Origin of the sequence: Mucilaginibacter sp. 22184, assembly GCF_052045695.1 — a bacterium.
GTDB lineage: Bacteria > Bacteroidota > Bacteroidia > Sphingobacteriales > Sphingobacteriaceae > Mucilaginibacter.
On record NZ_JBQEPI010000001.1, the window covers coordinates 1095411 to 1153081 of the forward strand.

A 57671-nucleotide genomic window follows, 5' to 3' on the forward strand; every position below is an offset into this window, starting at 1 on the left:
TTTCGGATTTATTTTAATGATTTATTGTGCCTGATGGGTTGCGGAGTTTAAATTACGAAAGTAATGGACTGCCACTAAATTCGAAATCGAACGTCCGAAATCTCAAATCAGGCGAGCACCCAGGTATCTTTACTGCCGCCGCCCTGTGAGCTGTTTACTACCAGTGAACCTTCTTTAAGGGCCACGCGTGTTAATCCGCCCGGCACTATCTCAATGCCGTCGGGCCCGTAAAGGGCATAAGGGCGAAGGTCGACCCGGCGGGGTTTTAACAGGCCCTGCATATAACAAGGCGCCGCCGAAAGGCTAATAGTTGGCTGGGCAATAAAATTGCGCGGATCTTTCAGGATCTCTTTTTTATAGTCGTCAATTTCCTGTTCAGATGCGGCATGACCCATCAGCATACCATAGCCACCGCTACCATTGGTTTTTTTAACCACCATGTTATTCAGGTTTTTGAACACATGTTCACGTTCATCAGGGTTGCCCAATTGGTGGGTGGGTACGTTTTTCAGGATCGGTTCCTCGTTCAGGTAGTAACGTATCATATCCGGAACGTAAGCGTAAACCGCTTTATCATCGGCAACGCCGGTGCCAATAGCATTTACAATAGCCACATTGCCTTTGCGGTAAGCGCCCATGATGCCGGCAACACCCAGCATGCTTTCGGGGTTAAATACCAGCGGATCAAGATACTCGTCGTCAACCCGGCGATATATCACATCTACCTGCTGCAGGCCGGTAGTGGTTTTCATGTATACCTTATGGTTATTAACTACCAGGTCTCGGCCTTCTACCAGTTCAACGCCCATCAAACGGGCCAGGGTAGTATGCTCAAAATAGGCCGAGTTATATATGCCCGGACTTAGCAATACAATGGTTGGGTTTGATATTTGCCTGGGCGAAAGCGCCAGCAGGTTCTTGTACAATATAGTTGGATACTCGGTTACGCTGCGAACCCCGCATTGGGGCAGCAGATCCGGAAACAAACGCTTGGTGATCTCCCGGTTCTCCAGCATATAGCTTACTCCTGATGGGGTGCGCAGGTTATCTTCCAGCACATAAAAAGTGCCGTCCTCATCACGGATCAGGTCGATGCCAGATATGTGTACATAGATATCATAGGGCACTTTAAGCTGGTACATCTCCCGCAAAAAATGCGGACAGGAGTAAATAATATCAATGGGCACTATGCCATCCTTTACAATAAACTGGTTGTTATATATATCTTTCAGGAACAGGTTAAGGGCGGTAAGCCGTTGTTTGATGCCTTTCTCTACAAAAGCCCATTCACTGGCGGTAATAATACGGGGGATAATATCAAAAGGGAATATCTTTTCGATACCCTCGCCACTGTTGTAAACGGTAAAAGTAATACCCTGGCTCATGAACAGGCTTTTGGCCAGCTCTTCTTTTTTGTTCAGATCATCGGCCGATTCTTTTGAAATGTACTCGATAACTTTCAAATAATGGTCGCGAACATTGCAATTTGTACCATACATTTCGTCCCATACGCCGTTAATGGGAGTGTATTGATTAAAATAAGCTGATTCTTTCATGTAAAATTGCCATAATTATAAATTTATCAATCAGTTATTTTTTATAAAATGTAATTTATGAAGTGTTTTATTAAAAAAGCAAAAAAAATGTCAAAAAAATCCAATTATTTATATAAATAATTCATTTTAAGTAAATTTTAATAAATTATTGCTTTTTATTTAAGATGATTTGTTGCTTTTGACTGAAAAATGGTGAACTTGTTAATTTGAAAGAATAACTAAGGGAATCTTATCTTTATACTTTTATAAATAAAGATGGATTTTAAGATCACTTTTCCGGCTGGCTATAACGAAACCAATGAACTTGATGACAATATCGATATTCATATTACACTTGAAAATGGTAACGTGTTTGTAGCTACACTATTTACGCTGGCAAATATTCAAAGATTAATGGCACAATCCGGTTCGGCCAGTTTCTGGGCATCTGATATGATCATCGCGGCAAACCTGAGCCACGAAGGTATCAGAGATACGATACAGGAAGTTATTGACGATGAGTATCTGGAACATGCCTGCACTCATATTGGCAGGATAGAAAAGCGGTATGCAGGTATGTCCTTTGATCAAGTTCCTGATATGGCCGATGGTTATAAGCTTATTGGCAAACAAGGCTGATGATCAGGGGGATGATATAAAAATCAATAGACATTTGTCTTAATCCCCTCAGGGTCTCCTGAAAGAGACCCTGAGGTTGTTTCTAAACCAGTTTATACCTCAGGATCCTCTGCGAGAGACCGTGAGGGGACAGTAAAATCATTTTTAATTCCCTCCCCACGGGAGGGGCGCGTAGGACAGGTGTAATGGGAGGGTGGGGTTTCTGCGTGCAATGACTATTCTGTTTCATAAACCCCTTCCTCCCCTTCCCGAGGGAAGGAATCGCACAAGGCTTTGGCTGTTTTGATGATGCCATGCTCCGTCGAAGTATGGTGGGTAGGCCTCTGCGCTCCACCCCTCAACGGAGCTCAGGGTGACAACCCTGTTTTTGTGATGTTATTGATGTGCTATATCTACTCATGTGCTATTACCAGAAAGAGGTTTTATCATCAATCGAATTGATGTTCATAGGTATTTTGTTATCTATGGATTAACGTTAGACCTGTGATATTGATGCAAAAAGTGGGTTTACACATTTTTGCCTAAAAAATTATTAATTAATTGATTATCAGTAATTTAAATCGACGTAAACCCAAAAAAGTGTAAACCATGTAAACCCACTTTTTTGCTAATAGAGCCTATTCGTCCAACCCCGAATGATACATTAATTCGTGGCTGAGTATCCGGATAAGTCAAATAAAAAAAAGAGGCTGATCATGATTAATGATGTAGCCCCTTTTAGCAATATATTTAGGTTGAAAAATTTAAACCCGGATATAGATCTTCTTTTTATCCAGCAACCAGCCCACGCACCAGCAAATAAGCATATAGCTTATGGCAAATAGCAGCGAGCCGATAGCTCCCGGGGCTATTACCTGGTAAAGGGAAGTATTGATCCAGTCGTAAAAACTGGTTCCTTTTACGCTGAGCATGTAAAAGAATATCACCAGTATTTCTGACAGTACATAAATGGGTAATGGGTTTTTGCCCAGGATGGTGAAAAAGCGTGTCCAGTTGCCCTTGTTCCAATTGTTGATCTCCAAGGCGTAAACAAGGAATGATAGGATCACCAGGTCGAGCCCGGTGGTTACCAGTACAAATGAGCTTGTCCACAGCTTTTTGTTGATCGGGAATACCATGTTCCAGCATAAGGCCAGAAAGATGAACAGCGCGCCGGTAAGCAGCATTTTTGCTATGGTATCATAACCCTTGCCTTTTTGCTGTATGAATTTACCTGCGTAGTAACCAATAACCACGTTCACTATAGCAGGCAGCGTGCTCAGGATACCTTCGGGATCAAAGGCTATTTTTTCGCCATGATACATGTGGCTGTCGCCCAGGATGAATTTATCCAGGAATATGCCCGCATTGCCGGTCATGCTTAGGGGATCATTCGGGTCGCCAAAAACCAGCAGCAAGATCCAGTAGCCAATTAATAACAGTACAGATAGAATAACAACCGACTGCTTTGACAGAAAATGGATCATGAGCGAGGCGAAGCAATAGCATAAAGCTATCCGCTGCAATACGCCCATAATGCGGGTATTTGCAATAGGAGATAAGGAAACATGACCTCCCTTAAAACTAAAGAAGGGAAACCAATACATGAGATAGCCTATCAGGAAAATGAGGAGGGTGCGTTTAAATATTTTACCTAAAACAGCCGTATTGCCCAGTTCCTGGTAGCGTTTCATGGAAAAACTCATGGCATTGCCCACGGCGAATAGAAATGAAGGGAATACCAGATCGGTAGGGGTAAAGCCATGCCAGGTAGCATGTTCAAGTGGCGAGAAAGGGGCCGCGCCACTACCGGGCGTATTTACAATGATCATGAAACAGATAGTCATACCACGAAATACATCCAGCGACAGAAACCGCGTTGATGATTTATTCATAATTTATTATTTAGGTTTGGTGTGCTTAAAAACAGGGGCGTGATAAGCAATTGGTTAAAAAAGCTTACCAGGCGGGGTTAGCCCGGTAAGCTTTAGCTGAATTTTTATTAATAACCTGCGTTTTGTTTAAGTACAGGACTGCCGCCACTTGCACTTAAGTCAATTTGCCTTTGCGGGATAGGATAGTAATCATTTTTACCTTTAACATACTTTCCGCTCCTAAGGTCGGTAGTAACGGTGTTTTGGTATTTAAAATAGTTATTCAGCTCGGTATCGGCAATGCCCCACCTAACCAGGTCAAAAAAGCGGTGCCCCTCCATCGCTAATTCAATTTTGCGCTCAAAATAAATGGCTTTCAGAGCGAATGCCTGGCTGGAAAATGCCCCACCTGGATATGGGCTCACTTTATAATTAGCCGCCGGTGTATTTGTAAAACCCTTGGTTGGATTTGCAGGATCGATGTAGGTATGTACAAAGCCAATTGGATTTGCAGCCCTGTTACGCACCTGGTTCACATAATCTTCTGCCTTGGCCAGATTACCCTGCTGGGCTTCAACTTCGGCAGCCATTAAAAGCACATCGGCAAAGCGGATCACATTATAATTAATGGCCGAGCCTGGTGCCCAGGAGTGGTTATCGCCATCGGTATTTTGTGTCGCGTTCCAATAAACATTTTTTATTGGCGAGTAGGGGCCTGCATAGCTCTGATCCCGAACCCACGAGTCGCCCGGGTGTATACCCCAGTCAAGGTATGGAATACCGCGACGGCCCGCTGTCCAATCCAAACGGGGGTCGATATTACCGTCATCTGGTGTAAAGTCGTCAGATGATGACAGGTGCATATCATTTTTTATAGCGTGACTGTTAAAATCATCCAGGTAAGGCAAGCCGTTATTATCGGTACGGAAGTGGTTAACCAGATCGGCAGATGGCTGATAAAAACCGCAGCATGGGAATGGGCTGTCTGTGCCATAAGGGAAGTTCAGCATATCGCCATTGTTGGCATTGGTGGGGCCATCCGGGTCAACATTAGCTGCCATTTGTATAGCAAATACCGCTTCTTTTGAATTTTCTGTTTCTGGTGTAAAATTGTCATCAAACTTGTCGTTTAAGCCATATTTAAGGCCGTTTGAAGTAACACCATTCTGAATAACATCGTCAAACACGGTTTTTGCCTGTGGGTATTTTTGCTGATATAAGTAAGCTTTTGCCAGGTAAGATCCAGCTGCCCATTTATTGACCATGCCTACGCTTGATTGTGTAGCCGGCAGGTTCTTATAAGCAAAGTCAAGGTCGGCCTCTATTTTCGACCATACATCGGTATTGTTAGGCTGATTAAAATTGGTGGTCGTTTCGTCGATATAAGGCACATTTTTGAAGATCTTCCGCAGATCAAAGTAGTAATGTGCTCTTAAAAAACGGGCTTGCCCAATGATGTTGGCTTTTTCGGCATCAGTAAGGGTAGGTACCTTGGCTACTACCTTTAAAACAGTGTTGGCCCTTGAAATGCCTTCATAATCGGCCTTCCATTTACTGTTGTAAAAAACGTTGGTAGGGTCGCTGTAAAATTGCATGATGGGTTCAATCTCAGATACGTCGCCCGCTATACTGCCTTTATTCGCATCGCCGCCGGCCACGCCACCTAAAACCCAGTTATCTGGCGAGGTTTCCCAGGGATTGCCACCGCCTATGGCCGATGTGCCTGCCATGCCGTCTAAAGCGGCGTAAGTACCTACAAGCAGGCCATTAACGCCATCCTTTGTTTGGAGCAGAGGAGATTCCAAGGCCCCCAACAACGGCTTATCCAATGATTTTTTACATGAACTAATTGATATGGCAAGAGCCATACTTAAAGCGATATATATTTTTGTTCTCATTGTAATCGTGCTTAATGATTAATTATAATGTTAGATTAACACCAAATAAGAAGGTGCGGGGACTTGCATAGGTGCCTTCGTCAATTCCAAAAGTGGTATGCCCCTGACTGTCGGGTTGCCCCTGTAATTCAGGGTCGATGCCGGAGTATCCGGTTATCGTAAATAAGTTGGTCCCTGATACATATAATCTTAATTTTTGAATACCTAACTTTTTAAGGCCGTTTGGTGAAAAGGTGTAGCCTATCTGTGCATTACGCAGGCGTACATATGAACCATTTTCAACAAAATAAGAGTTTGGCTGTGCGTTACTGCTAAATGAAGAGTTAACTTCCTGTATTGGCGCTTTAGCGTTTTGGTTTGTTGGCGTCCAGGAATCATAAAGTGCTGTTTGGCTTTTAGCTGTGGTAAATGATGAGTAAAAGTCTCTCCAGCGTTTAACGTTGTTCCATATTTTGTTGCCAAAAACACCGTAAAATAACGCGTTAAAATCAAAGCCTGCGTAGGTAACCCCAAGGTTTAAGCCTGAAGTGAATTTAGGGTTAGGATTACCAATAAAAGTTCTGTCGGCATCTGTGATCTTACCATCGCCATTAACATCCGCATATTTGAAACGACCAACAGCTACATCCGTTTGGTAGGTTGCATTAGGATCATTTGACGCTTTTTGAACTTTTGCGTTAGCCGCATCTATTTCCTGTTGCGAGTTCCAGAAGCCTGCTATTTTATAACCATAAAATTCGCCGTATGAATGCCCTACCTCATTGCGTACAAATCCAATGTCAAAACCTCTGGGGTTATCGCTATCAAAATAATTGGCATCATTGGATACTTTGGTTATTTTATTGCTAAAGGTGGTAATGTTGAATGTGGCGTTAAATCCAACCTTGTTTACTTTAAAATTGGTAGCTATGCTGGCATCCAAACCGTCCGTTTTCATTTTAGCGATATTTACAAACGGTGGCGCGCCGTTGCCGATAGTGCCTAACACCTCCGGATTGTACAATAGATCGCGGATATCTTTACGATAGTAATCAACTGTAACGGTAATAGCGCTGTTTAATATAGAAGCGTCAAAACCTATGTTGGTATTGGCGTCTTTTTCCCATTTAGCGTTGGGATTACCAATTTGCGACTGATAAAAACCTGCTACAACGTTGTTGCCTCCATTAAGTGCATAATAAGATTGCCCTACGGCACTGCTAAACGCATCAAACCGGTTTGAAGAGGTGATGTTAAGCTGGTTACCCATAATGCCATATCCACCACGTATTTTCAAATCATTAAGCCATGCAGCACCTTTCATGAAGCCTTCCTGAGATATCCTCCAGCCTGCACTGAAAGCCGGGAACCAGCCATATTGATGAACTTGTGAGAAATTGGAGGCTCCGTCACGGCGAACGGTGGCATTGAAAAGATATTTGCCATCAAAAATGTAATCGGCCCTGGCAAATAACGAAAACAAGGATGATTCGCCACGATAGCTGTAGTTACTGGCGCTGCTCACATTACCTGTGCTTAAATCAACATAGTTAGGGTCAAAACTAAAATATCCTTGTCTTGCACCACCCAGGTTGCTGGAGTAGCTCTGATTAGCTTCTGAGCCTACCAGTACCTTAATATCATGCTTATTAATTGTTTTATGATAAGCTAAAGTATTGGTCCAGGTCCAGTTATAATTGCTGTATGAATCCTCATTATACTGATTGGTTTGCGAGTTCTCTACGTTTTCATATTGAGGATAGGTGAAGCTATGAGAGGCCCCGGAAGCCGTTTCGCCACCAAAACTGGTGCGTATAGTAAAGTCATTTAAAAAATCAGCTTCCGCAAATACGTTTCCAAACAGCCTGTAAGCAAGCGATTTATTGTTTCTTGTGCGTTGCTGCATAGCTACGGGGTTAAAGGCATCGCCCAGGCCAGATCCGTTATCACCGGCATAGTTGCCCTTAATGTCATATACAGGGATAATAGTTTGCTCCCTGAAGGCATGAGCTATAACCGCATCACCATTGTTATAGCCTACCTGAGGATTATTAACTACGGAATAAGCCAGGTTTTCGCCAATGCGCACATGCTTATTGAAATTGTGCTGACTGTTGGCACGAATGGTATACCTTTTTTCGTAGGTATTGATCAGTGTACCTTGTTGATTGAAATAATTTAACGAGAACAAATAACTTCCCTGTTCATTGCCTGAGCTTACGGCCAGGTTGTGGCTGGTCATAGGGGCGGTTTTAAATATTTCGTGGTACCAGTCTGTACCGGCTTTGTTAGCTTTGGTGATCCGGTAAAAACTGTTGTAATCGTCGGAAGTGGTATAATTAGGGTTTACGTAGTACAATGAAGGATCGGTAGATGGATCTCCATTTTTTGCACCAGCCGGTGAAATGTAATCAGGTAAAGTATAAGTTGAGCCTTTTCCATCAGGGTTATACTGATCGTCCTGAAAATCGGTAACACCAGAGTTTGCCTGGGCCAGGTGTTTTAAATCGGCGAGCTCCTGAGGGGTTAACGTGTGCCATACGTTGCCTCCCTTAGGTACCTGCCTCCCGTAGTAGGCATCATATTGAATAGTAACTTTTCCCTTGCCTTTTTTAGTAGTGATGATAATTACACCGTTAGATGCACGCGCGCCATATATAGAGGCCGAGCTGGCATCCTTTAATATTTGAAAGTTTTCAATATCGTTAGGGTTAATGGTGCTGATATCCTGTGTTGGTATACCGTCAACAACGTATAATGGATCGTTATTGCCAAAGGAGTTGAAGCCCCGTATACGTACTTGTGGTTCGGCACCAGGCTGACCAGATCCTATGATGGTAACACCGGATGCCTGACCTTGTAACTGGCTATTTACCGATCCTGAAGCTTGCTTGTTCATGGCTTGTACATCAACCACAGCTACGGCGCCTGTCAAATCCTTTTTCCTTTGCGTCGCATAACCTACTACAACCACCTCGTTCAGTGATTTTGATTCTTCTGCCAGGATTACGTTGATAGAAGTTTTTCCATTAACGGCTATCCGTTGAGTGGTGAAGCCTAGGAAAGTAAACTCCAGCGTACCATTGCCATCGGGCAGCGTGAGGCTGTATTTACCATTAACATCAGTTACCGTACCTAACGAAGTTCCCGCCAGTTTAACACTTACTCCGGGAAGCGGGGTGCCGCTCGCGTCCTTAATCACCCCGGTTACGGTAACCGTTGCAATGGCTTTGCCATCGGCAGGTTTAATGATAATAATATCATCAACTACCTGGAACGTTAATGGTTGGTTCTGAAGCACATTTTTCATCACCGTTTCGATGCTGGCGTCTTGTAACTCAACGTTTATTTTTTTGTCGGCATTTACCTGATCAAGCCGGTAAAAAACAGTGTATTTACTGTTCTTTTCTATCTGCCTGAACATCTGTTTTACCGAAATGTTATTAAGGTTAAAATTGTAAACGTTTTGTGAATAAACGGCAGCATGTATGTGCATTATACCCGTAAAGAGCAAAACAGTAACAAGCTTCATAATTTTAATGGTTTTTTGCCATGCATGCGCAGGCCATACAGATTTTCTGTCAAAATTTATCATAAATTTGTGTTTGTTAATTAGTTAATACTAGGCTTCCCCAAGCGTAGGGTATTAGCTATTAATTTTTACATAGCCCGGAGTGTTAGCGCACGCCGGGTTTTTTGTTGAAAAGAGAAGGAGTTATTTTTTTGCCATATGCGCTTTTTTAATAGTTATGTTTTATTGTTGATTAGTTGGTTTCTTTAGTGATGGTTACGGTATTGCCTGTTATGGTATAGTCAATGTCTGTATTCCCTTTTATTAAGCTCAATACCTTATCAATGGTGGCTATATTTTTAAAGCTTCCATAATACCTAATGTTCTGTAACCCGACATCATTCATGATTATTTTTACGTTGTATCGGCGTTCCAGTACCCTTGATATTTCATTAAGGGTATTTCCGTCAAACACCAGCAGATCCTCTTTCCAGCCATCATATTTATCCATCTTGGCCGAATCGATCTGTAATACCTGTATCTCGTTCAGATCATGTTGGTCATCGGGTTTATAAGTGTATTTTTCTTTTTGCTGCTGATAGTATATTCGCAATACCTGCCGTGGCTTAACATATATGCGGCTCATTTCGCGTGTATTATTATCAATATTGCCTTCAACAGAAACCTCTCCCTTTACAACTGTTGTTTCAAAGAAAGAGTCGTTAGAGTATGATTTCAAATTAAACTTGGTGCCGATATCCCTAACGGTATAATTTTTTGTGTTTACAATAAATGGTATTGTTTTTTTACCCGGAGCTATTTCAAAAAATGCCTCACCCTCCAAATAAACGGTGCGGTTTTTTTTGCCAAAATCAGTATTATAGTTCAGCTTGCTGCCGGCGTTTAACCAAACCAGGGTGCCATCGGTTAAAACTATCTTTTTTATACCTCCCTGCTTAACAGATACTACTCTGATGCTTTGCACATTTTGCGCATAATGCCTTACTAATAAAACAGACAATATACCAACCAGCGCTACAGCCGCCGCCACTTTACTCCATTTGTACAATTGCCTGTATTTTGTTTCCTGGGGCAGTGTCGACAAAAATTTGTGATATGCTTTTTCTTCATCAACAATTTCTGGCTTCAGGTACAACATATTTTGCCAGCTTTCATACAACTGGGCAAAGTACTGCTCATTTTCCGGATGCGCTTTTACCCATTCCCTTATGCGATCTGTCTCCTGCTCGTCGGCCTCACGGGTAATGTACTTTACCAGTAATAATTTTATCTCTTCGTTATCCATTCTTATTATATTAGCAAGACAACTAAAAAACGGCTTACCCTCAAAACTTTATAAAATATTTTTTATAAATATTCGGCAATGGGCATTAAAACCCCGAATTAATTGTGTTTATGCTACACTATGCAGAATGTTTTATAATTACTTTATCATTATTTCGATATTAAATTTGAAACTTTTAAATTTTTTTAGCTAACTTGTTAAAGTTTTTTAAAAAGTGCCTCATTTTGATTTGATTATGAATAAATGATTACTAAAAGCGACGAGATACTCATTACAAAACTTACGCAGGGTGATGCAAGGGCTTTTGAAGCTTTATTTAAGCTTTATTATACCCGGCTTACGATTTTTTGCAACCGTTTTGTTAATGATCTTTCTATTGCTGAAGAAATTGTTGCCGATGTTTTCGCTCTTTTATGGGAAAAAGGTCATGAGGTTAGTTTTTCAACTTCGGTTGGGTCTTATTTGTTTAAAATGGTACAAAACCGGAGCCTGAATTACTTAAAACATCAAAAAATAGAAAACTTATACGTGGCTTATCTGGAAAAGAATAATCTTTTTGATGAGGTACGTAACACCGTAGAAAGTGGGTATGAAGAAAAGGAACTAACCCGGCAGATTAATGCGGCTATTGACACCCTGCCCCAGAAATGCCGTGAAATTTTTGTGATGAGCCGTTTCAGCGATATGAAGTATAAAGAGATTGCCAGTAAGCTCAATATCTCTCCTAAAACTGTTGAGCGCCAGGTGAGCATAGCGCTCGAAAAGCTGCGGCAAACTTTAAAACATGTAACTTACCTGTTTTTTCTATAATTACTCCCGAAATATTTTATAAAAAGTAAATCTTTATTGGATATTTGATCGTAAAATAATGCTGTTACGTAACCCCCTTTTGTAACTGGTATAAGTATGCGAATAAAGCTGTTGTTATTATTAACAGGTGTGCTGTTAATTGAATTTGGTTATTACTTATATAAAAGATATTCTTTTGAACCAAGGCATTTATCCCGGCACGAAATAAAGCACAAAAACAACATACTCCGGATTGGTATTATTGGCGATAGCTGGGCCAGCGGAACCACGCTCGATACCATTATCAGCGATGAGTTTTTAAAGCATGGTTTAAAAACAGAGATCATTTCATTTGGCGAGCCGGAGGCCAAAACAAAACAGATATATGATAACCTTTACACCAACCCGGGTACGCCTTACTCCAGCAGCGAAATTTTACACCACAACCTTGATTACTGCATTGTTTTAGCAGGTACCAGTGATGCCGCCGGTGAAATGGGGGCCAAGTTTTACGCTTATTACTGTTCGCTCATTATAGGAGATCTGTTAAAAAACAACATCGAGCCTGTTTTTGTGACCATGCCCGATTTTGGTTTTAAGGAAACCACCGATAGTTTGGATGTATTACAAAAGGCCCGTAACGAAGTAGTTTCTTTAATTATTGATAATGGCAGTACGGGTAGCCTTGATGATTACCGCAAACAGGTTAATCAGTTGTTAAAAGACACCCATCTGCAGGATTCAACCATAGTGGTGCCCTTTAGTATGGTATGTGATAATTATAAAAAACATAAGATCCTCTATCGAAACAGCGGTCACTTGTCAACAATAGGAAAGCAAAAAATGGGGAAACTGATAGTGCAGTATATTTTGAATCAACTATATCGAAATAATTCGACAGTGCCTTCGGGTAGCCGGGATATAGTTAACGCTAAGCCCAAAGCACCACATATGCTTTCCTCAGGAAGTTAGGGCTTCCAGCTTTTTAATATCGCGATAACAGATATAAAGCGGTATAATACCCAAAATGCCAAAGCAGCAATCAATAAAACGCCAGTAAATGGGGATACCGCGTATCGGACCTGCGATAAAGGCCAATGGAAACACCATAATACAGGCGATCATCCCAAACTGGATAACCCAGGTGTTTTTTACAGGATCTTTTAACGGCCCAACAAATGCCATGGCTATTACCAGGTGGCCGAATGCCAGCCAATCGGTACCATAACTTAAGTAAGGATAGTTTTGATTGGTAGTTTTTACGGCCAGGTACACCTTCATGATCCAAGGTTGCATAAATGTGGGGAAAGCCTGGGCGTGTGCCGCGAAAAAGGCCAGTTCAGTTTCGATGGGGAAGGCAGTTACACCACTTAATACTAAGCCGATGATGAATATAATGATCCAGGTTTTTACCTTTTTGCGTAATTGCTGCTCGTGTTGAACCATGCAGTGAATGTAATGGTTTTATAAAGTTATTGCCCGCAATATCTTTTAATAAAGCTGTCGGCTTTATCGCTGCCTATATTGCGGATAAAGGTCCAGTCGGTGCAGGCGCCTTCTTTATCACCCTGTTTTAATTTTTGATTAGCCTGTTTCAGCAGGTCGCTGATCAGATCGTCGTCAAAACCCAACTGTTTTTTTAAGGCCAGAATGGCAGATTCTTTACTGGTATCTGCTGTGCCTTTGTATTTATTGATATAGTAATTAGTTACGGCGTTTTCCAACTCCTGCCGGTTTTTATAATCATCAATGGCGGCCTGCATATTTGCCGTGTTATTCTGATAGCCGCAGTTGGTTTGGGACGGATCGAAACGAATAGGTTGTACCAGGTTGGTGTTTTCGTTGTAGTCGGTTGGGATAGTCCAATGCCCTGATGTAAGTTTGATAACCCGCAGGGCCTCATCATCCAGGTCGATACCCAGGCCCCGCTGAACGCTGGCGCTGGTAACCTTGCCGTTACGGTCAATCCTGAATGCTACATCAATAGTGCCCGAAATACAATTTTTGCTGGAATATTCTGGATATACTATCTTGGTTCTTAAAAAATCCAGGAGCGCGTTTTGGCCGCCTTTGAAAGCAGGCTGGGCGGAGGCCATTAATGCCGTTGTTACCATCAGCGAAACGAATATAAACAGGCGCTTTATCATCCTATAAATATCGACAATAAAACGGATATAAAGTTTAATATGAATTAGCTTTTACGTGGGGTTAGAAGCCTAAAACCAAGCCAGGGTCGGGAACATTCAGCCGGTATTTTTCCTTTTCGGAGTATTTACATACGCCGGGATAGTCGCCATATTTACCTTCCATATCATACATGAGCTGAAAATGCAGGTGTGGCGGCCACTGACCGTTCTCCTGGTTGTTGCCCAGTGTGGCTATCTGCTGGTTTTTACGGATGGGCATACCAACTGTCAGCCCGTTCAAGCTTTTGCGGCTTAGGTGCCCGTAGAGGCTGTACAGGGTTAGGCCATCAAGGTTATGTTGCAATATAATGGCTGGGCCATAGTCGCCCAGGTTATTATTATCCTGAAAGCTGTGAACTGTACCATCAAACGGCGAATAAATAAGCGTACCTGCATCGCCCCAGATATCAACGCCTAAATGCAAGCGGCGCGGCTCATCATCGGTATCAAAGTGTGAACTCACGGCGTAAATGGTGCGGTGCTCCATATAGCCGCCAATGCCATACCGGGAATTACTGGCTTTTAATTTCTCACTTACCCAATCAGTAAACCGTTGTGTATCGGCAATGATATCTATATTAAGGTCGGTGTTAGCGGCGGTAAAATCCAACGGAAAAAGCCGGTCGGAGCCGGCATTATAATCAACCACTTTGCCAATGGCTGCAGGGTTGTTTTGCAAGTAAGTTTTTAAACGGGCATGCGGATCCATCCGGCAGTGTTATTCGGTATCGGGCTGGCGCTCTTCTTTGCTTAGTTTTTCAAATATCTTGTCCATACGCTCTACGTATTCGCTGGTGTCGTCCACAAAAAACTCCAACTGCGGAATGATCCTTACCTGGTCTTTAATACGGGCGCCTAGTTTATACCTGATCTCGGATGCGTGTGATTTAATGGTTTGCAGGGCCAGTTGCAGGTTGTTGTTGCCAAAAAAGCTTAAAAATATACGGGCGATGGCCAAGTCTGGTGTTACGCGTACTTTAGTAATGGTTACCAGGGTATTTGGCAAATAGTTCATGCCTTCGCGCTGAAATATGGCGGCCAGATCCTGCTGTATTACTCCGGCAAATTTTTGCTGACGTTTTGATTCCATAATAGTTAATTAACGCCACTGTGGCAAATGAGTTTTATTTATTTGGTTTAGAACGGCTGAAATATAGCAGGCGTTGTGAATGATTAAAGCTATTAATAATAACGTATTAATTGCAAATGTCCTGGGGTATCTCTTTGGTTATTTTTATAACTTTTTTTACAACCAGGGTACTGTCATACTCAGATCCCATACCTTCTTTTCCTGATTTTGATTTGATACCTTCTACCTCCACATATACAGGCTCGTAAGGTTTTTCGAAATTGAGCTGTGAGTATTGCAATTCTAACTGGGCCGAACTGTCGGTAACCCAAAACTCTCTGCCGCTATCGCAATCTTTGAATGATTTTATTTCGGGGCCAAAACTATATAAACCCTTAAAAACTGTTTGTTCTTTGGCTTTTGATGAGTTCCTGTTACATGAGCATGCAGCAATTAAAACAAGTAAGAACGCGAAATATTTAATATACCCTATCCTCATACCGCAAATTTACAAATCCTGTTTGATTTCATCTAAACCTTTAATACTTAATCGTGCGCTAATGCCTGATGCTATTACAGAAATGATGCCAACTGTTAAAAATACCAAGGCAACATCAACCGGGTTAATATCAACCGGATAAGCATCAATCACCGACATTTGCGCGCCCATTTTTATCCAGCCAAAATGCTGTTGCAGCAGGCAGAATATCAGGCCCAAAGCAATGCCGGCAATACAGCCGATGAGAGATATCATCATCCCTTCAAAAAAAAAGATGCCTTGAATGGTTTGCTTGTTGGCACCAAGGCTGCTTAGTATGGCAATGTCCTTTCGCTTATCAATTACTAGCATGGTTAACGAACCAATAATGTTAAATATTGCTATGATCAGTACAAAGGTGAGTATCATAAATATCGACCAACGCTCATAGTTCAAGGTTTTGTAAAGTTCGGTGTTTTGCTGTTTGCGATTTTTTATGGTGAATGTTTTGCCAATATCTTCTATTAATTTGCTTTGTACCGATGCCAGATTGGTGCCTTTTTTATAAGTAAGCTCAATAGATGATACCTCTTTGGGCTGATCAAGCAGATCGCGGGCAAACTCCAGGGGAGTTACTACAATATCGTCAAACTCCTGCTGAATACCAAACACGCCGGATGGATTGATGGAGCGAACCACAAATTCATTAAGCGGATTGTCTGAACTTTCCGTCCCCCGTCTGGGCGAGTATATTTGTATGGGCGAAAGCTCATCATGAACATTAATACCCAGATTATTTTGAATAGTAGCTCCAATAACAGCGAAGTTGCGCCCTCCGCTTTTTAAGGTAAAAGAGCCCACCTGTACGGTGCTATCCAGCTGTTTGTTTTTCAAGAAATCGTCACTTACTCCCTTTAAAGTCGCCAGGAAGGTTTTGTCGCCATATTTGATCAGTGCTTTTTCCTGCAATACTTCGGTGTAGGAAATAAGGCGTTTATCCTGATGCAAGGTATTAAAATAGGCGGTATCCGGATTAAAAGTTTTACCAAGGCGGGTTTCTATCTTGATCTCTGGGGTAAAGTTGCTGTACAACGAAAGGATCACTTTTTCGAAACCATTGAATACCGATAAAATAATGATGAGCGCTGCGCTGCCAATTAAAACACCGAGCATGGAAATACCCGAAATGATATTAATAGCGTGCATTTTTTTGCCCGAAAAAAGGTACCGTTTAGCTATATATACCGAGGTGTTCAATTAGTTTTGGAGTTGTAAGTTGCAAGTTATGAGTTGGGAAGGACTTTTGACTTTTTAATTTTGACTTTTAATTTAAAAACGGGTTGTTTTGTTTTTCGTAACCGATAGTAGTTTCTGGGCCGTGGCCAGGATAAACTATGCAATCATCGGGCAGGCGAAACAATTTGGTGGTAATGTTATCCATTAATGTACTAAAATTGCCGCCGGGAAGATCATACCGGCCGATGCTCAGCCTGAACAGCACGTCGCCGCCTATCAGTATATTGGCTTCCTTGTCATAAAAACATAACGAGGCAGGCGAATGGCCAGGAGCAAAGATCAAATGCAAGGTGGTATTGCCAAATTGGATGCTGCCGGTTTCGGGCAGAAACTCATCGGGCAGGGGAGATACTTCATAACGGATGCCCATTTGCGGGGCATAGGCTACTACAGCAGCTAGTACTTCAGATTCTCCCTCGTGAAATTTTGGTTTTAGCCCGTACGTGTCAAATACAAATTTGTTACCCAATACATGGTCGATATGGCAATGGGTGTTTAATAACAATACCGGTGTTAAGTTATTGTCCCTTATAAAATGTGTAAGCGCGTTTTGTTCGGAAGCGGTATACATCCCCGGATCAATGATCACACATTCGCCGGTTTCGTCATATAAAAGATAGGTGTTTTCCTGGTAAGGATTATTCACAAACGATTTCACTTTTGCCATGGCCCAAAAGTAAGGATTTTATTGATTTGGGAATTCGGATGTTCGATTTCGGATTTATTTGATAGAAGAATTTTTCTGAACCATGATTAACTCCGTTGAGGGCTACGCCGTTTGTGGGATTTGAGGATTACCACGATATTAAAAAATCCTATAATCCTTTAATCTGGTAAATCATGGTTCAGATAAAATCCGGAATCAAAACTAATCTTCTACCAACTCCACCTCTGCAACCGGGCTAAATAGATAAACGCGCTTGGTAGCTATCTCTGTACATTTAAAACGCTTGCGCAATTGCTCTTCCTTGCGGAAGATCCTGCCGCCTTTTATTTTGAATAGTGCTTTTAGCGGCACTTTTTCTACCGTAAGTACAGATTCTTTAGGCGCGTCATATTTGCGTAGGGAACGGTACAAATTCAAGTCCGAGCAGCTGGATGCTGCCGGGTTATTCAGATAGCTGGTAATGGCATGTTTTACATCGGCAGGGAAAATGTCTTTTTCAAAAAAAGGCTGCATCATTTTTTTGAAATTGGCCTTCCATTCTGTGCCATGTGGTTTGGCTTTTTGTTTATGTTCGTTCCAGGTGTGCAGATGCGCGAATTCATGTACTGTAGTTACCAGGAAAGCGTATGGGTTAAGATCGTAATTAACGGAGATGCGGTGACCTTTGCCGCCGTAAGGTGCACGGTAATCGCCAAATTTACTGCCGCGGTTACGCGAAATTTTAAATTCACATTTAAAGTAATCAATCCAGCGGCCAATAAGGGGAGCCGCGTCTGGCGGAAGATACTTTTCTAAAACTTTTACTTTATCCAATTTTTACCTCTATACAAATATAGGGAATCATCGGTTCATAGTTGATGGCTCATGGATCATAGCCAGAAGTTTTTAAAGTATTTACAAAGAGATTATTATTTGTTCATAATCCAAAATCTATCAACCATGAACCCAAAGCCTATTTCAGCCAATGGTAAACTATAAAGCTGGCGGTATAAGCCAGGGCAGTCATATAGGCAAACTGCACGGCGGGCCAGCGCCAGTTTTTGGTTTCGCGATATACCACGGCGACGGTGCTGGCACATTGCATAGCGAAGGCATAAAACATCATGAGCGAAAACGCGACGGCCAGTGTAAATACCGGCTGCCCGGTATTGGGATTGGTTGCCTCGTGCATTTTTTCCTGAACCGATTGCATTTTATCCGCATCGCCTTCCACGCTGTAAATGGTGGCCATGGTGCCTACAAAAACCTCTCGGGCAGCAAAGGAGCTGATGAGGGCTATGCCTATCTTCCAGTCGAAGCCTAATGGTTTAATTACCGGTTCAATCACGTGGCCAAATACGCCGGCGTAAGAACTTTCCAGTTTTTCTGAGGCGATAACCTTGGTGAGGCTATCGAGTGTCATGGTTTTTACGTATTGCGGTTGATGGTACTTTTGATCAATTTTGGCAAAAGTATCGCCGGGGCCATATGATTTCAACACCCATAATATCACCGATACGGCAATGATTACCTTCCCTGCCTGTAGCACAAATGTTTTGGAACGGTCATACATAGTAAAGCCCACGTTTTTCCATCGGGGCATACGATATACAGGTAGTTCCATAATAAAATAACCACGTTCGCGGGCTTTTAAAATAAACTTCATGACAAAAGCTACCGTAACTGCCGAAACAATGCTGAGCAGATACATAGCGGTAAGTGCGAGGCCCTGCAGGTTAAATATCCACCATACGTTGCGGTTGGGTACCACCAGCGCGATCATCAGCGTATAAATAGGCAATCGCGCTGAACACGCTACCAAAGGGGTAACCATAATGGTGATCATCCTGTCTTTCCAGTTTTCGATGTTGCGGGTACTCATGATAGAGGGCACCGCGCAGGCAAAACCACCAATAAGCGGCACCACCGATTTGCCGTTGAGGCCCACCTTACGCATCACCTTATCCATCATAAAGGTAACGCGCGACATATAGCCAGTATCTTCTAAGATGGATATCAACGCGAAGAGGATAGCAATCTGCGGTATAAATACCATTACTCCGCTTAATCCGGCAAGCACACCATCAACTATCAAACTTACCAGCGGACCGGCAGGCAATATATTACTGATTACTTTTTGCAGCCAGATAAACAGATCCTCGATCAGCGACATAGGGTAGGCCGACCAGGAAAATATGGCCTGAAAGATGAACATGAGTATGGCAAAGAAGATCACAAAGCCGAACATCTTATGCGTCAATATCTTATCAATTTTATTGCTTACGGTTTCGTCATGTGCCGTTTCGGGCTTTTTAACCGTATCGTACAATAAATCGTTGATGAAATTATAGCGGGCGATGGTTTCTGCGGCCTGGGATTTTTGTGAATGAAACGAAAACTCGTGTTCCAGTTTTTCTATCCTGTCGCTTTGCTCGGTGGAAAGATAGCTCAGCGTTTCATGCTGATGCGCCAGTTGCAGGGCAAGGTAAGAGTTGTCGATCTTCAGATCGTCTTTGATCTGCGCTATAATTTGCGGGGCAATAACTTCTACATCAATGGTATCTTGCTGCAGGGCTATTTTATTGGTGTGGGCGATAGCGTTTTTAAGCTGGTCGATGCCTTTGATCTTACGTGCCGAGATTGGCACTACCTGCACCCCCAATTTTTTAGCGAACAGGTTGATGTCGATATCAATACCTGCTTTTTCAGATACGTCGATCATGTTTAAAGCCACCACGATGGGTATTTTCAAATCGGCTATCTGGGTATAAAGCAATAAATTGCGTTTCAGGTTGGAGGCATCCAGTATTACCACGATCAAATCGGGTGTTAGTCCTTTGGCTTTATCCGCCAATACCGAAAATACAACGGATTCGTCTTTACTTTTGGGATAAATACTATAGGTACCGGGCAGGTCAATGATTTCGGCGGTGCGGCCATCAGGGAGCTGACAAAAGCCAGTTTTTTTATCAACAGTAACCCCAGGAAAATTTCCTATTTTTTGATTAAGACCGGTTAGTATATTAAAGAGAGTTGATTTACCGGTGTTGGGATTTCCTACAAGTGCAACTCTTATATCGGCTTTCAATTTTTACAAATACTATTGCAATACGATGGTGGAGGCTTCAAATTTCCGCAGACTTAACTGATAGCCCGAAACGTGAATAGCGATCGGATCACCAAGGGGAGCAATGCGCGAAATTCTTATTTCCTCGCCTGGCAGGCAACCCATTTCCATCAGTTTTACCGACATTTCCAGATCAGTAAATTCCTTTACAATTCCTATTTCGCCTACTTCAAGTTGTGAAAGTGTCATCGTATAATTTTAAACCACAGCAAATGTAATCTTATTTATATTAAATCCAAATAAGGGGAACGCGATTGATGTGCAAATGTGCAGATATGCAGATGAGAAATGATAAAATGATGACGATGTGGATATGCAAACTTCAGATTACCCTGCACCTCATTGCGAGGCACGAAGCAATCTCCATACTATACAAAGCGGCTCTGCCTATCGGGGATTGCTTTGTGCCTCGCAATGACGCGTGGAGTTAAAAGCCGCCTAAGATGGTTAGAATCTATCCCATCCTCTGCCCATCCGCATATTTGCACATCCGCACATCAGAAAAATGCGGGCAATTACAGCTTTTTTTGAATATGCCGCATGACGATAAGCCCGTTAATAATACGAGTGCCCCTAATACAATGAATTTATTTTTTACCATAACCCGTTGCTCCTAATGTTACCAGTACCGCGAACATACCCATGCAAGTACCCAAAGTATCTGCAAAAAGATCGCTCCAATCGGCGCTGCGCCAAGTAAAAATGGTGAGCTGAAGTATTTCTATCAGCCCACCAAAAATAATGGCAACTATGGTAACTAAAACTATTTGTTTATACGAGAGCGACAGTGGTTTTTGTTGCCTTATTATTCCGTTGCAAAAAAGCACTATCAGCGTGAAAAAGAAGCTGGTATGGGTTAGTTTATCAAAGCCCGGGAAAAACATAGGCGACTTATCCGCATTGCCCAGATCAACGGCGCACATCGTAAAAACAAATAAGGCCCACAAAATTGTGAGCCCATGATATTTTAAAAATAGTTTCATTTAAGCGTTTACCAAAGCTTCGTAATCAGCTGCCGATAAAAGTGAATCAACAGAAGATACATCAGCAAGTTGTATTTTCACTATCCAACCGTCGCCATAAGGGTCGGTATTCACCAACTCTGGTTCTCCGTCTAAGTCGGGGTTAAGCTCGGTAACTGTTCCCGCAACCGGTAAAAATAGGTCAGATACTGTTTTAACGGCCTCTATCGTTCCAAAAACTTCATCCTGTTCAAGTGCTTTTCCTTTGGTAGGAACGTCAACGTAAACAATGTCGCCCAATTCACGCTGTGCAAATTCGGTGATGCCCACAGTTGCTTCTTGACCTTCAACGCGTATCCACTCGTGATCTTTAGTGTATTTTAACTCAGCTGGAAAATTCATATTGTTAATTTTGTGAGCCCAAAAATAGTAAAACTTTGGGCTATCACAATATCCGGGAATTTATTGTTATAGGCAATAAATTTTCAGGATCGCTGGAAAATATCCACGAAATATCAGGGGTCACTCAGATCAAATGGAACGGATAAAAAAGGAGACCTGCTAAAAAGCAAGCCTCAGTTTTTATAAGAAATCATTGATCTATCAGTTTTTTGTATTCGTCTGCAGACAAAAGCGAATTAACAGATTTTGGATCTTTGAGCTTAATCTTAACAATCCAGCCATCGCCATACGGATCTTCATTTATAATCTCCGGGCTGCTTTCCAATTCCTCATTAAATTGAATAATTTCGCCGGCAACGGGCATAAATACGTCAGATACGGTTTTTACGGCCTCGATTGTCCCAAAAACCTCTTCCTGTTCGATTTTTTTCCCCACGGTTGGGATGTCAACAAAAACAATATCGCCTAGCTCGCGCTGCGCAAATTCGGTAACACCTATAGTTGCTGTATCGCCCTCTGCAAGTACCCACTCGTGATCTCGGGTGTATTTTAAATTACTTGGAAAATCCATGTTCGTTGGTTTTGGTTATTTAAAAGTAGTAAAACTTTATACCACTACAAGGGGTAAGGCCCATTCATTTTAGCCATGATTTTTATAGGATTAAGGGATCAGAAAACTTTATGCCGCCCTCGAAATATATTTTACCAGGCTTCTTTTGGCTACCGGCAACAAGGTTTGCTCCAGAGGGAAAGTGATGTCGCTATGCACATAATATACCGCGGGGTTGGGTAAAAACTTATTACGGTTAATCAGGTTCAGCTTTATGGCCTCGGGTGTATTGGTGATGCTGTGCTCATAGGTATCAATAAAGGAAATGTTGATGCCGCGGTATTTATCGTCCTTATCCTCAAAAATAGTGAGGTGATATTCATATATCCAATTGGTGCGCTCCTTGCCGTTGCGTAACGAAAAATAACCATGATAAGGCATCAGGGGAACAATACCTACCGGATCGATATTTAGGCGGCTCTCCACAAAATCATAGATCTCTTTACCCGTTTGTATCGCAGGATCCATCTGTGCCAGGGCATAGGCAATAATCTGCTCAATCTCCTGCATGTTCTGATCGTCCTTAATGATCTTTTGATAGGTAAGCTTTACTGCGTCGATATCAGCCTGCGTTAAACGCTGCGGAAAGGCCTGTTGCAACACAGTTTTGTTCTTTCTAAAATCAACCAGGTTGTTGTAATGAAAAATAAGATCGGCCAGGTTGGGATATAGTCGACTCTTATCAAAGTGGCGGTTAATTTCTTGTAAATAATTCAGGAGGACGTACTTTTTTTGTTCAAAATCTATATATCCCTCAATAAACCAGTTTACGCCCAATGAATTCATTTTTTTTCAGACTCCTTTCAATAGCTTAATTTAAACAAAAAACAGCAACTTTGCAATATGCCCTATGGAACCCTTTATTTAATACCCGTACCGCTGGCTGAAGAAACAGCCGCCCAATCATTTACCCCTTACCTGGTTGATACCATTAACAGTATCAAAGAGTACATTGTAGAGAATGAGAAAACCGCCCGCAAGTTTTTAAAGCTGGCGGGCTTAAAAACGCCCCAAAGCGAACTCCTCATTCATGATTACAGTAAGCATAACCGTGATATGGGTAAAGCCGATTTTTTTAAAGGCTTACAGGCGGGTAACGACGTAGGCCTGATGAGCGAAGCCGGCTGCCCCGGCATTGCCGATCCCGGCGCCGAGATTGTAGATAAGGCACATCGCATGGGTATTAAGGTGGTGCCTCTGGTAGGGCCAAGCTCTATTTTGCTGGCGCTGATGGCATCTGGCTTTAACGGGCAAAGCTTTACTTTCCATGGTTATTTGCCTATTGATAAAGCGCTGCGCAGCAAAAAGATCAAAGAGCTGGAAGCAGCGGCCATTAAGCTCGATCAAACACAGCTATTTATTGAAACCCCATTTCGCAATAACCCTATGCTGGAAGAGATTTTAAAAACAGCAAATCCTAAAACCAAGCTTTGCATAGCAACCGATTTAACTGCGCCTACAGAATTTGTACAAACCAAAACCATTGCCGAGTGGCAGAAAAAAGTTCCCGAGCTGCACAAGCGGCCAACCATTTTTCTGCTTTTTCATCCATAAATAAACAATGACGGTTACGCAGCAGCATACCAGTGTGTTGATAGTAGGCGCAGGTCCTTCGGGTTTAATGATGGCTGCCCAGCTATTGCGTTATGGTGTACAGCCGGTAATTATTGACAGTAAGCAAGGGCCAACTACCCATTCTAAAGCACTGGCTGTGCAGGCCCGGTCGTTGGAGATATACCGGCAAATGGGCGTTATTGATGCCATTATAAAAGGAGGCAAGCAGGCCGCTGGCGTGGTATTTAACCAGAAAGGCAAAAATGTACTTGAATTATCATTGAATAATGTTGGCGATGGGCAAACTGCCTTTCCATTTGTGCATCTGTATCCGCAGAGCAAAAACGAACGGCTTTTACTGGATTTTTTAACACTGAACTGCTGCCCGGTTTACTGGAATACCTCGTTGCTGGCCATAGAGCAGCAGGCCGATAAGGTGATAGCGCAACTACAAAGCGGGGAGGAAACCCAGCATATTACCTGCGACTGGCTTATTGGTGCCGATGGTGCACGCAGTATGGTACGCAAACAACTGGGTATACCGTTTAATGGCGATACCTACCAATACCAGTTTTACCTGGCCGATGTGAAAATAAGCAATGCTTTTAGCGACAAGGTGAATTTGTTTTTAGCGAAAAAAGGGTTCGCCGGATTTTTCCCAATGCCCCAAAAAAATTGTTACCGAATTGTTGGTCAGGTGCCCGTTGAGCTTAGTCAAAGAGAGGATATGCCAATAGAAGAAATACTACCTCACCTGAATGCTATTACCGGCCAAACCATTGGGGTAGAACATACCAACTGGTTTACTACCTATCGCCTGCATCATCGCATGGCCGATAATTTCAGGCAAAAGAGGTCTTTTTTGATTGGCGATGCTGCGCATATCCACTCGCCAGTGGGCGGGCAGGGGATGAACACTGGTTTACAGGATGCCTATAACCTGGCCTGGAAACTGGTAGGTGTAGTGAATAATCAATTACAGGAAAAAATACTGGATAGCTACGCTGCCGAGCGTATGCCTGTAGCCAAAGACCTGTTGAACACTACCGATCGTGTTTTTAAATTGATACTGTCGCGCAATTGGTTTGTGGGCCTGTTAAAAAAATGGGCACTTCCTGCTATCCTGAAAAACGTTTGGGGTAAGCCCGTATTGCGGGATTCGTTTTTTAAGCGCCTCTCACAAACCGGCATCAACTATCGCGAAAGCCAGATCAACCTGCACCTGAGCCATGATTCGCTCGTAAAAGCCGGCGACAGATTGCCGTATCTCAAAGTGTTTGACGAAAAGAAACAGCAGGAAACCGATCTGCATGAATGGTGCAGCAAGCCCGGTTTTACCATGATAACCCTGGGTAAGCTACAGGAGATCGACTTGTTTACCCTGGCCAAATGGATCACCCAAAACTATACCGGCGCCCTTAACTTTTTTTATCTGCCGCCATCAGCCAAAAACCAACATGTTTTTGATGCTTTTGGTATTAAAGAAAAGCAAAAGAAAGCCATCATCGTTCGCCCCGATATGCACATCGGCTTTATTAATGATGTAGTGGATATCGAGATGATGGACAATTATCTGCAAAATGTGGTAGGGTTTGTTAAGGTTTAAGCGGTGAGTGATGAATGGTTAGCAGTGAAATGTGGGCAATAAACCTTTCAGTTTAAATAGTGAGTAATGAATTATAGATAATAATTTTTAGGTTATATAGTGAGTAAATTATCGATAACAAGCTTTAACCACTCACTAATGGCTACTCACTATTAAACTACCCGTGTATGGTTTCGCTTTTGCCATAGTTTTGGATCACTTGCGCTTCGTATTTTAAAAATTCGGCCCAGCGTTTATCTACATCAATCTCAACCGCATATTTTTTGGCCAGGCGAATAAAGGTGGCGTAATGAGTGGCTTCGCTTACCATGAGCTCGTGGTAAAACTCAGATAAATAGGTGTCGCCGATGTTTTCCGAAAGCACTTTAAAGCGTTCGCAGCTACGGGCCTCTATCATGGCCGAAAACAACAATCTGTCTATCAATTGCGCTTCGCGACCACCGCCTATGATAATAAATTTGCGCAGCTCATTCACGTAATTGTCCTTGCGCTCGCGGCCCAGTACAAAACCCCGTTGCAGTATAATATCGTGCACGCGTTTAAAATGATCCATCTCCTCCTGAACCAACAGTGCCATTTCCTGTACCAGATCATTCAGATTGGGGTTTTGCACAATAAGAGTAATAGCATTGCTGGCCGCCTTTTGCTCGCAAAAAGCATGATCGGTCAGTAACTCCTCAATATTGCTTTCCACCACGTTTTTGACCCAAAGCGGATCGGTGGGCAGCTGCAGTTTCAGTATGGTTTTTTCGCTCACAGGAACAAAGATAGTTTAAGGGGGCGAAAGATAAAAGCACAGAGGGATGTTAAGGGAAAACCTTTAACCCTTAACCTTTCGGCTTTAAACTTACCTATATAGTCCCTTACTTTCAATAAATTTCAACACCGGGTCTGGTACAAAATATTGCACGTTCTTTTTTTCGGCGATGGATTTGCGGATAAAGGTTGCCGATAATTCCATTTGTGGGGTCATGGTGATGGTAACCGCAGGATGATCGGCCAGTTCGGCATTTTCATAACCGGGGCGTGGATATACATATATTTTGTAATCGCGCAGGATCAACTTATAGTTTTTCCATTTGTGCAGTGTCCCCAGGTTATCTGATCCCATGATAAGGGCAAAGTCATGCTCCGGATACTTTTCTTTGAGATGGGCGAGCGTATCAATAGTGTAGGAAGGTTGAGGCAGTTTTAGCTCCACATCACTTACGGTAATGTTGGTGGCATGATCCGTAGCCAGTTTAGCCATTTCCAACCTGTCGTAGGTATTGATCAGGTCGCCATACTTTTTGAGTGGGTTTTGCGGCGATACCACCAGCCAAACTTTATCAAGCGTGGTATGGTTGGCCATGTAATTGGCAATAATCAGGTGCCCTATGTGTATAGGGTTAAATGAACCAAACAGTAAGCCTATTTTCATTAGCAGGTGCCCCCTAACCCCCTGAAGGGGAATGAATAATTATGTTTTTATGTTGTAAACCTCTTGACTAAGTAAATTAGAGCTCCCCCTTCAGGGGGCTGGGGGGGCTAATAAAGTTCCTCACCAGTTCTTCAGCCTCTTTGCAAGCCGTATCAAGATCGTAATTTTTGAGGATAATGTCAAACTGTGGGGCGTATTTAAGTTCTTTTTCGGCTTTAGCAAAACGCTCTTTCAGTTTTTCTTCGCTATCGGTACCGCGGCCGGTAAGGCGCTCTATCAAAACCTCCAGTGAAGGGGGCTGTACAAATATGGCTAAGGCCTGTCCGTCGTATTTACGTTTCAGGTGCATGCCGCCTTCCACATCGATGTCAAATATCACGGTTTTCCCTTTTGCCCAGATGCGTTCAATTTCGGTACGCAGGGTGCCGTAAAATGTGCCGCTGTAAACCTCTTCAAACTCCACAAATTGCTTTTTAGCTATGCGATGCAAAAATTCTTCTTTGCTGATAAAGTAATAATCTTTTTCGTGCACCTCATCGCCACGGCATTCACGGGTAGTGGCCGAAATGGAAAACTCAAGCTCGGGCATTTTGCTAAGCAGGTGATGTACTATGGTGGTTTTACCCGCCCCCGACGGAGCTGAGAATATGATGAGTTTACCTTCCGGGTTCATAGTTAATGGATAATGGTTCATAGTTAATAGCAAATAGCTCAAGGCAAAAAAGCCATGATCTATGAACCATCAACTATAAGCTACTACAATACGTTTAACAGTTGTTCTTTAATTTTTTCTAGCTCTTCTTTCATGCCCACTACCAACTTTTGAATGTTGGCATCGTTGGCTTTAGAGCCCAGGGTATTTATTTCGCGACCGATCTCCTGCGAGATGAAGCCCAGTTTTTTACCATTGGCGTCGGCATTTTTTAGGGTTTCGATAAAATACTCACAATGGGTTTTCAGGCGTATTTTCTCTTCGGTAATATCCAGTTTATCAATATAGTATATCAGCTCCTGCTCAAAACGGTTCTGGTCAATAGCTTCCCTGTCGGCAGCTTCGCTTAAAAAAGTATTCAGGCGCTCACGTATCAGGGGTACACGTTTAGGATCTTCCAGTTCTACCAGTTCCAGGTTTTTCAGAATGATATTGATGCGGTGTTTTACATCGTTCTCGAGCACGTTACCTTCATCAGAGCGGAATTGCTGAAAGGCTGCCAAAGCCTGCTGAAATGTTTTTTCAACCAGCTTCCACTCATCCTCTGATGCGGTTTCATCATCGTATTTTACTACCTCAGGTAATCCCAAGGCAAGCTGTAAAAGATTGGTGGTTGGCTCATTAAGCTCCTGGCTCACCTCTTTTAACTGCAGGTAGTATTGTTTAAGCAGATCTTTATCAATACCGGCAGCTTTTACCGCGGTGTTTACCTGCTCAATATTGATAGACAGGTTTACCTTGCCGCGCTCAATTTGCTTACTGCAATCATTACGCAGCTGAAACTCCTTTTCAGAGAATATTTTGGGCAAGCGAAGGGATAGCTCAAGAAATTTGCTGTTCAGGGATTTGATCTCAACGGTATATTTGGTATTACCGGAGTCAAAACTGGCAATTCCATACCCTGTCATGGATTTTATCATGTGCAAAGATAGGATTTTTGTTTTGAAGTTTGAAAGAGTGGGGAAGTCCGATAAGTCGGTAAAGTCCGAAAGCCCGAAAAGTGCGATAAGACCGAAAGACGAAATATATTTACTCAACAGACCAGAAATATTTAGTGTTAAAAACTTCCGGACTTTACTGACTTATCGGACTTGTCCTACCACAGAACTTTAACACTTTTTTACATTTGGTGTGAAATACTGTTGGTATCTTTGCGTTCAATATCACACATGCGTTATCGTTTTCCCCTGCTTCTTATTGCCTGTATTTGTTCTGCTTTAATAGCTTCAGCTCAGGAATTTACGCTCAAAGGAGTGATCTCAAAAAAGAGCACGCCCGAACGACTGGGGCAGGTTTTGATCAAAAATCTCAAAACAAACAGCCTCATGATCAGCGATGATCTGGGTTGGTTTTCCATAAAAGCGTCTACCGGCGATACCTTGCTTTTTACCAAAGATGAGTATACCCCGCAAAAAATTGTGGTGTTGAACAACAGCGATATGCCGGTATACATGCAGCCAGTGATTAAGCTGGCCGAAGTAAAAGTGCTTGGCCAAACTAAAAAGCAAGAACTTAATGCCATCATGAACGATTACCGCAAACAGGGTACTTATTATAGCGGCAAACCACCAGTACTTTCGTTTCTAAGCAGTCCGCTTACGGGGCTTTATGAGCTTTTTGGCAAAACTCCAGGGCGTGCGCGCCGTTTTGCCAACTTTGCCAAGGGCGAAGCTGAACAGGCCGAAATTAACAGGCGCTACAATGTTTATTTTGTAAAACAATATACCAAATTACCAACCGATAGCGCCGCCCGCAGGTTTATGAATTACTATACCCCATCATACGAAGACCTGAAAGGCTGGACCGATTATGACCTGATCAAGCACATGCAAAAGTCATATGAGTACTATAAAAACAGTGGTCAAAAGGAGGTGTTGGAAGGATTGAACTCGCCAACTTTTATCAAAAGGGATAGCACACTGCAACTATCACAACCCGGTGAAACTTTGAAAAAAGAAAAACATTAACTGGAGAATTAAATAAAGGGTCATTCATGCCGAACTTGTTTCGGCATCCCATCAGAAGTGTTTAAAATATGAAAAGAATAACATCGGTCTAAGTCATGAGAGATCCTGAAACAAGTTCAGGATGACGCTTTAAGCCGATGCCTTAAATCCCTAAAGACTCACAGGCTTTTTCGGCGGCTAGTTTTTCGGCGTTCTTTTTGCTGAATTCCTTGCCTTCGCCCACTACTTCACCATCAACACTGGCTTGTACGGTGAAGAGCTTGGCACTTTCGCCTTCTTGGTTGGTTACCAGTTCAAAAATAATATCGCGGCCATGGCGCTGGCACCACTCGATCAGTTTGCTTTTGAAATTAGTTTCGGTTTGCTCCAGCTTATGGATATCAATATGCGATTTGATGATGTGATTGATCAAAAAGCTTTTGGTAAAATCATACCCTTTATCCAAATACACGGCGCCAACCAGGGCTTCAAACGCATCACCCAGTAATGAGCCTTGCCGGCTGGAGTTAAGCATACGACTATCGTATTCAATCAGTTTGTCAAAACCCAGTTTACGGGCAAGCTGGTTAAGATTTACACGACTTACTATTTTGGAGCGCAGTTCGGTTAAAAAACCTTCGTCTTCATACGGGTATAGTTTAAAGAGTACTTCGGCAACAACACTGCCAAGCACAGCATCGCCCAGGAACTCCAGGCGTTCGTTGCTGTTTTTTACCCCTTTCTTTACATTTTGGGCTACCGACTTATGCCGGAACGCCAAACGGTATAAAGACAAATTGCCCGGCACAAAACCGAGCAAATTCTTTAAAATCTTAACGTATTTCCTGTTGGGTGATAGATATAGCTTATAAAACTGACTGATAGGCATTCACAACCACAATTAATCTTCGTACTTTTTAAATATAACAGAAGCATTATGGCCACCAAAACCAAATCCGTTGCTTTGAACTATCCTTATATCACGCTTTTGAGCAGTGTTAAAGGTGAAATTGATTTTAGGGTCAAAAGCAGGATCGTCAGTAAAATGGTTTATAGTAGGGGGGATGATACCATTTTTTAAAGCTAATATTGATGCTATCGCTTCTACCGCGCCAGCCGCACCTAACAAGTGACCGGTCATGGATTTGGTTGAGCTGATATTGATACGGTAAATATCATCGCCAAATACATCATGTATAGCCTTGATCTCCTGCGGATCGCCAATTGGTGTAGATGTTCCATGAACATTTACATAATCAATATCTGCAGGAGTAAGGTTAGCATCCTCTAAAGCTGCGCGCATAACGGCTGCCGCGCCTAAACCTTCCGGGTGCGGAGCGGTCATGTGGTAAGCATCGGCACTCATGCCTCCGCCTATCATTTCGGCATAAATTTTTGCGCCGCGTGCTTTAGCGTGCTCCAGCTCTTCCAGGATGATGGTGCCTGCACCTTCGCCGGCCACAAAGCCGTCACGATCCAGATCAAACGGGCGTGAAGCCGTTGCCGGATCATCGTTACGGGTTGACAGGGCGTGCATAGCGTTAAAACCACCAATACCCGCTTCATTAATGATAGCTTCAGAACCACCGCTGATAAACATATTAGCTTTACCCATGCGGATATAGTTAAATGAATCGATCAGGGAATTGTTTGATGAAGCGCAGGCAGAAACGGTTGTGAAGTTGGGGCCGCGTAAGCCATATTTGATAGAGATATGACCAGGGGCAATATCGGCTATCATTTTAGGTATAAAGAAGGGGTTAAAACGTGGTGAACCATCGCCTTTAGCGAAGTTCATCACCTCATCAAGGAAGGTTTTTAAGCCACCTATGCCCGCTCCCCATATAACACCTATACGGTTAACATCTAATTTTTCGAAATCTAATCCCGCGTCCTTTACAGCTTCTTCGGTTGAAAAAAGAGCGTATTGAACAAAGGGATCTAATTTTCGGGCGTCTTTACGGCCCAGGAAACCATCCGCATCAAAGCCCTTAACTTCACATGCGAATTTAGTTTTGAACTTTTCGGTATCAAAACTTTTGATTAAGGCAGCGCCACTTACCCCATTGATCAGCCCGTTCCAATACTCCGAAACGGTATTACCAATAGGAGTAAGTGCTCCAAGCCCGGTTACTACAACTCTTTTAAACTCCATTTAATCCAGTTAGGGAGTCTTATTTAACGTTTTTTTCAAGATAAGCAACTGCCTGGCCAACAGTACCAATAGTTTCAGCCTGATCGTCAGGAATAGCCACGTTAAATTCTTTTTCAAACTCCATGATTAGTTCCACGGTGTCTAACGAGTCGGCACCAAGATCATTGGTGAAACTCGCTTCTGGTGTAACTTCACTTTCGTCAACACCCAGTTTTTCTACGATAATAGCTTTTACTCTTGAAGCGATATCAGACATAGTCTTTATAGTTTAATGATTAATAAAAATTCAGTGCAAAGAAAAATAAATTCTGTCAATTATCAAATCTAAAACTTTTACAATATATTTCGGTAACAAAATTTTATTCAAACGGTTTGTATTCGTAATTTTGACGTTTGTAAAAGTAATGATTTTGAACAGGAAATTTTTAAAGTTTGAGATCGATTTTGATTTTGTGCTTATCGCCATAACCACATCATTAAAAGATTACCGCATTTGTTACCTTATCAACAAATCTTTAAATTTTAATTTTACCAGGTCAAACGACCTTGCCGTTGATATTTATCAGGGGGCCGAGCCTGTATTGTTCTCTCTGTTTCATTATCAGTGGGAAACCACCGAAACCGACTTCTATTTTATTGGTAATAAGGGATCTGACGGTTATCTGGTGCCCGAGATCAGGAGCGCCGATTACTTTATCATGATCCGCAATTACATTGACGACGATGACCTGGACAGCCTGGTATCAACCATTAATAAGATACCCGAAGTTGTGGCCGCCGTAAAGATTGATCCGAAAAAAATAAAATCACGGGAAAATCTGTTATTTTAGCGCAAAATTTAAAAAAAGAGTGTTGGTTTTACACTAAATATAAATGTAAGCCAGTTTAACCCGAACAATATGAAACTATACTATAATCGTACTAAAATTGTAGCCACCATGGGCCCGGCGTCAGCTAAAAAAGATGTTTTATTAGCCATGATCAAAGCCGGTGTTAATGTTTGCCGCCTTAATTTTTCGCACGGAAGACCGGAGGATCATAAAGCCGTAATTGACATCATTCGCGAAATTAACGAACAATATAAAACCAATGTAGGTATCCTGGCCGATTTGCAGGGCCCTAAAATTCGTATTGGTTTAGTAAAAGATGGGGGCATACACCTGGTTAACGGAACTCATATTAAAATCACCACTCAGGAATGTATCGGTAACGACGAGCAGATCTATATTACTTATGATACCTTTCCGCAAGATGTTCAGGCCAATGAAATTATTTTGCTGGACGACGGTAAACTGCAGTTACGCGTTATTGAAACCAACAAAAAAGATACCGTTATATGCGAAGTGGTACACGGCGGTATCCTAACTTCACGTAAAGGAGTTAACCTGCCTAACACCAAAGTATCTATCCCAAGCTTAACCGAAGAAGACTTAATCAACCTGCAATTCGCGTTGAAATATGATGTGGAGTGGATAGGTTTATCATTTGTACGTACCGGTCAGGACATTATAGAGCTTAAACGCATTATTGCCCAAAGCGGCAAAGCAGCCAAGGTTATCGCTAAAGTAGAGAAACCGGAAGCTATTGATAATATCGACGAAATTATTGCCGCTACAGATGGTGTGATGGTAGCCCGTGGCGACCTTGGTGTAGAAATGCCATTGGAAGAAGTGCCATTGCTGCAAAAAATGATCGCCAAAAAATGCCGTGCGGCTTCAAAACCGGTAATTGTAGCTACCCAGATGTTGGAATCGATGATCACCACCCCGCGCCCAACACGTGCCGAGGTGAATGACGTAGCTAACTCTGTATTGGATGGTGCCGACGCGGTGATGCTTAGCGGCGAAACATCAGTTGGTGAATTTCCGGTTATTGTTATTGAAACCATGGCCAAAATTGTGCGCAATGTAGAAGAGCATGGCTACAACTTCAATACCGCCAAAGTTAATGATATCGATCCATCGTCGCCAGATTACCTTAGCAACGCGGTTTGCGAATCGGCCGTTCACCTGGCACAACACACCAACGCGGTTGGCATCGTTTCTATGACCACATCGGGTTATACCGCTTTCCAGATCTCGAGCCACAGACCACAGGCTAGCACCTATATATTTACATCCAACAAGCAATTGCTAAATGCTTTAAGTTTGGTTTGGGGCGTACGTGCCTTTTTCTATGATAAATTGGAAAGTACCGATCAAACTATTGCTGATGTAAATGCTATGCTAAAAGCAGAAGACCTCATCAAAGCCGGCGACGTAGTGATTAACACTGCCGCTGTGCCTATTATTAAACAAGGTAAAACCAACATGCTTAAAGTAAGTGTTGTTGAATAACCTTATTTAAATATACTTTTAATGGAAAAAGGCTCGCCAAATGGTGAGCCTTTTTTGTTGGTAATAATTATTTTGAATAGGACAAACTTGCGCAAGCGGATAATAAAAATATGCTAATCAAGGCCCTCTCCCTTGGAGAGGGTTGGGAGAGGTGCTACCTCGCTTTTTCGTAAGTTTTAGGATCGATAGCCGCTGGCGACCAGTCCTTCAAAAAGTCCATAACTTTTTCTTTACTGTGGCCTTTGCCTTCTTCCAGGTAGCCTGAGTTTTGGGTATGCAGGCGTGTGCCCTTACCATCCAGCACCACAAATACCGGGAAGCCGAAGCGCTGCGGATAACCCAGATCGGCCAGTACGGCTTTGTTTTCGTTCTCTTTACTGTAGTTTACGTGCAAAACCACGTAATTATCATTCAGGTATTTGCTCAGGTCGGCATCTTTGGTCACCAGGTCATTAAACCGGATGCACCAAATACACCAGTTGCCGCCAATTTGTAAAAGCACGTTTTTATGCTGTTGGGCGGCTTGTTTTACCGCGGCAGCAATCTCGGCTTTGGCATCGGCATTAGGATTATATACATGGGGTTGTTCCTGCGCTCGGGCACTCAGTGTAAAAACAACGATGAACGCTATCAGAATTAATTTTTTCATGTGTAGGGACGGGTAATTTAATTGACAGTTTAATATGAACGTATCGGGCAGGATCAATACGCTTCAAGATACAAAAAAATGATATAGAACGATAGTTTTTTAATTATTAACACGTTTAATTATTTAATAATCAGGTAATTAAAAATTAATATATGATACTGGAACCAATTAATTGACATGTGTGGAAAACTCTGAAATAAAAGATAATACGCATACCGATAGCTTTGATTAAAACACCCTTAGTGTTTTGAAAATACCAACTCTCACCTCCAATCTATTATACTATGGCCAAAAACATTACCTCCAAAATGTCCGCCTCCAGCAGCGGGAAAGGGCTTAAAACAACACGCTATTTCACTAAAGACGGAATTAACGTATTTGATCTGTTTACATATGATAAGCGATCGTCTGTGATTCGTAATCCATCCGGCGATGCTGTATTTGAAATGAACGATGTAGAAGTGCCGGTTACCTGGAGCCAGGTGGCAACCGATATACTGGCGCAAAAATATTTTCGCAAGGCTGGCGTACCGCAGGCCGATGGCAGCACCGGTTCCGAAAAAAGCATTAAACAGGTGGCCCACCGTATGGCCAACTGCTGGAAAGACTGGGGCGTACGCTATGGCTACTTTGCCAGTCCAAAAGACGCCGATATTTTTTATGATGAAATAGTTTATACCATTGTTGGGCAACTGGCCGCGCCAAACTCGCCGCAGTGGTTCAATACCGGGCTGCATAATTCGTATGGTATCACGGGCAAGCCACAAGGGCATTACTTTGTTGATCCGCTTACCGAAACGCTGAGCAAATCAACCTCGGCTTATGAACGCCCGCAGCCACATGCTTGTTTTATACTTTCTGTTGATGACGACCTGGTGAACAAGGGCGGTATCATGGATCTTTGGGTGCGCGAAGCCCGCATATTTAAATATGGATCGGGTGTGGGTACCAATTTTTCTAAGATTCGCGGCGAAACGGAAAAACTGGCCGGTGGCGGTTATTCGTCGGGCCTGATGTCTTTCCTCAAAATAGGCGACAGAGCTGCCGGTGCCATCAAATCGGGTGGTACAACACGCCGGGCAGCCAAAATGGTTTGCCTTGATCTGGATCACCCCGAAATAGAAGGTTTTGTAAATTGGAAAGTAGAGGAAGAAAAGAAAGTAGCTGCGCTGATAGCCGCCGGTTATTCATCCGATTATGAAGGCGAGGCTTATCGTACCGTATCGGGTCAAAATTCCAATAATTCGGTGCGCGTCCCCAATAGTTTTTTCCATGCCCTCAAAGGCAGTAAGCCCTGGGAACTCACCAGCCGCATTACCGGGAAGGTGACAAAAACCGTTGCCTCACAAAAATTATGGGACGATATCGCTTTCGCGGCCTGGGCCTGCGCCGATCCGGGTGTACAGTTTGATACCACCATTAACGAGTGGCACACCTGTCCGGAAGGCGGCCGTATCAACGCCTCCAATCCATGTTCAGAGTATATGTTCCTTGATAATACAGCCTGCAACCTGGCCTCTATCAACCTGGCGCATTTCTTTGATCCGCAAACCCGGGTATTTGATGTAAAAGGTTTTGAACACGCTTGTCGCATGTGGACTATCGTGTTGGAAATCTCCGTACTGATGGCGCAATTCCCATCCGAAGAAGTGGCGCAGCTCTCTTACGATTACCGTACGTTGGGCCTGGGTTATGCCAATTTAGGTTCGGCATTAATGGTGAACGGCATCCCTTACGACAGCGACAAAGCCCGCGCTATTGGCGGCGCTATCACCGCTATTATGACCGGTACGGCTTACGCCACCTCGGCCGAAATGGCCCGTGAGCTGGGGCCTTTCCGCAAATACAACGATAACAAACAACATATGCTGCGGGTGATGCGCAATCACCGTTATGCCGCCTATAACTCCACCGAAAATTACGAGAATTTAGAGATAGCCCCTCCGGGTATCGACCCTAAATACTGTCCGGACTATCTGCTGTCTGCTGCTTGCAACGCCTGGGATAAGGCTGTGGAAATGGGCGAGAAGTATGGCTACCGCAACGCCCAAACCACCGTTATTGCTCCAACCGGCACCATCGGTTTGGTGATGGATTGCGATACTACCGGCATCGAACCTGATTTTGCGCTGGTAAAATTCAAAAAACTATCAGGCGGCGGTTATTTCAAGATCATAAACCAGGCTGTGCCCGAAGCCCTGCGCAACCTGGGCTATCGCGAGCACGAGGTTACCGCTATTGTAAACTACGCCAAAGGTTCGGCCAGCTTGAAAGGCGCGCCACATATTAATACTGATAGCTTAAAAGCAAAAGGTTTTACCGATGATGAACTGGAAAAGCTCGACAAAGGACTGGTATCGGCCTTTGAGATCAGCTTCGCTTTCAATATCTGGTCGTTGGGTGAAGAATGCCTGAAACGCCTCGGCATCACTGCCGATCAATACAACGCGCCCGACTTTAACGTGCTGCGCGCGCTTGGTTTCAATAAAAAACAAATAGCAGAAGCTAACGAATACATCTGCGGTACCATGACTATTGAAGGTGCTCCGTATCTGAAAGAAGCACATTACCCCATTTTTGATTGTGCCAATAAATGCGGCGCCAAAGGCGAGCGTTACATCCATGCGCATGGTCATATCAAAATGATGGCCGCGGCACAGCCTTTCCTGTCGGGTGCTATATCTAAAACCATCAATCTGCCCAATGAGGCTAAAGTTGATGAAATCAAAGATTGCTACCAATTGTCATGGGAGCTGGGCCTGAAAGCCAATGCCCTTTACCGCGATGGCTGTAAGCTAAGCCAGCCGCTATCCACCAAATCGGATACGAAAGAAGAGGTTGACGATAAACTAGAAACGGTAGAAGAAGTACTGGGCGAAGCCGCTAACGTAAAACTAAGCGACCTGACACCAGAGCAGGTGATCGAGGCGGCCATAGCCATTATGGAGAAATCAAAGGATACCAATTTTATGCGCGAACTGTCGCGCGTGGTACAAAAGAAGAGTCTGCCCTTTAAACGTCGGGGGTTCACCCAAAAAGCTACTATCGATGGGCAGAATGTATTTGTGCGCACCGGCGAATATGAGGACGGTACCCTGGGCGAAATATTTGTGGATATGCACAAGGAAGGCGCTACTTTCCGCTCGCTCATGAATTGTTTTGCTATTGCTGTTTCGGTAGGTTTACAGTACGGCGTACCGCTGGAAGAATATGTAGAGAAATTTACTTTCACCCGTTTTGAGCCTGCCGGTATGGTGGTGGGCCATGCCAACATCAAAAGCTCCACCAGTATTATCGATTATATTTTCCGGATGCTGGGTTACGAATACCAGAACCGTACCGACCTGGTACACGTGCTTACCGAAAATAACGCCACCCTCGGCAACCCGCAAATGAGCGACGAGGATTTCAATACCGACGAAAGCAATGTATATGTACCTGTTAATAATCCAGATGGTTTTACCGGTGCTAAGAAACAGGGGTTTTCTGTTGATCTGAGCATGGGTGTACAAAGCGATGCCCCTGCCTGTAACGTATGTGGGCACACCACCCTGCGTTCGGGCACCTGTTACAAATGCCTCAACTGCGGCAACTCGATGGGTTGTTCGTAAAGAGGGTTAAACAATCGTAGTTTTTTGTTCAGTATAAATAGTTAAATGTGCGAACCCTGCCGCAAGGCAGGGTTCTTTTGTCATGATTAAATAATACATATAAACAAAATAGGGTGTCATGGTGAGCGAAAGGAGCGGTTATTAAATGTGCTAAGTTTTTGGGCAGTGATGATTGCATGCCTTAGCGCATCCTCCCTTTTTCGAAAGCATTGCTGCTTTGCAAATGGTAGCGTGATGAATACCTTTCTTGCTGGGGATGGGTGGTGGCGGTGCCAGTACTAATGGTACAGTTGCCATTAGAAACAGGATCGCGATAAGTAAAGTTTTCATGGCTTTGGTTTTTTGATGGTAATTAAATATAGGGAATATTTAGCCATCAACCACCAATATTTCAATCAATTACCGCATATTTTAAACGGATAAGGTAAAAAAATAAGCCTATCCTAACTTGTTTCGGGAATTGCCCGGCATATTGTTGGTGACAACACCAACAACGGCAGTGAATCAAATTCGGCATGACTTTAACCTTTCTTTGTCATCCTGAGCGCAGCGAAGGATCTATTGTTGAATATGCAGAACGGGTGCATCAAATCATTCCTTAACAAAACACATAAGTTAAAGAATGTTAAACCAATTTCATGAGTTAGGTTTGGTAGTTATGTTTGTAATGATTTGATTATCAAAACATATAAACCAATGCGTAGCCTGCTTATCCTGTTTTTGATGTGTACCTGTTTATGCTCCTACGGGCAAGGTATAAGCGGCATGGTGTCTGATAAAAAAACGGGGCAACCACTCGCCGGGGCCTGGGTAGCTACATCCAAAGCAAATGTCATTACCGGTATACAGGGTGAGTTTAGTATCGCTACAGAAAAAAATAATGACACGCTCCGGGTAAAAATGCAGGGATATAAGTTATTTGTACTTCCGCTTAATTCGGCAAATAATAAAAATATCAGGATAGGTTTAGATGCTGCGGTTATTGAGCTGGGCGAAGTTCATGTAACAGGTAAAAGAGACAGGATAAAAGATTCGTTGAATAACCGTAAAATGTTTGCAAAAGAGTTTAATTCTTCGCCGCCTAAGCTCAAGGATATGATAGCGGTATCGGGTAGCAATGCCGGGCTTCTGCCGGTAGCTGGTATCACCATTGTGCCATCACAGTTTATCCGCGCCCTCACCTACAAACACAGCCGGGAGTATAAATTTAAAAAAGTACTGATCAGGGATGAAGAAAGGCGGTACATCGACAGCCGGTTCAGCGAAAGCCTGGTCAGAACGGTCACCAATCTTAAAGGCGATTCCCTGCTATACTTTATGGATAAATACCGCCCGGGCATCGAACTGCTCAAAAAAATGTCGGACTATGACATCCGGGTATATATTAAAACGAGTCAGCAAAAATTGATGGGAGATAGTTTGGTAAAAACTAAGTAAAGCCTCGCTCATCCCTCTTCATCCCCATAGCTATCGGAAGAGAGGGAGTTGAAAAACAAAATCATTTCATCTTCAAAATTTCCTGCAAATTTTTAATGAAGTATAATTGCTGCTTTTTTAAATTTATTTTTACCATCAGGATGCTTCATTGACTGAGGCCCGCTACTAATTCTAAAAACCAATGAGTAACATATTGCATATTTTAAACGGGGATGCCGCCTTGTCGGGTTTTAATGAAACCGGACTTGATGGTGATGTACTGGTATGGCGCGAAGTGCTTTCTGAGGGCCCATTGCAGGAAAATATACTTTCGGGCAGTTTCTGGAGCGCACGCGCCCAGTGGATCAGTCAAACGTTCCATGAAAACATTGATGTTTACCAGCATAAGGTAATTGACGAACTGGGCAAGCTCAACAGCGACTATACCGAGATTAACCTCTGGTTTGAGTTTGATCTGCATTGTCAGGTGAACTTGTTGGGTGTTTTACAGATGCTTAGCCGCAAAACGGATATGTCGGCACCGGCTATTTACCTCATTTGCCTGGCCGATTGCGTCCAGTTTAATTTTGCCAAAGGTTTGGGTGAGCTCAACGGCGAACAATTTGAAGAGCTGTATGATGGCCGTGAACGCCTGAACGAATGGGAGTTTGAACTTGCTACCGAAGCCTGGCAATTATATGTACAGGGCAATGCCGCCGTATTGGAAAAGTGGCTGAATGAAAATAACTTCTGGGGAGGTATGCCTTTGCTAAAACCTGCTTTACAAGCTCACTTGAAACGTTTACAGGTGAATGAAGCCGGTTTGGGTTATATTGAACAGCGACTGCTGGATATCTACAATAGTGGTGCTAAAACCCGATCATCCATATATGCCACCTTTTGGAACGAGGATAAAATATTTGGTATGGGCGATTCAGAGATAGATATTTACCTCGACAGCCTGCAACAAAAACAACTTATCAGCCTGTCAATATGAGCAACACCTATATCATTAGCGGCGCCGGGAGCGGCATTGGACAAGCTATCGCGCAGAAACTGGCACATGATGGTAATACCTGTATTTTACTTGGCCGCAACGAACAAAAGTTACAACAAACACTGCAAAGCCTGCCTGCGGGCAATCATAGCCTATTGATAGCGGATATCCGGAATCAACAAAGTCTTGCCCGTACTTTTGAACAACTGGGGAGCGTTGTGGTGAACGGACTGGTTGCCAATTCGGGCATCGGGGGTGAGAATTACTGGGGTGATGATGACCGCTGGACAGATATTATAGACACCAACCTTACCGGTACCTATAATTTTGTGAATACCTTTTTACCCGCGCTGCGTAATGCAACGGGGGAGAAACATATACTGATCACCTCGTCGGTACTGGCGCGGCTGGGTGTGGCTAACTATTCGGCTTATTGCGCCTCTAAGGCAGGTTTGCTGGGATTGATGCGCTCATGGGCAGTGCAATTTGCTCCCGAAAATATCCTGGTGAATGCCATTTGCCCGGGCTGGGTAGATACCGAAATGTCGCAGGATGGCTTACAGGGCATAGCCGATGGTATAGGTATCAGCAAACAGGAGTTTTATGAAATTGCCATGCAAAGTGTACCACTCAGACGTATGAGCCAGCCCGATGAAATTGCAGGGTTGGTAGCGTACCTGTTAAGCCAGAGGTCTATCACCGGGCAAACCCTTGATATTAACTGCGGTTCGGTGATGAATAGCTGATCAGCGAACCGTGACCGCGATAGTTGGCGAGCGGTCACTCTCATTCTTTAATCTATCAAGCGCGGTAATCACATACATATAAGTTTTTCCTCTTTGTACTGTGCTGTCCTCAAAGGTTAAGCCACTGTTATATTGTATGCGCAATATATTTTTAGGATCATCAATATTGATCTTTTCGCCATCGGTAAACCGGTAGATCACGTAGCCATAAACAGGCTGTTCGTCTCTGGCCAATGTGGGTGCCATCCATCTTAATTGTACATGGCCCTGTATGGCTTTCGCGGTAAATTCCCGGGGTACATTCGGAGCAATCGAGTCGCGCCAAAGCATTACCGGCGGCAAGGCCGGGTATTTATAATAATTTTCGCGAAGCGAATCAGTAAAGCCCAGAGGGTTGTTGGTCAGTGAATTGGAGCTGAAATAAACACTGCCCTGAACTCTGGGGTTGGCCCGCATCATATTGATCTGATCTGGTAATTGTTTGGGGTTTTTAAAGGCCACGGTTTTTCGCTCATTGATGCGGTAAGCTGCCTGCCCAATGTACAGGTGTCTGCCAAAAGTATTATCGCTCCACCAGTTGAGCAGTTTCTCAAAATCAGCTGCCCGGTTACCAATAGGCCAGTAAAGCTGGGGGTTGATGTAATCTATCCAGCCCTGTTTAACCCATTCGCGTGAGTCGGCGTAGTTTTCATAATAGGATGATCCGCCGCTGGTTTCTGAACCCTCATCATTCTGCGCCTTATTGGCCCATATACCAAACGGACTTATACCGAATTTGATATCCGGGTTGTGTGCGTGTACGCTGTCGCCAATCATTTTTATAAGCAGATCCACATTGTGGCGGCGCCAGTCCTTAATATTGTCATAGCCCTGGCCATATTTTCTAAAGGTATCATCGTCGTTGATCTTTTGGCCGGCAATTGGGTATGGATAAAAATAATCGTCCATGTGTACGCCATCGATATCATAGTTGTCAACCACATCCAGTATTACCTGTACAATATATTCGCGAACTTCTGGCAACCCGGGATTAAATGTTTTGATACCGCCATAGGTAAAGAACCAATCGGGTTTTGTTTTGGTGATATGCTGCGGACTCAGCGCGGCAAAATTACCATCGAAAGTGGCGCGATAGGGGTTAAACCAGGCATGTAGCTCCATGCCGCGTTTGTGCGCTTCGGTTATGGCAAACTCCAGGGGATCATAAGCAGGATAAGGGCCTTGACCCTGCTTTCCGGTTAAATATTTCGACCAGGGTTCGCGGCTTTTAGCATAAAAAGCATCGGCGGCAGGGCGTACCTGCAGCATTACGGCGTTGATGCCCGTTTCCTGATGCGAGTTGAGGATATCTATCAGCTCTTGTTTTTGCTTATCAGCAGTAAATTTAGTGCTTGTGGGCCAGTCGATATTGACTACTGTTGCTATCCACACTCCTCTGAATTCCCGTTTGGGCTCAGTTTTAACTATTGGTTCATCAGAAGCGGGTTCGGCAGGCTGCGCGTAAACGGTTGCCATGGTAAGCAGGGGGGCGATCAGTAGTATAAAGCGGCGAAATATATGCATCAACGGGGATTAAAGTAAAAGCTGCAAAGATATAAAACTCATAACGTTGCACTTTTATTATGAAGTATAAAATTTGAAGGTTTATTGTGATTTTAGCATATTGTATTTATTTTTAACCGTTGCCTAACATAATTGTTTACCTGTAATTCTGTTTAAAATCATATTTTTAGTGTTTCAACGTTTAAATATCGTTGGGCATGAAAGTGCTGATAAAAAGAAAAATACAGGTAAAGCGGGCAATATCTATCAGTTTAGATTTGCTTGTAAATTAATCACAATAGTTAAATAGCTGCATTTTTTTAAAACAGCTTTGCTTTTTAACTGTATTAAAACATTAAACATTTAATTGCTATGGAAAATCAATCCGGTCAACCATCTAAGAAAAACTCCAACGTCATTTATTTCCTCATTGTGGTGGTATTGGCTCTATTGGGTACCGATGTGTATCTGTACTTGCAAAAAAACAAGTCGGATACTAAGATCGTGTACCAGCATGATGAACAAACCCGCCTGCAAACAGAATTAGACAGTCTTGAATCACAAATTCAGCAAGTAAATGCAGGTAAAGCCAAATTATCCCAGCAAATGCAAGCCAAAAACGACTCATTGGTTTCCAAAATTAAAGTATTGAGAACCCAATTGGCTAAAGGGAAATTAACCAAAGCTGAATTGGTTAAGGCCCAGGAAGATGTGAAACAATTAAGGTATTTTGTAACTAAATACACTGCCGATATTGAAGAACTGAAAAAGCAGAATCAATCGTTAACTACCGAAAGGGATACGCTAAAAACCAACCTGGCTACGGTAGCTAAAAAGGCCGATACGCTCACTAAACAAAACCAGGATCTGGACGCGAAGGTAAAGGTGGCTCAAGCCCTTAAGCTGGCCACGGCAAATGTAGTAGCGTATAAGGTGAAGAACAGCGGTAAAGAGGTTGATGTTACCCGTGCCGGCCCAGCTAAAAAAATCAAGATCAACTTTACAGTGGCCAGCAATAGCATCGCTATAAAAGGTCTGCACGATATTTATGTGCGTATCATTGATCCAACAGGCAATCTGATTACCCCTGCCGATGGCGGAACTTTCAGTGCCGACAACCAGGATCTGCAATACACCTACAAAACGTCCATCGACTTTAAGGACGACGGCAGCCAGTACACTATTGATTGGGTAAACCCGAACCTACCTTTCCAAAAGGGTACTTATACCGTATTACTTTATGCCGATGGTGGTACCATGGGTAAAACAGGCTTTACACTTAAATAAGTTTATTTAATACATATAAAAAAGCCCCGTTCCGGATATCGGAACGGGGCTTTTTGTTTTTTTCATCCAGGGTTGTAAGGTCCAGAGTCTCTATGGGCGAAATAACGCAATTGATTAAAGCCTCTGTTCAATAGATGATGGTTAGCGATAGTGAAGGATCTGTTTAGCAATATGCATGATCGCGAATTGATCGTTCACCCCAGGGGCTCTCACTCTCGGTTTACAAATTAAAAAAGTTATACTCCAGCCTTACCAGGTACATGTTCTTGCTGTTGCGTACCATGTCATTGTAAAGTGGCGTACGGTATGACAGGTCCAAGCGGCAAACACTGTTAAATATAAACTGCACTGCCGGTGCAATATCCAGGTAACTTTGTCCATGACCCGGATTGGTTTTACCCAATAACTCAGCATACAGGTTAACATTGGTTTGCTGATAATCGCGATAGTTTTTTGGGAATAACAGGTATCCGGCCGATAAAGTATAGGCCAACGCGTTGCGGGCTTGTAACGGCGAAAGGTCATAGCCCCCGCGATTATCAAAAGCCCGCAAATAACTTGCCGAGCCGGATAATGCCAGCTTATGCAAAAGCTGGGTAAATACCACACCGCTTTGCAGGCCGGAGTTGTCGCCTTCCAGCGTTATTTCCTGGTTAACAATGGGATTATTGATGCTGGACGTCTTCGCGAAAAATGCTCCACGAAAATGCTTCTGTACCGTATCTATAGATAAGAACCGGTATTTGGCATATACACTACCCCCTTCAAAATGCTGATTATTGCTGTAATAATCAGATACGTATAATGAGCCGTGTATCATTAAATGCCTGCTTACGCCATACATGGCCTCAAAGCTTGTACGGTTTTTATAGTCGGGTTTAAAAAATCCCTGGTTCTCCAAACGCAGGCCAAGCGAGCCTGTGGCCATATTGCTGGCTGGTTCAGTATTTACATATAATTCCTGCGAAAATGCCGGATACGTCAGTGCCATAAGGCCAATAGCCAATATCAATTTCTTCATGATGATAATGCTTGATGAAGAATTAAATAGCTAAATGATAAATACGACCGCTTGCAGGGGCAGTATCCGTAACCTGGCCCAGATATTTTTTGGATACCGATTTTGGGGCGAAGCCGTTATCAACTACTGTGAAATTTACATTGCCTGTAATGGCTTTATCAGCAGGGTTTAATAACCTGTATGTATCGCCGCCATAACTGAAAATGTTATTGGCAATCTTGGTATTATCAAAGTTAAAAGTAGCTTTTAAGCTGTTTACCGAAAAGCCTGAGCCTTGAACCTTTTTGCTGATCTGCTCAAAACTTACCGGCACATCACTTTTAAAAGTAATGAGATATAAGTTGTGCATCAGATCGGTTTTGATATCGCCTATAAAAGGGAGGGTACGTAATGCTTTTTCGGTTGATTTGGCGCACAGGGCGCAGGTAAGGCCGCTAACTTGCAGCTCGGCTTTGGTGAACTGGGCTTTTGCTGCGGTAGCAGTAAATACAAAAAGTACAATAAATATTTTTAGAGCTTTCATTTTGATCTTTTAAATTAATTGTTGAAAAATAAACTACCGGTAATTTTACCGGGTATTCGATAAGCAATTAATGTTGATCAGATACGAAAAATACAATTTTTAATAAATGTGGCTACGTTTTGCCAGGGCATGCCGGGCGGCCCGCGTTTAGGCGAAGGGCTGGCAAATGATTGCCTGGATGGTGTAAAAAATCCGCTGAAAGATAAACGGGGGATATCAAATCCAAAAAGTTTAGAGATGATGGAAACTGGTTCAATCTGGTGCGCGTCTTTTACCTTAATCTGTATTTGTTTGTCCTTGCAGCATTTCATTTTGCTGCAATCCTGAGCCATTTTACAACTAACGGCCGGCGAATCAATTTTAACAGAAGCTATCTGCGTACCACAATAATGCAGATTAAGAGCAAAGCCCAGTACTGTAACCGTGTACAGCAAGGTTAATAATAAAGCTCCCGATCTTTTTATCATAATAACAAAAATAACGGATTAACTTATTGATTACAAATTGTTTTTAGATATTCCGGGAATAGATTGAGCTGATGGGTATAAACGCAAAGAACCCGGCCCTCGCGGCCGGGTTCTTTAATTAACTTGATCTTATTATATGGTTATTATTGGGCAGATTGTTTAGCCTGCTGTTTCATTTGATCATTAGCCACAATTACTATCTCAACCCTGCGGTTTTGCGCACGGCCTTCTGGTGTCCGGTTATCAGCAATCGGTTCGGTTTTACCCTTGCCAGATGTGGTTAAGCGGGATGAGTTTACATTATTAGACACGATATATGATTTCACAGCTTCGGCCCTTCTGATAGACAGATCCATGTTATGTTGTGCTGTACCAGTACTATCGGTATGGCCAACTATCAAAATATTAGTGTTGGGATTGTTTTGTAACGAGGTAGCCAATTTTTGCAGGTTAGATTGGGCAGCGGGTTTAACATCAGATTTGTCGGTGTCAAATAATATACCCGAATCAAACTTAACCAAAATGCCTTCACCTTCACGTGTAACGGTAGCTCCGGGAACGGTTTGTTTTATTTCGGCAGCCTGCCTGTCCATGTTACGGCCAATAAAGGCACCGGCAGTACCGCCTACAGCACCACCAATAATGGCCCCTAACGCGGTATTGCCTGCTGCTTTACCTATAAAAGCACCTATTGTACCACCTGCACCAGCGCCAATCGCTGCGCCTTTTTGAGTTTTAGTCAATGAATCACAGCCTGAGCCTAAAATGCCGACGGTGGCTAAAGCCAAACTCAGGGAGGCTATCTTAATTCGAAGAGTTTTCATATATAATTATGATATGTTTTAGATATCATTTGCAAAGCCAGTGCCAAAAACAATAAAAAGCAGGCTTTGTTTTTTAAAGTGCCTAAAAGTGTATTGCGGCTATATTTTTTTAATATTTAGGTAAGGAATTTTCAGAATGGCGATTGATATTTTGGCCAGACTGCAAATAATGGCTTGTTTTTAGTACAAAAAATGTAAAATTGTCGATACAAATATGACCGCCTATATGATCAATTAGCCACGATAAGTGTAGTTGGGAATATCAACTTGAAGGTACTACCCGCGCCTTTATCCGAAATTACCTCAATATCGATGTCATGAAAGGTAGCTATTGATTTAACAATAGGTAAACCCAGGCCAAAGCTATCCTGCTGAAGTGATTGCCTGAACTTTTTAAAACGGTTAAATATGAAAGGAATGGCTTCGGCGTCGATACCAATACCATTGTCGGCTATGCTGATGATAAAGTTATTATGTCCGGCGGTGCCTGTTATTTGGATGTAGCCACCCTCGTTATTGTATTTGATAGCGTTATTGATGAGATTGAAAAATAAATTAAACAACAGGAATTTATTAATATTAACCATGTTCCAGTTTTCGGGGATATCAATGCTGTAACTGATGTTTTTATCTTGCAGGCGTATAGAAATTTCGTCATATACATCCTGCAGTAATTCAGTTACCGGAACTTTATCTTCTTTTAAAAATTGTTCGTTCTCAATTTGTGATATCAGCAAAAGGGTTTTGGTAATACTCTTTAAACGGTTCAGGATCTTCTGCATTTCGATCAGACGTACCTTCAGGTCGTCGCTGATGTCCTCTTCCTCAAACATGTTCTCGATCTTGGATTGCAGGATAGAGATGGGGGTCATCAGTTCATGCGAAGCGTTGGAAATAAATTCACGTTCCTTCTGAAACTTATCGGCAATTGTCTCCACCATTTTATGGATGCTGATATCCAGGTATTCAAAGTCGGTAGTAGTAGTGCGTACTTTTTTATAAGCGTTAAAATTGGGGAACTTTTGGCCAACAAGCTTGGTTTTAATAATAAGCCGCAAAGGCTTGAGCACATAATTGGAATAAAACTGATCGGCCAGAATGGTCAGTAATATCATACCCAGCAATACCTGGAAGGCGATATTTTGCAGCGGGATGCTGGTTTCATCAAGCGTATCCACACTTTTGCCTATTTCCAGTAGATAATTCTTATTCTTGACTTTAAATGTATGGCTTAGTATCCGGTATTCGAGGGTGTCGCCTTCGCTGAACAAGCGTTTACCCAGTTTAATGGTATCTAAAAAGTAATTTGGATCTACTTCGTCCAAACTTATGAATTCTTCTTTAAGGGGCAGATAACTACCATAAGGCTCGCCATTTTCTATATAAGTTTCAATACCATGGCTTTTTACTATTTGCAACAGCTTGTTTTTTTGTTTGATGAGCTTACTATCAACATAGTTACTGCTTATATTTTTGATCAATACGGGTACCAGCAATACAAACAGTACTACGATAACCAGTTTTGATATGGCGTTAAAAAGCGTAAGTTTTGTTCTGAGTCTCAATACTTAAGCGTTGATCTTTATTTTATAGCCCAGGCCACGCACCGTTTCCAGCCAATCTGGCGAGCCAAAGGCGTTTAACTTTTTTCGTATATTTTTGATGTGGGCATCAATATAATTGGAGTCATAGTCGTTATTAACCACGCTGCCCCAGATATGCTCACTTAACTGCATACGGGTTAAGGTTCTGTTTTTATGTAAAATTAAATAGGCTATCAGGTCAAATTCTTTTTTGGTTATGGTATTTACAACGCTGTTGCTATGCGATATAGTACGATTGGTAAGATCGATGAGGAAGTCTCCAAGTTCAATGGTATTATTTTTTACCCCAAATTTGCGGCGAATGATAGCCTGCATACGACTTTGAAGCTCGAGCAATGAAAACGGTTTGGGTAAATAATCGTCGGCGCCCAGGTCAAGACCCTTGATGCGATCATTAATTTCGGCCCGGGCAGTAAGTATGATACAGGCGGCTTCAGAATCTACTTTTTTTGCTTCCCTTAACAGATCGAGGCCATCATAATCGGGTAGGCCCAGATCAATCAGAATAAAATCATACAAGTTAACCGCTATTTTTTCAGAAGCTGATGTACCGTTGAAACACACATCGCAGATGTAGTTATAATTGGTCAGGAATATTTCCAGCTCCTGTGCAAGCGCGCGTTCGTCCTCAATGATCAGTACATTCATACGCCGTTAATAAAAAAGGTAGTAAAATGTAAAGTTAAAAAACGATTCCCGCCTGTTTTCGAGGGTGCCTTCCACGTTAACCGGCATCGAGTAGCGCCAGGAGGCTTCCAGGGTATAATGCGGCCGGTTATAGGCAACCGGGACTTTAAAACTATAATTGAGCACATTGAAAACCCTGTTTCGGCGCGCGGCCGCAAGATTAAGGTGTTCCAATACATCGGGAGGTAAAACATGCTGATAGTTATGATCAACTTCATAACGCTGCACAAAATTCTGTGTTCCCAGAATCACATTGAATGAAGGATTGAACGACAGATAGTCTTTATCATCAAAAATGCTCCAGCTGCTTTCGAAATACTTTGAAGTGCTTACGGTAGTAAAAAAGTCGTTCGATTTCCCGAAAAGATAATCCAGGATAACGGTGGTTTTAAAGAGTTTCCAGTCGTAAGCATTTTTAAGGTTGATATCATTGGATGATGCCGATTTGATAACATTGGCGTATTTGTTAAATATGAACCGGGTATAACTGGCCGCGCCCGAGAATGATTTGGAAAACTTATAAAAATAGCCGCCACCTACATCAACCTCGTCAACGGGGGCATAACCCAATACTTTGAGCACCGAACCGTATACAAACACGCCCGATTTACTGTTATATATCGCATCGCCGGTAATAAAGGGGTACTTGATTGGGCCGGTGCGACCGAAAAATAAGGCGTCGCTGCCATAACTTACACCCACAGAAACCGATTGTTTCCTGACAATGGTGTCGGTATCGGCAGTAAGTTTATAGTCGCGACCTTTTGGCAGAAGGCTCCTGTCAATACCTGCAGCGTATAGGGCATTGCTGCCGGCAATAAAAAAAAGTAAGCAAAGGTACTTCATCAATAAATCTTTATTAACCTGTTAATTGCCATTTCTTCTGGGTATCTCCGGCGGGCGTTCCATGCCCTCTGGCCGGCGTTGTCTTTTGGGTTTGGGTTTAGAGGTAACGGGTTCCCCTGAATCATCAACCTTTGTGGGCTTAGCCTGCTTTTTTGGTTTTGCTACCTCTTTAATTTTATTTTTTTCATCCTTCGCGTTTTTTGCCAATATCGTATCCGCAGGAATTTTATAGTGCTGAATGATGGCGATAGTACTATAGACAGGGTCTGACAGCCTGTTTTTAGCGCCGGCAAATAACAAACATGGTGCAAATATCAATATCAGGACAATATACGCAAACCACTTTATCATTGAGGGGAAGAAAAACTTAAAATTGTTGTCAAATATCGGTCAATTTAAACAGTTAAATCCAAGGGGAGGGATGCTGTTAATAAAAATACCATCTGCTTTGGCGCTTTGTATACAAAACGCCAAAGCAGATGGGTAATGAGAAACTGCAGGTTGGCCAGAATAATGATGATATGTTTATATATAAATGCTTGTATCAGATACTAACATCCTTTGACGTATAAATACGGTTTTGGTCGTCAATAATAATACAGGCAATTTGATTTAACTGGTTGATCATATACAGGCCCGCGTTAACACCAATGTTGATAAGTGGCGAAGCCATAGCATCTGATAATTCGGCTGTTGGGCTGATGATGCTCACGCTGGTGATCTCGCTTACCGGGAATCCCTTTTTGGCAGTCATCACGCTTACAAATTTTTTGTTGCTGATGCTGGCATATTTTTCGGCATTAATTGATGTGGCAAATGCCATGTTGCTGATATCCAGGTGGGCAAATGGTTGTTTTCTTTGTTCCGGATCGGCAGCGGCAACTGTCCATGGTTTTTGGTTGGGTTGCGTACCCCAGGTTAGCAGATCGCCACCGGCGTTGATAACGCCACTGCTTACTCCATTCATTTGCAAAATGTATTTGGCCCGGTCGGCAGCATAACCTTTGCTGTTAGCGCCAAAGCCAATACGCATACCTTTTTCCTTTAAAAAAACGGTTTGTTTAGTGGCATCAACCACTACATTTTTATAATTGGTAAGCATCACCGGCGAAGGTGCTATCTTAACATCGGCATTTTCGGTAAGCGCGGTATCATCACCAGTATAAGTGGTACCGGTAAAATAGGTAATATCAAATGCTCCGTGTGTAAGCTCTGATATTTGCAGTGCCCTGTCAATCAGTCTGAAAATTTCGGCATTCGCTTTCACCGGTTCGATACCCGCGTTGCGGTTGATCCGGTTAATATGACTGTCTTCGCTAAAAGCCGACAGTAGTTTTTCAACGCGGTTAATTTCGTTGATGGCAATATCAATTTGTTCATCGGCCAGTAGAGGATCATTCCCAACTACACTAATTTCAAATTTATCACCCATTAAGCGTACACTGCGCTTGTAAGTGGTTAAATTATTGGTTAAAGTTTTTACTGCCAGCATAAATAAAATTTAATTATTGTCAAAAAAATAAACAGTGTTGTAAAACGCTAAAAGCAATACGGAAGTGTTGTTAAAAGCGCTACATTATCGCTGTACAAAAACGAAAGTAGCCCCCTTATATGAAAATAAGATGAAAAAGCCGGCGTAATTATCGCATCGCGATAGTTTTCACATTTTTTAACAATTGGATTACAGTTGGTTAGGTGTGAGGGGTTACCTGTAAATTAAAAATACCCTAAGCATAGGGCTTAAGGCATTTTTATATCATTAAAGGGTTTTTGCCCTGATCACAAATCAGGTGAAAACAGCTTTAAACTACTGTTCCTTCTTTTAATTTTTCGGCATTCTCGGCAAATTGCAAGGCTTCCATGATGTCCTGCAGGTCGCCGTTCATTACGCCGGGGAGGTTGTATATGGTAAGCCCGATGCGGTGCTCGGTTAAGCGGCCCTGCGGATAATTATAGGTACGGACCTTAGCAGAACGATCGCCGGTTGATACCATGGTTTTACGTTTTTTAGAGGTTTCTTCCAGGTGTTTTTGCAACTCCATTTCATACACACGTGAACGTAATACCTGCAAAGCCTTATCGTAGTTTTTTAACTGCGATTTTTGATCCTGGCATTGCGCCACAATGCCGGTTGGGATGTGGGTTAACCTCACTGCAGAATAGGTGGTGTTTACCGACTGACCGCCTGGTCCCGAAGCGCAGAAAAGATCCTTGCGGATATCACTTACCTGCAGATCGATATCAAATTCATCAACCTCGGGCAATACCACCACCGAAGCGGCCGAAGTATGTACCCTGCCCTGGGTTTCGGTATCGGGTACACGTTGCACCCGGTGAACGCCCGATTCATATTTTAAGTTACCGTAAGCATCTTCGGCATTTACGTTAAACACAATCTCTTTATAGCCACCACTTGTACCTTCGGTGTAATCAACCAGTTCGGTTCTCCAGCCGCGTTTTTCACAATAGCGCATATACATGCGGTAAAGATCGCCGGCAAAAAGGGCCGCTTCATCACCACCGGTACCGCCGCGGATCTCGACGATGGCATTTTTGCTGTCTTCCGGATCTTTGGGGATCAGCATCAGGCGGATCGCTTCTTCTTTTTCTTCGCGCTGGATCAATAGCTCATCCAGTTCGGTTTTGGCCATTTCACGAAACTCTTCGTCTTTTTCTGTAGCCAGGATCTCTTTATTAGTATCAATATTGCTGATGATGTTGCGATAGATATGGTACTCATCAACAATTTTGGCAAGGTCCTTATATTCCTTATTCAGTTGGGCAAAGCGTTTCATATCCGACATTACTTCCGGATTACTCAGTTCACCTTCAACACTTTTCCAACGTTGAAATATCAGTTCTAATTTCTCTAACATATATTATCCTCAATATCTATAACTTATTACAGTTAATGGTGGTCCGGGTTAAGAAAATTCTTTATGTTTTCGTTCGGGATACAGACTTACTGTAAAAAGCGCACAAAAATACATATTTTCAGGCATATATAATTCAGTGTATTGTAAGTATTATAGTGAGTGGTTAGTAGTGAGTGATGAGTTTTAATTTTGAGTCAAAACCTTGATGTCAAATGGATATGAGTATTTTTACTACCTACTACTTACAGCTTTTCAAATTGCTTTAGTTTGAGCTCGGTTCCGTCAAACTCAGCGTAGGTATTGTAGTTTACCCATTCGCCCAGGTTAATGTAGCGGCTGTTGGGGTTTAGCTGTATATCCAGTGGCAGGTGCCGGTGACCGAAGATGAGGTAATCGTAAAAATTGGTTTGCAGTTCTTCGCGGCAAAAAGTAACCAGCCATTCCTGCTCTCCGGGTTTGGGGTTTTCTTTCTTTTGATTGCTGATACGACTGTTGGTTGACCAGTAATTGGCAATGCCCACCCCAAGGTTAGGATGTATGCGGGCAAAAAGCCATTGGCAAAATTTACTGCGGAAAAAGTTTTTCAGCACTTTGTAAAATCCGTCACCCGGCCCGAGCCCGTCGCCATGATGCAGGAAAAACTTTTTGCCATTCCGTTCTATTTTCAATTCGTTGCTAATGATGATCGCCCCAAATTCCTTTTCAAAATAATCAAACATCCACATATCGTGGTTGCCTTTAAAAAGATAAAGTTTTACACCAGCATCAGTAAGCTCTGCCAGTTTGCCTAAAAAACGGGTATACCCTTTGGGTACTACGGTTTTATATTCAAACCAAAAGTCAAACACATCGCCCATTAAAAACAATTCGGCGGCATCGGCTTTAATGCTATCCAGCCAGCGAACTATCCGGTCTTCGCGTTTACGGCTTTCAGCATAGCCGCCGGTGCCCAAGTGAAAATCAGAAGCAAAGTAAAGTTTGTTACGGGTTGGCATATCCGGCAAAAATACAGTTTAAGCACGAAAGGAAGAAGCGGAGCTGGGCACGGTATTTATAAAGCCAAACATCCGGCCCTGTTTATGGTTATATATCTACTAAACCAATAAAATTATGGCAAACCCAGAAAACCCCAACCTCGACGATGCTCAGGAAGAGAAAGACCCTGGTAATGAATTTGAACAGGGCGAAGAACATGATACCGGCAACCAAATATTGGATGCCGACGAGCCCAATATCAGCGGCCTGGAAAGGGCAAGCCGAGCCTCGGAATCAGCCTTTACGTTGAACTTTGAAGACGGGATTGCGCCAAAAGCCGATCAGCAGGAAGGTAAGAATAAGGATAACAAACCGGGTGGTTAAACATTTGTAAATATTTGATGACAAGCTCGGTATATCAAAGCTTTGATTTATACTTACATCAATGAAAAAGATATTAACCTCGGCTTCTTTGCTGTTGATGTTTGCCGGAGCGGCAAATGCGCAGCATGCTTTTAACGCCACCGAATTTAAAAACAACCTGGGTAAAACCGGCACCCTTTGCGATACTGTTTACTCTATGAAAATGGTAAGCGATACTCTTACCCTGCTAAACCTGGGCGGTGCTTACCCGCATCAAAAATATACCATCGCGGTAAAAGGCAAAACAACGTTAGATCTGCAGCATATCAAAGGCAAGCAGGTTTGTGTAACCGGCACTTTTGAAATGTTTAAAGAACAGCCCGAAGTTGTGGCCACCCAGCCTCAACAGATAGAAGTGCATTAAACATAAAAGGCGTGTCATAAAAACTATCCTTGGTGCGGGCTACCTGTAATTTGAAGTTTAGCCGGTTATATTTATAAAAAAGTGGGTTTACACTTTTTGTCCTAAAAAATATTTAACTAATTGATTTTCAATAAAATAAGTCGATGTTAACCCTAAAAAGTGTAAACCATGTAAACCCACTTTTGTTAATGGAATCAATCCCAACCGGTATCTGAATAGGGCAAAAAAAAGAGGCCGATCATGATTGATGATACAGCCTCTTTTTTTGCTAAACAGATTTCGTCTGTTTTATTTCAATTAAAACTCTTTTACCAGGCCAAAAACTATCTGCCCTTCGGTCATAGGTTGTTTGGTAACTATACGGCCCACGTTGCTGGTGCGGCCGGTGGTAGAAATAGTTGGCCCGTCCGACTTAACATAATTGCCTTTCAGTAACAGATCCCAGCCAGAGCCCATATCAAAGCGAATGGCTGCGCTACCTCCGTAAGCAAAGGCGGTACCTTTTGAGCTTTGTTGGGTAAATGTTGCAGTTTGCGCAGGTACCCCGGTAATGGCAACTTCTACACTTGGTGTGGCGGTATTTTTAATAACACCTGCTGATGCTCTCAGGTCAAACCTTAAGCTGTGGTATACAAATGTATATTGCGGGCCGAGCAAAACATTATAGCTACGGTAACGCTTGTCGGCAGTTACGGTTGAACCGTCTGCTTTAAAAGCATCAGTATATCCTTGTGAAATTTTTTGATCATCATCAAAGGTTAAATTACCCTGGTCTTGCTTGGATATGGTATAACCTATGGCAAAATGTTTGTAAAAATAAACGGCCCCGTCTATACCCATTACAAAACCATTTTTGGCAAAGCCTGCTTTTGGATTACTGTAATCGGTGCTTTTAAAATCGCTCAACGCGCGCGATTGGCCACCAAATATGCCAATATAGCTTTTAAGCTTGGCCGGTGCATCGCCATCATTCTGACTATCCTGGGCCCTTGCGTTCAACACTATCAGCATCATTAGGGCTGCCGTAATTAATGTAAAGATTTTTTTCATGTTATAAATTTGTACTAACAACTTGTATAGGTTTGCCGTTCACCGCATTATCCGGTTTAGCAAACGTGTAAAAAAAAGCATTATTATCAATAAAGGCCCGGATAGTAAATATCCATTGTAAATAAATAATTACACGCGGAGCCCATTATCAATCCAAACCAGATTAATTACCCTGGTTTGGGCTTGTTTCCTTATTCGGGGGCTAATATAGCTCGCCCCACTCAATTAAATAGCAGGATTAATTAAAATTAACAACTTTTAACTTTCATTGGTTCATTTGTTCATGGGTACAAGATGGATAAGCCAGCGACTCCAATTTGCTAAGACCAATGAACAAATGAACCAATGAGCAAATGAACAAATTTCCTACCTTTAGTTTTCCTGTAATTTAAAAGTCAATATGAAACTAACTACCTGTTTATTCGCGTTTGCTGTTTTATTTTGCAGCTATACCCATGCACAACAACAAATGACTATAAAAACACTTCCCTACCCCCAAACCCAAAAAGTTGATACCGTTGATACTTATTTTGACACCAAAGTACCTGACCCATACCGCTGGCTGGAAAATGACCAGGCGGCTGATACTAAAGAGTGGGTGACAGCTGAAAACAAGGTTACCCAAAACTATCTGGGCCAGATCCCATACCGCGAAGAAATACGCAAGCAGCTGGAAACTCTGTGGAACTATGAAAAATACAGCGCTCCATTTAAAGAAGGCAAATACACCTATTTTTATAAGAACGACGGGCTGCAAAGCCAGTCTGTTTTGTACCGGCAGATGGGAGATAATGGTACCCCTGAAGTGTTTTTAGATCCCAATAAATTTTCGGCCGATGGCACTACCTCGCTACAAGGGATAGATTTTACCAAAGATGGCGACCTGGCCGCTTACCAGATATCCGAAGGCGGATCTGATTGGCGCAAGGTGATCGTGATCAAAACCGCCGATAACAGCGTGGTAGGCGATACCCTCACCGATATCAAATTCAGCGGCCTTGCCTGGAAAGGTACAGATGGTTTTTATTACAGCAGTTATGATAAACCAAAGGAAGGTAGTCAGCTGTCGGGTATGACACAGTATCACAAATTATATTACCATAAACTGGGCACCCCGCAAAGTACCGACAAGCTTATTTTTGGTGGTGATAAAACCCCGCGCCGCTATATAGGTGCGTACCTTACCGAAGATGAGCGTTTTTTGGTGATCACCGCGGCTACATCAACCACCGGTAATGAATTGTATATCCAGGATTTGAGCAAACCCGGCAGCGATATTGTAAACGTGATTGATAATTTTGATAACCAGCATTCCATATTAAATAATGTGGGCAGTAAGCTGTATATCCTTACCAATATTTATTCGCCCAACTTTAAAATTGTTACTGTTGATGCGGCAAACCCAGGCGTAACCCACTGGCAAAACCTCATCCCCGAAACCAAAAATGTATTGAGCGCCACCACCGGCGGCGGCAAGATCTTCGCCGAATACCTGCAGGATGCTACCTCATTTGTGCAGCAGTACGATATGAATGGCAAACTGGAACGCACCATTACCCTGCCATCGGTAGGTACAGCCTCTGGCTTTGGAACAAAAAAGGGAGAGAAGGAAACCTATTACGCGTTTACCAATTATGTATATCCCACCACCATTTTTAAGCTGGATATTGCTACGGGCAAATCAACCCTGTATAAAAAAGCGGGAGTGAAGTTTGATCCCGAGCAATACGAATCGAAACAGGTGTTTT

56 protein-coding genes (1 of these 56 only partly in view) are annotated in these 57671 nt (G+C 42.7%); 16 read left to right on the forward strand and 40 right to left on the reverse strand.

What is annotated here, in order from left to right; translation table 11 throughout:
* Positions 1-107: 107 nt before the first annotated feature.
* On the reverse strand, positions 108-1556 hold the full coding sequence (locus tag ACTJKG_RS04710; RefSeq protein ID WP_172333998.1) for a circularly permuted type 2 ATP-grasp protein: 1449 nt from the start codon (positions 1554-1556) through the stop codon (positions 108-110).
* Between the two features lie 255 nt (positions 1557-1811).
* Between ACTJKG_RS04710 and ACTJKG_RS04715 the strand changes: the two genes are divergently transcribed.
* A complete protein-coding gene (locus ACTJKG_RS04715; protein ID WP_440738492.1) occupies positions 1812-2174 on the forward strand; it encodes a hypothetical protein in 363 nt (120 codons plus the stop codon).
* A 743-nt stretch (positions 2175-2917) separates the two neighbouring features.
* Here ACTJKG_RS04715 and ACTJKG_RS04720 read toward each other — a convergent pair.
* The 4 genes from ACTJKG_RS04720 to ACTJKG_RS04735 all read right to left on the reverse strand — a co-directional run bounded on the left by ACTJKG_RS04720 (position 2918) and on the right by ACTJKG_RS04735 (position 10721).
* A complete protein-coding gene (locus tag ACTJKG_RS04720; protein WP_440738493.1) occupies positions 2918-4048 on the reverse strand; it encodes an acyltransferase family protein in 1131 nt (376 codons plus the stop codon).
* A 107-nt stretch (positions 4049-4155) separates the two neighbouring features.
* The gene (locus tag ACTJKG_RS04725; protein ID WP_172333995.1) at positions 4156-5925 is read right to left on the reverse strand and encodes a RagB/SusD family nutrient uptake outer membrane protein; all 1770 of its coding nucleotides are present in this window, start codon (positions 5923-5925) and stop codon (positions 4156-4158) included.
* Positions 5926-5947: 22 nt separating this feature from the next.
* Positions 5948-9436: a TonB-dependent receptor gene (locus ACTJKG_RS04730; protein WP_216650490.1), complete on the reverse strand. Its 3489-nt coding sequence runs from the start codon at positions 9434-9436 to the stop codon at positions 5948-5950.
* A 232-nt stretch (positions 9437-9668) separates the two neighbouring features.
* Positions 9669-10721 carry a FecR family protein gene (locus ACTJKG_RS04735; RefSeq protein WP_440738494.1) on the reverse strand — a complete coding sequence of 351 codons (1053 nt, stop codon included), beginning with the start codon at positions 10719-10721 and terminating at the stop codon, positions 9669-9671.
* 243 nt (positions 10722-10964) lie between these two features.
* On the opposite strand from ACTJKG_RS04735, the gene ACTJKG_RS04740 reads away from it, so the two are divergent.
* Both ACTJKG_RS04740 and ACTJKG_RS04745 read left to right on the forward strand, forming a co-directional pair.
* A complete protein-coding gene (locus ACTJKG_RS04740) occupies positions 10965-11531 on the forward strand; it encodes an RNA polymerase sigma-70 factor (RefSeq protein ID WP_172333992.1) in 567 nt (188 codons plus the stop codon).
* A 96-nt stretch (positions 11532-11627) separates the two neighbouring features.
* Positions 11628-12482: a hypothetical protein gene (locus ACTJKG_RS04745; RefSeq protein WP_172333991.1), complete on the forward strand. Its 855-nt coding sequence runs from the start codon at positions 11628-11630 to the stop codon at positions 12480-12482.
* Here ACTJKG_RS04745 and ACTJKG_RS04750 read toward each other — a convergent pair.
* The 14 genes from ACTJKG_RS04750 to ACTJKG_RS04815 form a co-directional block, all read right to left on the reverse strand.
* Positions 12471-12956: a hypothetical protein gene (locus ACTJKG_RS04750; RefSeq protein ID WP_440738495.1), complete on the reverse strand. Its 486-nt coding sequence runs from the start codon at positions 12954-12956 to the stop codon at positions 12471-12473. The two genes, ACTJKG_RS04745 and ACTJKG_RS04750, sit on opposite strands and share 12 nt — an antisense overlap.
* 26 nt (positions 12957-12982) lie before the next feature.
* On the reverse strand, positions 12983-13657 hold the full coding sequence (locus tag ACTJKG_RS04755; protein WP_440738496.1) for an energy transducer TonB: 675 nt from the start codon (positions 13655-13657) through the stop codon (positions 12983-12985).
* A 61-nt stretch (positions 13658-13718) separates the two neighbouring features.
* A complete protein-coding gene (locus tag ACTJKG_RS04760; protein WP_172333988.1) occupies positions 13719-14405 on the reverse strand; it encodes a peptidoglycan DD-metalloendopeptidase family protein in 687 nt (228 codons plus the stop codon).
* Between the two features lie 9 nt (positions 14406-14414).
* Complete coding sequence (gene rbfA / locus ACTJKG_RS04765; RefSeq protein ID WP_172333987.1) at positions 14415-14786, reverse strand: 30S ribosome-binding factor RbfA; 372 nt, start codon at positions 14784-14786, stop codon at positions 14415-14417.
* A gap of 106 nt (positions 14787-14892) precedes the next feature.
* Positions 14893-15264: a hypothetical protein gene (locus ACTJKG_RS04770; RefSeq protein ID WP_172333986.1), complete on the reverse strand. Its 372-nt coding sequence runs from the start codon at positions 15262-15264 to the stop codon at positions 14893-14895.
* Between the two features lie 9 nt (positions 15265-15273).
* Positions 15274-16449, reverse strand: coding sequence for an FtsX-like permease family protein (locus tag ACTJKG_RS04775; RefSeq protein ID WP_253952175.1), 1176 nt, complete (start codon positions 16447-16449; stop codon positions 15274-15276).
* Positions 16450-16567: 118 nt separating this feature from the next.
* Positions 16568-17206 carry an MBL fold metallo-hydrolase gene (locus tag ACTJKG_RS04780; protein ID WP_172333984.1) on the reverse strand — a complete coding sequence of 213 codons (639 nt, stop codon included), beginning with the start codon at positions 17204-17206 and terminating at the stop codon, positions 16568-16570.
* Positions 17207-17407: 201 nt separating this feature from the next.
* The gene (locus ACTJKG_RS04785) at positions 17408-18019 is read right to left on the reverse strand and encodes a SprT family zinc-dependent metalloprotease (protein WP_166094937.1); all 612 of its coding nucleotides are present in this window, start codon (positions 18017-18019) and stop codon (positions 17408-17410) included.
* Positions 18020-18158: 139 nt separating this feature from the next.
* Positions 18159-20273 carry a ferrous iron transport protein B gene (feoB, locus tag ACTJKG_RS04790; protein WP_172333983.1) on the reverse strand — a complete coding sequence of 705 codons (2115 nt, stop codon included), beginning with the start codon at positions 20271-20273 and terminating at the stop codon, positions 18159-18161.
* Positions 20274-20285: 12 nt separating this feature from the next.
* Positions 20286-20501, reverse strand: coding sequence for a FeoA family protein (locus ACTJKG_RS04795; protein WP_076373926.1), 216 nt, complete (start codon positions 20499-20501; stop codon positions 20286-20288).
* A gap of 398 nt (positions 20502-20899) precedes the next feature.
* Entirely contained in the window at positions 20900-21295 is a 396-nt protein-coding gene (locus ACTJKG_RS04800) for a VanZ family protein (protein WP_440738497.1), read from the reverse strand.
* The gene (gcvH, locus tag ACTJKG_RS04805; RefSeq protein WP_172333981.1) at positions 21296-21676 is read right to left on the reverse strand and encodes a glycine cleavage system protein GcvH; all 381 of its coding nucleotides are present in this window, start codon (positions 21674-21676) and stop codon (positions 21296-21298) included.
* Between the two features lie 190 nt (positions 21677-21866).
* The gene (gene gcvH, locus ACTJKG_RS04810) at positions 21867-22247 is read right to left on the reverse strand and encodes a glycine cleavage system protein GcvH (protein WP_172333980.1); all 381 of its coding nucleotides are present in this window, start codon (positions 22245-22247) and stop codon (positions 21867-21869) included.
* A gap of 108 nt (positions 22248-22355) precedes the next feature.
* The gene (locus ACTJKG_RS04815; RefSeq protein WP_172333979.1) at positions 22356-23072 is read right to left on the reverse strand and encodes a hypothetical protein; all 717 of its coding nucleotides are present in this window, start codon (positions 23070-23072) and stop codon (positions 22356-22358) included.
* Between the two features lie 57 nt (positions 23073-23129).
* Here ACTJKG_RS04815 and ACTJKG_RS04820 point away from each other — a divergent pair, with 57 nt between their 5' ends.
* Both ACTJKG_RS04820 and ACTJKG_RS04825 read left to right on the forward strand, forming a co-directional pair.
* A complete protein-coding gene (locus ACTJKG_RS04820; protein ID WP_440738498.1) occupies positions 23130-23840 on the forward strand; it encodes an SAM-dependent methyltransferase in 711 nt (236 codons plus the stop codon).
* A gap of 7 nt (positions 23841-23847) precedes the next feature.
* Complete coding sequence (locus ACTJKG_RS04825) at positions 23848-25446, forward strand: FAD-dependent monooxygenase (protein ID WP_440738499.1); 1599 nt, start codon at positions 23848-23850, stop codon at positions 25444-25446.
* Between the two features lie 157 nt (positions 25447-25603).
* Here ACTJKG_RS04825 and ACTJKG_RS04830 read toward each other — a convergent pair whose 3' ends face one another.
* The 4 genes from ACTJKG_RS04830 to ACTJKG_RS04845 all read right to left on the reverse strand — a co-directional run bounded on the left by ACTJKG_RS04830 (position 25604) and on the right by ACTJKG_RS04845 (position 28498).
* Positions 25604-26203, reverse strand: coding sequence for a tRNA-(ms[2]io[6]A)-hydroxylase (locus tag ACTJKG_RS04830; RefSeq protein ID WP_371742426.1), 600 nt, complete (start codon positions 26201-26203; stop codon positions 25604-25606).
* A gap of 90 nt (positions 26204-26293) precedes the next feature.
* Positions 26294-26866, reverse strand: coding sequence for a nicotinate (nicotinamide) nucleotide adenylyltransferase (gene nadD / locus ACTJKG_RS04835; protein ID WP_172333976.1), 573 nt, complete (start codon positions 26864-26866; stop codon positions 26294-26296).
* 76 nt (positions 26867-26942) lie between these two features.
* Complete coding sequence (gene gmk, locus ACTJKG_RS04840; RefSeq protein ID WP_440738500.1) at positions 26943-27560, reverse strand: guanylate kinase; 618 nt, start codon at positions 27558-27560, stop codon at positions 26943-26945.
* A 62-nt stretch (positions 27561-27622) separates the two neighbouring features.
* Complete coding sequence (locus tag ACTJKG_RS04845; protein WP_235953954.1) at positions 27623-28498, reverse strand: YicC/YloC family endoribonuclease; 876 nt, start codon at positions 28496-28498, stop codon at positions 27623-27625.
* Between the two features lie 249 nt (positions 28499-28747).
* On the opposite strand from ACTJKG_RS04845, the gene ACTJKG_RS04850 reads away from it, so the two are divergent.
* Positions 28748-29545 (forward strand): hypothetical protein, encoded by a 798-nt coding sequence (locus ACTJKG_RS04850; protein ID WP_440738501.1) that lies wholly within the window; start codon positions 28748-28750, stop codon positions 29543-29545.
* 142 nt (positions 29546-29687) lie between these two features.
* Here the strand turns inward: ACTJKG_RS04850 and rnc are convergent, their stop codons facing one another.
* Genes rnc through ACTJKG_RS04865 form a run of 3 tightly spaced genes read right to left on the reverse strand, consistent with a single transcriptional unit; the run spans position 29688 to position 31935 of the window.
* Positions 29688-30413, reverse strand: coding sequence for a ribonuclease III (rnc, locus tag ACTJKG_RS04855; RefSeq protein ID WP_172333974.1), 726 nt, complete (start codon positions 30411-30413; stop codon positions 29688-29690).
* A gap of 12 nt (positions 30414-30425) precedes the next feature.
* Positions 30426-31679, reverse strand: a complete 1254-nt coding sequence (gene fabF, locus ACTJKG_RS04860) for a beta-ketoacyl-ACP synthase II (protein WP_172333973.1) — start codon at positions 31677-31679, stop codon at positions 30426-30428.
* A 19-nt stretch (positions 31680-31698) separates the two neighbouring features.
* On the reverse strand, positions 31699-31935 hold the full coding sequence (locus tag ACTJKG_RS04865) for an acyl carrier protein (RefSeq protein WP_031266521.1): 237 nt from the start codon (positions 31933-31935) through the stop codon (positions 31699-31701).
* A 148-nt stretch (positions 31936-32083) separates the two neighbouring features.
* Here ACTJKG_RS04865 and ACTJKG_RS04870 point away from each other — a divergent pair, with 148 nt between their 5' ends.
* Both ACTJKG_RS04870 and pyk read left to right on the forward strand, forming a co-directional pair.
* Positions 32084-32509 (forward strand): IPExxxVDY family protein, encoded by a 426-nt coding sequence (locus ACTJKG_RS04870; RefSeq protein ID WP_440738502.1) that lies wholly within the window; start codon positions 32084-32086, stop codon positions 32507-32509.
* A gap of 69 nt (positions 32510-32578) precedes the next feature.
* Positions 32579-34015, forward strand: coding sequence for a pyruvate kinase (pyk, locus tag ACTJKG_RS04875; protein ID WP_172333971.1), 1437 nt, complete (start codon positions 32579-32581; stop codon positions 34013-34015).
* Between the two features lie 154 nt (positions 34016-34169).
* Here the strand turns inward: pyk and ACTJKG_RS04880 are convergent, their stop codons facing one another.
* Entirely contained in the window at positions 34170-34664 is a 495-nt protein-coding gene (locus tag ACTJKG_RS04880) for a thioredoxin family protein (RefSeq protein ID WP_172333970.1), read from the reverse strand.
* A gap of 284 nt (positions 34665-34948) precedes the next feature.
* On the opposite strand from ACTJKG_RS04880, the gene ACTJKG_RS04885 reads away from it, so the two are divergent.
* From ACTJKG_RS04885 to ACTJKG_RS04900, 4 genes are all read left to right on the forward strand, one after another.
* On the forward strand, positions 34949-38275 hold the full coding sequence (locus tag ACTJKG_RS04885) for a vitamin B12-dependent ribonucleotide reductase (protein WP_172333969.1): 3327 nt from the start codon (positions 34949-34951) through the stop codon (positions 38273-38275).
* 696 nt (positions 38276-38971) lie between these two features.
* Positions 38972-39712, forward strand: a complete 741-nt coding sequence (locus ACTJKG_RS04890; protein WP_440738503.1) for a carboxypeptidase-like regulatory domain-containing protein — start codon at positions 38972-38974, stop codon at positions 39710-39712.
* A gap of 181 nt (positions 39713-39893) precedes the next feature.
* A complete protein-coding gene (locus ACTJKG_RS04895) occupies positions 39894-40688 on the forward strand; it encodes a DUF1835 domain-containing protein (protein WP_440738504.1) in 795 nt (264 codons plus the stop codon).
* Positions 40685-41434, forward strand: a complete 750-nt coding sequence (locus tag ACTJKG_RS04900) for an SDR family NAD(P)-dependent oxidoreductase (RefSeq protein ID WP_172333966.1) — start codon at positions 40685-40687, stop codon at positions 41432-41434. The genes ACTJKG_RS04895 and ACTJKG_RS04900 overlap by 4 nt, the downstream gene beginning before the upstream one ends.
* Here the strand turns inward: ACTJKG_RS04900 and ACTJKG_RS04905 are convergent, their stop codons facing one another.
* Complete coding sequence (locus tag ACTJKG_RS04905) at positions 41435-42997, reverse strand: glycoside hydrolase family 10 protein (protein WP_172333965.1); 1563 nt, start codon at positions 42995-42997, stop codon at positions 41435-41437. It abuts the gene before it with no gap.
* A gap of 351 nt (positions 42998-43348) precedes the next feature.
* Here ACTJKG_RS04905 and ACTJKG_RS04910 point away from each other — a divergent pair, with 351 nt between their 5' ends.
* Entirely contained in the window at positions 43349-44263 is a 915-nt protein-coding gene (locus tag ACTJKG_RS04910) for a hypothetical protein (RefSeq protein WP_172333964.1), read from the forward strand.
* A 220-nt stretch (positions 44264-44483) separates the two neighbouring features.
* Here the strand turns inward: ACTJKG_RS04910 and ACTJKG_RS04915 are convergent, their stop codons facing one another.
* From ACTJKG_RS04915 to ACTJKG_RS04965, 11 genes are all read right to left on the reverse strand, one after another.
* Entirely contained in the window at positions 44484-45284 is an 801-nt protein-coding gene (locus ACTJKG_RS04915; RefSeq protein WP_440738505.1) for a hypothetical protein, read from the reverse strand.
* A 22-nt stretch (positions 45285-45306) separates the two neighbouring features.
* Positions 45307-45807 carry a heavy-metal-associated domain-containing protein gene (locus tag ACTJKG_RS04920; protein WP_172333962.1) on the reverse strand — a complete coding sequence of 167 codons (501 nt, stop codon included), beginning with the start codon at positions 45805-45807 and terminating at the stop codon, positions 45307-45309.
* Between the two features lie 77 nt (positions 45808-45884).
* A complete protein-coding gene (locus ACTJKG_RS04925; RefSeq protein WP_172333961.1) occupies positions 45885-46274 on the reverse strand; it encodes an HYC_CC_PP family protein in 390 nt (129 codons plus the stop codon).
* Between the two features lie 143 nt (positions 46275-46417).
* Positions 46418-47098: an OmpA family protein gene (locus ACTJKG_RS04930; RefSeq protein ID WP_172333960.1), complete on the reverse strand. Its 681-nt coding sequence runs from the start codon at positions 47096-47098 to the stop codon at positions 46418-46420.
* Between the two features lie 230 nt (positions 47099-47328).
* Positions 47329-48663, reverse strand: coding sequence for a sensor histidine kinase (locus ACTJKG_RS04935; RefSeq protein ID WP_172333959.1), 1335 nt, complete (start codon positions 48661-48663; stop codon positions 47329-47331).
* A 3-nt stretch (positions 48664-48666) separates the two neighbouring features.
* Positions 48667-49350 carry a response regulator transcription factor gene (locus tag ACTJKG_RS04940; protein ID WP_172333958.1) on the reverse strand — a complete coding sequence of 228 codons (684 nt, stop codon included), beginning with the start codon at positions 49348-49350 and terminating at the stop codon, positions 48667-48669.
* Between the two features lie 6 nt (positions 49351-49356).
* Positions 49357-50235, reverse strand: a complete 879-nt coding sequence (locus ACTJKG_RS04945; RefSeq protein ID WP_172333957.1) for a hypothetical protein — start codon at positions 50233-50235, stop codon at positions 49357-49359.
* Between the two features lie 21 nt (positions 50236-50256).
* The gene (locus ACTJKG_RS04950; protein WP_172333956.1) at positions 50257-50586 is read right to left on the reverse strand and encodes a hypothetical protein; all 330 of its coding nucleotides are present in this window, start codon (positions 50584-50586) and stop codon (positions 50257-50259) included.
* A 193-nt stretch (positions 50587-50779) separates the two neighbouring features.
* Positions 50780-51727: an FAD:protein FMN transferase gene (locus ACTJKG_RS04955; RefSeq protein WP_440738506.1), complete on the reverse strand. Its 948-nt coding sequence runs from the start codon at positions 51725-51727 to the stop codon at positions 50780-50782.
* Between the two features lie 310 nt (positions 51728-52037).
* Positions 52038-53111 (reverse strand): peptide chain release factor 1, encoded by a 1074-nt coding sequence (prfA, locus tag ACTJKG_RS04960; RefSeq protein WP_172333954.1) that lies wholly within the window; start codon positions 53109-53111, stop codon positions 52038-52040.
* A 242-nt stretch (positions 53112-53353) separates the two neighbouring features.
* Positions 53354-54106, reverse strand: coding sequence for a UDP-2,3-diacylglucosamine diphosphatase (locus ACTJKG_RS04965; protein ID WP_172333952.1), 753 nt, complete (start codon positions 54104-54106; stop codon positions 53354-53356).
* Positions 54107-54221: 115 nt separating this feature from the next.
* On the opposite strand from ACTJKG_RS04965, the gene ACTJKG_RS04970 reads away from it, so the two are divergent.
* Both ACTJKG_RS04970 and ACTJKG_RS04975 read left to right on the forward strand, forming a co-directional pair.
* Positions 54222-54470 carry a hypothetical protein gene (locus ACTJKG_RS04970; RefSeq protein ID WP_172333951.1) on the forward strand — a complete coding sequence of 83 codons (249 nt, stop codon included), beginning with the start codon at positions 54222-54224 and terminating at the stop codon, positions 54468-54470.
* A gap of 61 nt (positions 54471-54531) precedes the next feature.
* A complete protein-coding gene (locus ACTJKG_RS04975; RefSeq protein ID WP_440738507.1) occupies positions 54532-54873 on the forward strand; it encodes a hypothetical protein in 342 nt (113 codons plus the stop codon).
* Between the two features lie 297 nt (positions 54874-55170).
* Here ACTJKG_RS04975 and ACTJKG_RS04980 read toward each other — a convergent pair whose 3' ends face one another.
* On the reverse strand, positions 55171-55923 hold the full coding sequence (locus tag ACTJKG_RS04980) for a hypothetical protein (RefSeq protein WP_440738508.1): 753 nt from the start codon (positions 55921-55923) through the stop codon (positions 55171-55173).
* Positions 55924-56323: 400 nt separating this feature from the next.
* Here ACTJKG_RS04980 and ACTJKG_RS04985 point away from each other — a divergent pair, with 400 nt between their 5' ends.
* A protein-coding gene (locus tag ACTJKG_RS04985; protein ID WP_440738509.1) for a prolyl oligopeptidase family serine peptidase crosses the window boundary here: on the forward strand, positions 56324-57671 show its 5' portion. 776 nt of this gene lie beyond the right edge of the window; the window shows 1348 of its 2124 coding nt (coding positions 1-1348); it begins with the start codon at positions 56324-56326; the stop codon falls past the right edge of the window.

Coding starts and splice junctions, on each gene's coding strand:
- ACTJKG_RS04710 (WP_172333998.1), bottom strand. CDS start 1,556: ATGAAAGAATCAGCTTATTTTAATCAATACACTCCCATTAACGGCGTA.
- ACTJKG_RS04715 (WP_440738492.1), top strand. CDS start 1,812: ATGGATTTTAAGATCACTTTTCCGGCTGGCTATAACGAAACCAATGAA.
- ACTJKG_RS04720 (WP_440738493.1), bottom strand. CDS start 4,048: ATGAATAAATCATCAACGCGGTTTCTGTCGCTGGATGTATTTCGTGGT.
- ACTJKG_RS04725 (WP_172333995.1), bottom strand. CDS start 5,925: ATGAGAACAAAAATATATATCGCTTTAAGTATGGCTCTTGCCATATCA.
- ACTJKG_RS04730 (WP_216650490.1), bottom strand. CDS start 9,436: ATGAAGCTTGTTACTGTTTTGCTCTTTACGGGTATAATGCACATACAT.
- ACTJKG_RS04735 (WP_440738494.1), bottom strand. CDS start 10,721: ATGGATAACGAAGAGATAAAATTATTACTGGTAAAGTACATTACCCGT.
- ACTJKG_RS04740 (WP_172333992.1), top strand. CDS start 10,965: ATGATTACTAAAAGCGACGAGATACTCATTACAAAACTTACGCAGGGT.
- ACTJKG_RS04745 (WP_172333991.1), top strand. CDS start 11,628: ATGCGAATAAAGCTGTTGTTATTATTAACAGGTGTGCTGTTAATTGAA.
- ACTJKG_RS04750 (WP_440738495.1), bottom strand. CDS start 12,956: ATGGTTCAACACGAGCAGCAATTACGCAAAAAGGTAAAAACCTGGATC.
- ACTJKG_RS04755 (WP_440738496.1), bottom strand. CDS start 13,657: ATGATAAAGCGCCTGTTTATATTCGTTTCGCTGATGGTAACAACGGCA.
- ACTJKG_RS04760 (WP_172333988.1), bottom strand. CDS start 14,405: ATGGATCCGCATGCCCGTTTAAAAACTTACTTGCAAAACAACCCTGCA.
- rbfA (WP_172333987.1), bottom strand. CDS start 14,786: ATGGAATCAAAACGTCAGCAAAAATTTGCCGGAGTAATACAGCAGGAT.
- ACTJKG_RS04770 (WP_172333986.1), bottom strand. CDS start 15,264: ATGAGGATAGGGTATATTAAATATTTCGCGTTCTTACTTGTTTTAATT.
- ACTJKG_RS04775 (WP_253952175.1), bottom strand. CDS start 16,449: ATGCACGCTATTAATATCATTTCGGGTATTTCCATGCTCGGTGTTTTA.
- ACTJKG_RS04780 (WP_172333984.1), bottom strand. CDS start 17,206: ATGGCAAAAGTGAAATCGTTTGTGAATAATCCTTACCAGGAAAACACC.
- ACTJKG_RS04795 (WP_076373926.1), bottom strand. CDS start 20,501: ATGACACTTTCACAACTTGAAGTAGGCGAAATAGGAATTGTAAAGGAA.
- ACTJKG_RS04800 (WP_440738497.1), bottom strand. CDS start 21,295: ATGAAACTATTTTTAAAATATCATGGGCTCACAATTTTGTGGGCCTTA.
- gcvH (WP_172333981.1), bottom strand. CDS start 21,676: ATGAATTTTCCAGCTGAGTTAAAATACACTAAAGATCACGAGTGGATA.
- gcvH (WP_172333980.1), bottom strand. CDS start 22,247: ATGGATTTTCCAAGTAATTTAAAATACACCCGAGATCACGAGTGGGTA.
- ACTJKG_RS04815 (WP_172333979.1), bottom strand. CDS start 23,072: ATGAATTCATTGGGCGTAAACTGGTTTATTGAGGGATATATAGATTTT.
- ACTJKG_RS04820 (WP_440738498.1), top strand. CDS start 23,130: ATGCCCTATGGAACCCTTTATTTAATACCCGTACCGCTGGCTGAAGAA.
- ACTJKG_RS04825 (WP_440738499.1), top strand. CDS start 23,848: ATGACGGTTACGCAGCAGCATACCAGTGTGTTGATAGTAGGCGCAGGT.
- nadD (WP_172333976.1), bottom strand. CDS start 26,866: ATGAAAATAGGCTTACTGTTTGGTTCATTTAACCCTATACACATAGGG.
- gmk (WP_440738500.1), bottom strand. CDS start 27,560: ATGAACCATTATCCATTAACTATGAACCCGGAAGGTAAACTCATCATA.
- ACTJKG_RS04845 (WP_235953954.1), bottom strand. CDS start 28,498: ATGATAAAATCCATGACAGGGTATGGAATTGCCAGTTTTGACTCCGGT.
- ACTJKG_RS04850 (WP_440738501.1), top strand. CDS start 28,748: ATGCGTTATCGTTTTCCCCTGCTTCTTATTGCCTGTATTTGTTCTGCT.
- rnc (WP_172333974.1), bottom strand. CDS start 30,413: ATGCCTATCAGTCAGTTTTATAAGCTATATCTATCACCCAACAGGAAA.
- fabF (WP_172333973.1), bottom strand. CDS start 31,679: ATGGAGTTTAAAAGAGTTGTAGTAACCGGGCTTGGAGCACTTACTCCT.
- ACTJKG_RS04865 (WP_031266521.1), bottom strand. CDS start 31,935: ATGTCTGATATCGCTTCAAGAGTAAAAGCTATTATCGTAGAAAAACTG.
- ACTJKG_RS04870 (WP_440738502.1), top strand. CDS start 32,084: ATGATTTTGAACAGGAAATTTTTAAAGTTTGAGATCGATTTTGATTTT.
- pyk (WP_172333971.1), top strand. CDS start 32,579: ATGAAACTATACTATAATCGTACTAAAATTGTAGCCACCATGGGCCCG.
- ACTJKG_RS04880 (WP_172333970.1), bottom strand. CDS start 34,664: ATGAAAAAATTAATTCTGATAGCGTTCATCGTTGTTTTTACACTGAGT.
- ACTJKG_RS04885 (WP_172333969.1), top strand. CDS start 34,949: ATGGCCAAAAACATTACCTCCAAAATGTCCGCCTCCAGCAGCGGGAAA.
- ACTJKG_RS04890 (WP_440738503.1), top strand. CDS start 38,972: ATGCGTAGCCTGCTTATCCTGTTTTTGATGTGTACCTGTTTATGCTCC.
- ACTJKG_RS04895 (WP_440738504.1), top strand. CDS start 39,894: ATGAGTAACATATTGCATATTTTAAACGGGGATGCCGCCTTGTCGGGT.
- ACTJKG_RS04900 (WP_172333966.1), top strand. CDS start 40,685: ATGAGCAACACCTATATCATTAGCGGCGCCGGGAGCGGCATTGGACAA.
- ACTJKG_RS04905 (WP_172333965.1), bottom strand. CDS start 42,997: ATGCATATATTTCGCCGCTTTATACTACTGATCGCCCCCCTGCTTACC.
- ACTJKG_RS04910 (WP_172333964.1), top strand. CDS start 43,349: ATGGAAAATCAATCCGGTCAACCATCTAAGAAAAACTCCAACGTCATT.
- ACTJKG_RS04915 (WP_440738505.1), bottom strand. CDS start 45,284: ATGAAGAAATTGATATTGGCTATTGGCCTTATGGCACTGACGTATCCG.
- ACTJKG_RS04920 (WP_172333962.1), bottom strand. CDS start 45,807: ATGAAAGCTCTAAAAATATTTATTGTACTTTTTGTATTTACTGCTACC.
- ACTJKG_RS04925 (WP_172333961.1), bottom strand. CDS start 46,274: ATGATAAAAAGATCGGGAGCTTTATTATTAACCTTGCTGTACACGGTT.
- ACTJKG_RS04930 (WP_172333960.1), bottom strand. CDS start 47,098: ATGAAAACTCTTCGAATTAAGATAGCCTCCCTGAGTTTGGCTTTAGCC.
- ACTJKG_RS04940 (WP_172333958.1), bottom strand. CDS start 49,350: ATGAATGTACTGATCATTGAGGACGAACGCGCGCTTGCACAGGAGCTG.
- ACTJKG_RS04945 (WP_172333957.1), bottom strand. CDS start 50,235: ATGAAGTACCTTTGCTTACTTTTTTTTATTGCCGGCAGCAATGCCCTA.
- ACTJKG_RS04950 (WP_172333956.1), bottom strand. CDS start 50,586: ATGATAAAGTGGTTTGCGTATATTGTCCTGATATTGATATTTGCACCA.
- ACTJKG_RS04955 (WP_440738506.1), bottom strand. CDS start 51,727: ATGCTGGCAGTAAAAACTTTAACCAATAATTTAACCACTTACAAGCGC.
- prfA (WP_172333954.1), bottom strand. CDS start 53,111: ATGTTAGAGAAATTAGAACTGATATTTCAACGTTGGAAAAGTGTTGAA.
- ACTJKG_RS04965 (WP_172333952.1), bottom strand. CDS start 54,106: ATGCCAACCCGTAACAAACTTTACTTTGCTTCTGATTTTCACTTGGGC.
- ACTJKG_RS04970 (WP_172333951.1), top strand. CDS start 54,222: ATGGCAAACCCAGAAAACCCCAACCTCGACGATGCTCAGGAAGAGAAA.
- ACTJKG_RS04975 (WP_440738507.1), top strand. CDS start 54,532: ATGAAAAAGATATTAACCTCGGCTTCTTTGCTGTTGATGTTTGCCGGA.
- ACTJKG_RS04980 (WP_440738508.1), bottom strand. CDS start 55,923: ATGAAAAAAATCTTTACATTAATTACGGCAGCCCTAATGATGCTGATA.